Source organism: Limnohabitans sp., from assembly GCF_036804465.1.
Lineage (GTDB): Bacteria > Pseudomonadota > Gammaproteobacteria > Burkholderiales > Burkholderiaceae_C > Limnohabitans.
This window is the reverse complement of the sequence record NZ_DAIRSK010000012.1, coordinates 54,358-94,835: the sequence shown is the minus strand read 5'-3', so window position 1 is coordinate 94,835 and position 40,478 is coordinate 54,358. Positions and strand designations below refer to the sequence as shown.

Here is a 40,478-nt window from a genome sequence, read left to right as displayed (position 1 = left end):
GAGTCAACACCTGCCCCTCGTCGAACGCCGTGCCGTGGCCAGCAATGCCGAGGGCGCGCGCTTGGCGGCCAGCAACCCCGCTTGGGCCGCCTTGGCCAGCGAACGCGCCGCCAGCCAGTTTGGCCTGCACATCGTGCACCACGCCATTCAAGACGAGGCCTACAACCGCACGCGCTTTGCCATCATCGCTTTGCCGCAAACCCTGGCAACCCCCCCCGCCTCTGGTAACGACTGCACCAGCCTGGTGGTATCGGTGCCCAACCGCCCTGGCGCTGTGCACGACTTGTTGGTGCCCCTCAAAAACAACGGCGTATCGATGACGCGCTTTGAATCGCGGCCCGCCAAATCGGGCCAGTGGGAGTACTACTTCTACATTGACATCCAAGGCCATGTCAGCCAGCCCCATGTGGCAGCAGCGCTTCAAGAACTGCAAGGCCTGTGCGCTTTCTACAAAGTCTTGGGTTCTTACCCCGTTTCTGATTAACGATGGATGATTGAATGAAGTTCCAGCGTCTTGCCCTCATCGGCTGTGGCCTGATGGGCGGCTCATTTGCGCTCGCTCTTCGCGAGGCAGGCTTGGTGCACACCATCGTCGGTTTCAGCGCGTCCGAAAAAACTCGCCTGCGCGCGGTTGAATTGAAGGTCATTGACCAAGCCTGCACCAGCTTGGCCGAGGCTGTGCAAGATGCAGACCTTGTGTTACTTGCCGTGCCCGTGGGCGCCATGCACAGCAGTTTTTCTGCCATGCGCGATGTGTTGCAACCCCACACCTTGCTGATGGACGTGGGCTCTACCAAGTGCGATGTGATTGCAGCCGCCGTTGCGACATTGGGGGACCGCCTGAGCTGCTTTGTTCCCGCGCACCCGATTGCTGGCAAAGAAATGGCAGGCATTGAACACGCCGAGGCTTCGCTTTACCAAGCGCGCCGCACCATCCTCACACCCCTGCCAAAAAGCGGTATCCACCGCCTGCAAACCGCACACGATGTGTGGGCCGCGATTGGTTGCCATGTGAGCACCATGACACCCGAAGCACATGACGCCACGTTTGCCGCTGTCAGTCACCTGCCGCATATGCTGGCGTTTGCCACTGTCAATGCCATCACCGCCCAGCCGCAGGGTGCTGCATTTTTGGACATGGCAGGCCCTGGCTTTAGAGACTTCTCACGCATCGCTGCAAGCGATGCCTCGGTTTGGCGTGACATCTTGAACGCCAACAAGACAGAAGTCCTGACACAGTTGGCCCTCTTGCGTACCGCCCTCGATCAGTTTGAAAACGCCTTGAAAGCTGGCGATACCGCCGCACTGCAACAACTGATTCAACAAGCCAGCGCTGTGCGCTCTGCTTGGACGCTGCAAGCGGGCAACGCTTGCAGCACAGCTTCTGAAGACAACTGAATGTTCTCCACCGCTTTTCTCGACATTCCCCCGCTGCAAAGCGCATCTGGCACCGTCACACTGCCTGGCTCCAAAAGCATTTCGAACCGTGTGTTGTTGCTCTCTGCTCTGTGCCAAGGCACGACTGTGGTGCATGACCTGCTGGACTCAGATGACACCCGTGTGATGCTGACTGCACTTCGCCAACTCGGCTGCGTGGTGCAAGCGCAAGGCACAACCGTGACCCTCACAGGTCTAGGCGGCCAAATCAAGCACCAAGAAGCGATTGAGTTTTTCATGGGCAACGCAGGTACAGCGATGCGCCCGCTCACGGCGGCACTTGCCTTGTTGGGTGGCGACTTCGTACTCAAAGGCGTACCCCGCATGCACGAGCGCCCGATCGGCGATTTGGTGGATGCGCTGCGCTTGCTTGGGTGCGAGATTGATTACTTGGGCAACGACGGATTTCCGCCGCTGCACATTGGCAAGCCCGCACTCAAAGTCGATGCGCCCATTCAAGTGCGCGGCGATGTATCCAGCCAATTCCTCACTGCTTTGCTGATGGCCCTGCCTTTGGCAGCACAAGACCGCGCCATCACCATCGACGTGGTGGGCGAGCTCATCAGCAAGCCCTACATCGAGATCACGCTGAATCTTTTGGCACGCTTCGGTATCGCCGTGGAGCGCCAAGACTGGAAACGTTTTGTGATACCAGCAGGCAGCTGCTACCAGTCCCCCGGCAGCATCCATGTTGAAGCCGACGCCTCTTCGGCCAGCTACTTCATTGCGCTGGGCGCGATCGCCAGTGGCGACGGCATTCGCATTCAAGGCGTGGGCGCAAACTCCATCCAAGGCGATATTCGCTTCATGGAGGCAGCAGCGCTGATGGGGGCACGCATCACCAGCGGGCCAAACTGGCTTGACATCCAACGGGGGGCTTGGCCCCTCAAAGCCATCACCCTTGATTGCAACCACATCCCTGATGCCGCCATGACCCTGGCCGTGATGGCGCTTTACGCCGACGGCCCGACCACGCTGCGCAACATCGCCAGCTGGCGGGTCAAAGAAACCGACCGCATCGTCGCCATGGCCAACGAATGCCGCAAACTTGGTGCCACTGTCGAAGAAGGCCCCGACTGGATCACAGTCCACCCGCTGCCCCATGGACAATGGAAAGCCGCCTGCATCCACACCTATGACGACCACCGCGTGGCCATGTGTTTTTCGCTTGCAGCCTTCAATGCACAACAAATACCCGTGCGCATCGAAGACCCCAAATGCGTGGCCAAAACTTTTCCTGACTACTTCGAAACCTTGTTCTCGGTGGCGCATGCCAACACCCAGGACATTCCTGTCATTTGCATCGACGGCCCCACCGCTTCGGGCAAAGGCACATTAGCCAACCGCGTGGCGCAAGCCTTGGGCTACCACTACCTCGACTCAGGCGCGCTGTACCGAGTCACCGCCTATGCCGCATTGCAAGCCGGCCTGTCGCTTGAGTCGAGCGACGAAACCCTCATCGCCGACCTAGCCCGCACCTTGCCCGTGCGCTTTGAAGGCGACACTGTTTGGCTAGGTCATGAAGACGTTACCCACGCCATTCGCAGCGAAGAGGGCGGGATGAATGCCTCCAAAGTATCCGTCTTGGCGCAAGTTCGTCAATCTTTGCTAGCGCTGCAACTCAGCTTTCAACGTCTACCCGGCTTGTTGGCCGACGGCCGCGACATGGGCACCGTCATCTTCCCGCACGCCCCTTTGAAAGTGTTTTTGACCGCCAGTGCCGCGCAACGTGCAGCGCGGCGTCATAAGCAATTGATTTCAAAGGAAATTTCGACTACACTTGATCTCCTTCGTGCCGATTTAGAGGCCCGCGACGCCCGCGATTCATCGCGTCGCGTGGCGCCCTTGAAAGCGGCACAAGATGCTCTGCAACTCGATAACTCTTCTCTTTCTATCGAAGCCTCGGTAGACCAAGTGTTGACGTGGTGGCGAGCGAAGCAGCCTTTCTAAATTTTTTAATCGGCTGCAAAACTTGGCCCGTTAGGCTCCTCTCGCGCTGCATTGGCGCACTGGCCCAACGGATCTACAACTTAACCTGTGGCTCAAGCCACAAAAACCACCGCTTATCGCAGGCCCATGTTGCGCAGCAATCCCGCTGCCCTCTTTCCCGCGATGAGACAAAGGAAATACATGTCTGAATCATTTGCCGACCTATTTGAAGAATCCCTCAAGCGCTCCGAAATGCGCACAGGTGAGGTGATCACTGCTGAAGTGATCCGCATCGAGCACAACCACGTTGTGGTGAACGCTGGCCTCAAGTCTGAAGCCTACGTGCCAATCGAAGAATTCAAGAATGACAAGGGCGAACTCGAAGTCCAAGCGGGTGACTTCGTATCAGTCGCGATCGGTAGCGTTGAAAACGGCTACGGCGACACCATTTTGAGCCGCGACACGGCCAAGCGTTTGGCCTCGTGGATGAGCTTGGAAAAAGCACTCGAATCTGGCGAGTTTGTCACTGGCACGACCAGCGGCAAAGTCAAGGGTGGCTTGACCGTGTTGGTCAACGGCATCCGCGCCTTCTTGCCTGGTTCATTGATCGACACGCGTCCGATCAAAGACTTGTCTCCTTATGAGAACAAGACCATGGAATTCAAAGTCATCAAGCTCGACCGCAAGCGCAACAACGTCGTGTTGTCACGCCGCGCTGTGGTGGAAGCTTCGATGGGTGAAGAGCGCGCCAAGTTGATGGAGACTTTGAAAGAAGGCTCCATCGTCAATGGTGTGGTCAAAAACATCACCGAATACGGTGCGTTCGTGGACTTGGGCGGCATCGACGGCCTGTTGCACATCACCGATATGGCATGGCGCCGCGTCCGTCACCCTTCAGAAGTGGTCACGGCCGGTCAAGAAATCACGGCCAAGATCCTCAAGTTCGACACCGAGAAAAACCGCGTGTCCTTGGGCCTCAAGCAAATGGGCGACGATCCTTGGATGGGCGTCAACCGCCGCTACCCACAAAGCACCCGCTTGTTCGGCAAGATCACCAACATCGCCGATTACGGCGCATTTGTGGAACTCGAACCCGGCATCGAAGGCTTGGTACACGTGTCCGAAATGGACTGGACCAACAAGAACGTGGCACCTTCCAAGATTGTGTCACTGGGTGACGAAGTCGAAGTCATGGTCCTCGAGATCGACGAAGACAAGCGCCGCATCAGCCTCGGTATGAAGCAATGCAAAGCCAACCCTTGGCAAGACTTTGCGCAAAACACCAAGCGCGGCGACCGCGTGAAGGGCCCCATCAAATCCATCACCGACTTCGGTGTGTTTGTAGGCTTGGCTGCCGGCATCGACGGCTTGGTTCACTTGTCTGACTTGTCTTGGAATGAAACCGGCGAAAACGCTGTGCGCGAATTCAAGAAGGGTCAAGAAGTTGAAGCTCTGGTGTTGGCAGTGGACGTGGACCGCGAGCGCATCAGCTTGGGCATCAAACAACTGGACTCAGACCCATTCACCACTTTCGTGTCGATCAACGACAAAGGCCAAACCGTCACCGGCAAGGTCAAGACAGTGGATGCCAAGGGCGCGGAAATCGACCTCGGCGAAGACATCATTGGCTACTTGCGCGTCAGCGAAATTTCGCGCGACCGCGTGGAAGACGCCAGCCACGTGTTGAAAGTTGGCGACGAAGTGACGGCAGTGGTGGTGAACGTGGATCGCAAGACCCGCAACATCCAGTTGTCGATCAAAGCCAAAGACGCCGTGGACCAACAAGAAGCCATGGCTTCCTTGTCCCAACAGTCCAAGAGCGACAACGCTGGCACCACCAGCTTGGGCGCTTTGTTGCGCGCTAAGCTCGACAACAACTGATGACCCGTTCAGACCTGGTCGAAGAACTGGCTGCCCGCTTTGGGCAGCTCACGCACCGCGACGCCGAATTCGCTGTCAAGACGCTTCTTGACGCGATGAGCGACGCGCTGGTGCGCGGGCACCGCATTGAGTTGCGGGGCTTTGGCAGTTTTTCGATCAACCGCCGCCCGCCTCGCATGGGACGCAACCCGCGTTCAGGTGAAAGCGTGGCAATTCCTGAGAAACGTGTGCCTCATTTCAAGCCGGGCAAAGCCCTGCGCGAAGCGGTGGACACGCGCACGCAAGAATTATTGGCGAGGTCTGACCCCAAAGGTTGAGAAGCGGTTTTTCTTGCAGCCGCAAGGCTAAAATGGCCCTCGTCACAGAGGAGCCAACTTGAAAAACCTCATGTGGCTGCTTCAGTTCTTACTGAAAGCAGCCATTTTTTTTACCCTGTTCGCTTTTGCGCTGAACAACCAACACGATGCCGTGGTCCATTTCTTTTTTGGCACCACGTGGAGCGCGCCATTGGTATTGGTGTTGCTTTGCGTTTTCGTGATGGGCTTGGCGGTGGGCGCAATTGGCATGGTGCCGCGCTGGTGGAAACACCGTCGCTTGGCACAGTTGGCTAGCACTCCCACAACGCCTGAAGCCAAAGCGTCGGCCTCTACTTCTGCAGACCCCACACATGGAACTTGACCTCAGCTGGATTTTGCTGGGCTTACCCATCGCCTTCATCTTGGGTTGGGTGGCCTCGCGCATGGACTTGCGCCAGCTGCGCCTTGAAAACCGCCAAACGCCCAAAGCCTATTTCAAAGGTTTGAACTATTTGCTGAACGAACAGCAAGACCAAGCCATCGATGCCTTCATCGAGGCGGTACAGCATGACCCCGACACCTCTGAGCTGCACTTTGCTTTGGGCAATTTGTTTCGCCGCCGAGGCGAGTACGAGCGGGCGGTGCGTGTGCACCAGCACTTGCTGTCTCGCGGCGATTTGAGCCAAGCTGACCATGACCGTGCGCAACACGCTCTTGCCTTGGACTATCTCAAAGCTGGCTTGCTTGACCGCGCCGAAGAAGCGCTGAGCAAGCTCGAAGGCACAGCCCACGAAGCGCAAGCGCACTTGGCCTTGCTGAGCATTTATGAACGCTCACGTGATTGGCCTAAAGCCTCAGTGATCGCCAAAAAACTGGGCAACAGTGGCCAAGGTAGCTTTCAAGGCCGACTGGCCCATTACTTGTGCGAAGAAGCTGAAAGCCTAGATGTGGCAGAACACGCCAACACCATGGTGACCTTGTTGAAGCAAGCCACCGAGGCGGCCCCCCACAACGCGCGTGCGCGCATAGCCCTTGCTAAAACCTATGAGCAAACCAACCGCTCACCCGAGGCCTTCACCACCTTAGAAAACTTAGCTGCGCAAGTGCCTGGCGCTTTGCCTTTGGTTGCGCCCAAACTTGCGGCGCTTGCGCTGACCTTGGACTGCGCGCCCAAGGCTTTGTCTTTGCTAGAAACCAGCTACGCCCAAACCCCCTCCCTCGATGTGCTCAACGCCATCGTCACCTTGCACAAAGCACAAGGCGACACGCACACCAGTCGCTTGTTTGCCAAACACTTAGAGCGCGAACCTTCGTTGGTGGCAGCCACGCAATGGATTTCCAACGAAAAATTTGAACACGAAGAATTTCACCCGCAAGTGCAACGTGCCCTTGACCGCGCAGCCAAACCGCTGCAACGCTACCGTTGCGCTGCTTGCGGCTTTGAAGCCAGCCAACACTTTTGGCAATGCCCGGGCTGCCAGGCCTGGGACAGCTACCCTGCAAGACGTGTAGAGGAACTATGACCATCACCCCACAGCAACTCAGCCAAGGCCATGTGTTGGTCGTAGGCGATGTCATGCTCGACCGCTATTGGTATGGTGCGGTCGATCGCATCAGCCCTGAGGCGCCCGTGCCCGTGGTGCGCATCACCCGTGAAGAAAACCGTTTGGGCGGTTGCGCCAACGTGGCCTACAACGTGGTGAGCTTGGGCGGCCAAGCATCGCTTTTGTCAGTCGTTGGCAACGACGAGGCCAGTCACTTGCTCGAAAATTTGATCGCTAAGACAGGCATCGCACCTCACTTGGGTCGCGACAGTCAGCTCAAAACTACCGTCAAGCTGCGCGTGATTGGCCGCCAACAACAACTGCTGCGCGTGGACTTTGAAAACACCCCGCAAAACGAAGTGCTGGCCTCGCAAACCGACCAGTTCATGCAACTGCTGGCCACACACCAAGTGGTGCTGTTCTCCGACTACGGCAAAGGCGGCTTGGCCCATGTGTCTGAAATGATTGCTGCGGCCCGCGCAGCTGGCAAACTTGTGTTGATTGACCCCAAGGGCAGCGACTACTCGCGCTATGCAGCTGCCACTTGCATCACGCCCAACCGCGCGGAACTTGAACAAGTGATTGGCAAATGGCACAGCGAAACCGATCTGGTACAAAAAGCGCACGCCCTTCGCCAAGAACTTCAGCTCGACGCCCTGTTACTCACCCGCAGCGAAGAAGGCATGACTTTGTTTGATGCACAAGGCGAACTGACCGTGTCGGCCCAAGCGCGAGAAGTGTTTGACGTCACAGGTGCAGGTGACACTGTGATTGCCACCTTGGCTGCTTTGGTGGCTGCTGGTTTGAGCCTGCGCGAAGCCATGCCTTTGGCAAACAAAGCCGGTGGTGTTGTGGTGGGCAAGTTTGGCACTGCAACCGTCAGCTACGAAGAGTTGATGGCCTGAGTAAATGGCATAAAGGGCCTTTGTGCCCATGGAGAGAGTATGAAAATCGTTGTGACAGGCGCCGCTGGGTTTATCGGCAGCAACCTCATCAAGGGCTTGAACGCGCGCGGCATCAACAACATCATCGCGGTAGATGACCTGACCGAAGGTGACAAATTTCGCAACCTTGCCGATTTGCAGATTGCCGACTACCTGGACAAAGATGTGTTTTATGAACTCTTTGCTGACAAGGCCTTCGGCAAAGTCGAGGCCGTGTTTCACGAGGGCGCATGTAGCGACACCATGGAGAGCGATGGCAAGTACATGATGGACAACAACTACACCTTGTCTTGCGGCTTGTTCAACGCCTGCCAACAAGCAGGCACGCGCTTGCTCTACGCCTCATCCGCCGCCACTTATGGCGGCAGCAGCACCTTTGTGGAATCACCCGAGTTTGAGTTGCCACTCAATGTGTACGGCTACTCCAAGCTGTTGTTTGACCAACGCATGCGCTTGGAATGCCACAACAACTTCAAAAAGTTCAAGCGCCAAGTCGTAGGCTTTCGCTATTTCAACGTCTACGGCCCACGCGAGCAGCACAAAGGCCGCATGGCCAGCGTGGCGTTTCACCAGTTCAACCAATTCAATGCGCAAGGCAAAGTGAAGTTGTTTGGCGAATACGGCGGCTACGCGCCAGGCGCGCAAATGCGCGACTTTGTGTTCATCGGCGATGTGGTGGCCGTGAACCTGTGGTTCTTGGACAACCCTGATCAGTCGGGCATCTTCAACCTCGGCTCAGGGCGTGCACAAGCTTTCAATGATGTAGCTTTGTCCGTGGTCAACGCCATGCGCGCCGGTCAAGGTGAAAGCGCACTGGACTTGGCAGGCGCAGCCAATGCAGGCTTGATTGATTACATGCCCTTCCCCGATGCGCTGCGGGGCAAATACCAGTGCTACACACAAGCTGACTTGACCCACCTGCGCGCCAGCGGCTGCGATCACCAGTTTGCCGATGTGCAAAGCGGTGTCACGCAATACATGGCGAGCTTGAGCCAGCCAGCAGCGCACCCATGAGCGTCCTGCTCAACCAGCTGCGCGATTGCTGCATGTTCAAACCAGTCAAGCCATGCATACAGCGTGACTTAGGGCGTGTCTTGTTCAGTGTCGTCGTCACGTGGATGTGCTGCAACTCAGCCCTCGCGCTAGACATCAACCAAGCCAACGAGGCTGAGTTAGACAGTGTCAAAGGCATGGGCCCCGCGCTCAGCGCCAAGGTGCTCAAAGCCCGCGCACAAGGGCCATTCAAAAACTGGCACGATCTAATGCATCGCGTCTCAGGCATTCGACAAAACAAAGCACAGCAATTTTCACAACAAGGCTTGACCGTCGATGGTCAAGTGTTCACTGCGAAGCCCTAGCAGCACGCAAAGCCTCTAGAGCGTCTTCACGCCAAAACGCAGCAGCAGCAAAAAACCCCTCCCACACACAGCCATTGCAGCCACGTCCACAGCACGTGGTGGGCTCAGGCGGTGGCATGCGCAAAACTACTCCGCAATTCACAGCATATGCCTGCGCCTGTGCAAAAAAGGCCTGCGTCTGAGGCCCATCGGTCAGAGGCATAAGGGCTAAAGATTCGATACGCATGCACGAATCCTAGCTGCACCACAAACATTTACTTGTTGGCGTTGGCGAAGAACAATTGCTCGCCGCCAATTTTGTAACCGTTGATCGTGGCTTGTCCCGCAGCTGAGACCACCCAGTCCACAAACTTTTGCGCCAAGTCCACCTTGACATGCGGGTGCTTGGCGGGGTTGACCACCATCACGCCGTATTGGTTAAACAAGCTCTTGTCACCCTCCACCAAGATTTGCAAATCTTGACGGTTCTTAAAGTTCAACCATGTGCCGCGATCGGTCAGGGCGTAAGCGCCGGTGGATGAGGCAATGTTCAAAGCGGGGCCCATGCCGCAGCCGCACTCTTTGTAGGCAGCGCCTTTGTTGTCTAAGCCCGCTTGTTTCCAAAAGCGCAGCTCGGCGGCGTGTGTGCCACTTTTGTCACCGCGCGACACAAAGCCCGCTTGTGTGTTGGCCACTTTTTGCAAGGCCGACACAATGTCTTTGCCGCGGGCTTTGGCTGGGTCATTGGCGGGACCCACCAACACGAAATCGTTGTACATCACAGGCAAGCGCTTCACGCCAAAGCCGTCAGCTACAAACTTTTCTTCAGCCACTTGGTCGTGCACAAACAGCACATCGGCGTCACCACGTCGGCCAGTGTCCAAAGCTTGACCGGTGCCAAGTGCCACCACCTTGATGTCAATGCCCGTGGCTTGTTTGAAAGCTGGCAACAAATGCGAGAACAAACCCGACTGCTCAGTGGACGTGGTGGATGCCATCACCATGCTGGGCGCTTGCGCCTGAGCCACGTTGCTGCCCATTGCCAAAGCCACAGCCAACAAACCTACCAATGAAATGAAATGCGTACGACGTGTCATCCCAACTCTCCTTTTAAAAACAAAAATGCCTCAGGGTGACTGTCCCCCAACGGTCGATTGAAAAACTCTTGCACGGGCAGATCGGCCAACACACGGCCTGCCTCCAAATAAATCACGCGTGTCGCCAAACGTTTGACTTGGCCCAAGTTGTGGCTGCTGAACAGCAGGCTGACCTTGGATGCCGCCACCCACTCGTACAGCAATCGTTCCACCTCGCGTTTGGCATGCGGGTCTAGGCTGGAGGTGGGCTCATCCAACATCACCACATTGGGCCTCAAAGCCCACGCACGAGCCAAGGCCAAGCGCTGCTGCTGCCCGCCTGACAGGGTGCGGGCTGAGCGATGAGCCATGTCTTGCAAAGCCACACGTTCGAGCGCCTGCATCGCTCGTCCATGCGCGTCGCGCCAAGACGTGCCTTGCAGCCACAAACCCCACACCACAAAGCTCAAAACAGAGGTGCGCAACATGTGTGGCCGCTGAAACACCATGGCTTGATGCGCCTCAGGCGCCACCACCACGCTTCCGCGTGAAACTTGGAGCAACCCATGCGCCACGCGCAACAGCGTGCTTTTGCCAGAACCGTTCGCGCCCACCAAAGCCACACGCTCGCCCGCTTGCATCTGCAGATTCACGCCGTGCAAAGCCAAATGCATGTCGAACTGCACCGACACATCCTGCAAACTCAAGATCACGCTCACACCAACACCCCCTGCACGGGGTCAGCCCCAGCACCGTCGATGCGCTGTCGCCAGCGACGCAGGGCTGAAATCAACACATTCAACAGCAGCACCACGCCCATCAACACACAACCCAACGCCAAAGCCAATGGCAAATCTCCCTTGCTGGTTTCGAGCGCAATGGCGGTGGTCATCACACGCGTGAAGCCCTCGATATTGCCGCCCACCACCATCACCGCGCCCACTTCTGAGATCGCACGACCAAAGGCTGCAATCAACACGGTGAGCAAGGCATAGCGCTCATCCCAAGCCAGCAACACACTGCGCAACCAAGGCTTGGCGCCCAAGGACTGCAACTGCTCGCCGTGGTTGCGCTCTGCGTCTTCTACGCATTGACGGGTCAATGCCGTGACCACGGGAAACACCAACAAAGCTTGCGCCAGCACCATGGCCTTGAGGCTAAAAAGCCAACCCAAAGATCCCAAAGGCCCGGTTCGTGACAACAGCAAATACACCAACAAACCCACCACCACGGAGGGCAGCGCCAGCAAAGTGTTGAGCACCGTCAACAGCGCATCGCGCCCAGCAAAACGCGCCACCCCCAGCCAAGCACCAAACACCAGCCCCAAGCTGCAAGCCATGGCCGTGGCCAGCACACTCACCCACAGGGAGCGCGCCACGATGGACCAAAGCACGGGGTCTAATTCAGTCAGCAAATGAAGCGCAGTCAGCGCGGTGTCGGTAAACGTCGTCATCAATCCATCCAAACTTCAGTTATCGTACTGAGCTACCCAATACCCCACCATATGTAACGCCGTGCATAGCGTCAGCCTTCACTACACCCTCAGTCACCGCGATGACAGCGACACCACGTCCATCAACGAGGCTGCTTTGTTGCGTCATCCCTTGATGGACCTTCTGCAAGCGGTCGACCAACAGGGCTCCATCTCGGCAGCTGCGCGTGAGCTGAACTTGTCCTACCGCCACGTCTGGGGCGAGCTCAAGCGATGGGAAGATGTGCTGGGCCATGAGCTCATCATTTGGGAAAAAGGCCAGTCGGCCAAACTCACCGAATTTGGTGGCAAGCTCATGTGGGCTGAGCGCCAAACCCAAGCCCGCTTGGCCCCCCAACTCGAAGCTTTGCGCGCCGATCTTGAGCGCACCTTTGCCGTGGCCTTTGATCCCGCTGCCCATGTGCTGACGCTGTACGCCAGCCACGACGACGCCTTGCCGCGTTTGCGCGAACACGCTGCCACCGTTGGGCTGCACTTGGACATCCGCTTTTGCGGCAGCGTGGACGCCATTCGTGCCCTCAATGAAGGCCGTTGCACCTTGGCTGGTTTTCACACCCAAAGCCAGCCCAGCGACGCATCCCACACAGCCAAGGCTTATCGCGATTTGCTGCAACCCGGTTTGCACAAAATCATTGGCTTTGCCACCCGCACCCAAGGCCTCATCACGGCCGCAGGCAACCCCAAGCAACTGCTCAGCTTGGCCGATGTGGTCCACACCCAAGCGCGTTTTGTACAGCGCAGCCCCGGCACGGGAACGCGCGTGCTGCTAGACGACTTGCTCGCTCAAGCGCAACTCAACATTCAAGAACTCAACAACTGGCCCGACGAAGAGCCCTCGCACACAGCCTTGGCCGAAGCCATTGCCTCTGGCCGATGCGATGTGGGCCTTGGCATTGAAAGCACGGCGCATGCGCGTGGGTTGGGTTTTGTACCCCTGGTGCAAGAAGCGTTTCATTTGGTGTGCCTCAAATCTGCACTTGACACCCCTGCCACCGAGGCGCTGTGCCATTTTTTGCAAGATCCAACTTGGCAACTCGTGCTCAACGCATTGCCTGGCTACCACACGCACCACAGCGGAGAAGTGCAATCGCTGAGCAAACGCTTGCCTTGGTGGGTCTTTCCGCGTGCCAAAAAAATACGCTAAAACCCTTGCCACGTGTGAACTTTTTTCAAGCCTGCGCCTAAAACTTCAAACCTAAAAGGGCTGACAGAGCCTGAGTCTTGGTACCATCGCGGGTTAGCAAAAAATGGAGGTACTCAGTGTCAAAACTTCTTAAATTTGCATTAGGCGTTGACCGCATCAGTGAGCAATTTGGCCACGTGGCGGCATTTGGCGTTTTAGCCGCGGCCTTGATTTCGGCAGGCAATGCATTCATTCGTTACGGCTTCGATATCAGCTCAAACGGATGGCTCGAAATTCAGTGGTACTTGTTCGCAGCCACTGTGATGTTGGGTGCACCCTTGGTGCTCAAACTCAACGAACACGTGCGTGTGGACTTGTTCTACGGCAAGCTCAAGGGCAAGGGCCCTGTGTATGTGGACTTGGTTGGCTTGGTCGTGTTTTTGTTGCCTGTGATGGGCATGCTCGCTTGGTTGAGTTTTCCCCTGTTCCTCAAGATGCTGCTGACGAATGAAATGTCAAGCAACGCAGGCGGCCTGATTCGTTGGCCCGCCATGCTCCTCCTCCCCTTGGGCTTTGCTTGGATGTTCCTGCAAGGTTTGAGCGAAATCATTAAGCGCGTGTCTTACTTGCAGGGTAAGTTTGAAATGAACACGCACTATGAAAAGCCAGTGCAATAAGGACGCATGATCATGCAAATGGAAAACTTCGCACCCATCATGTTCGCCGGCCTTGTGCTGACGATGTTGATTGGCTTCCCCGTCGCGTTCTCGCTGTCGTTCTTGGGTTTGGCATGTGGCCTTTTTGCCATCAGCATGGACTGGTTTCCTGCGAGCTTCATGTCCAACTTGCCATTGAACATTTTTGGCATTCTCAGCAACGACTTGTTGCTGGCCATCCCCTTTTTCACTTTCATGGGGGCCATTCTTGAGAAGTGTGGACTCGCCGAAGACATGCTCGACTCCATGGGCCAACTCTTTGGCACCGTGCGCGGCGGCTTGGGCTACTCGGTCATCATTGTGGGCTTCATCTTGGGCGCCATCACCGGTACGGTGGCTGGCCAAGTGATTGCCATGGCCATGATTTCACTGCCCGTCATGATTCGCTACGGCTACAACATGCGCTACGCCACTGGCGTGTTGGCGGCCTCGGGCACCATCACGCAGTTGGTTCCTCCTTCGCTGGTGTTGGTGGTCATGGCTGACCAGCTCGGCCGCTCTGTGGGCGATATGTACAAAGGCGCTTGGGGCCCGTCCATTTTGCAAGTGGGCATCTTCGCGCTCTACACCTTTGGCCTGAGCATCATCAAGCCTGAGCACGTACCAGGCATCCCCAAAGAAGCCCGCACGGCCGATGGTTTCCACCTGTGGATGAAGTGCTTGCGGGGCATCATCCCATCCGCCTTCTTGATTTTTGCGGTGTTGGGCTCGATGGGCGGTTTGCCAGGCATTGACACGGCCATTGCCACCCCCACCGAGGCGGGCGCGATGGGCTGCGTGGGTGCCTTGATCTTGGCTGCCATCCATAACCGCTTAGACAGACACCTGATTTGGGATGCCATGAACGGCACCATGCGCCTGACAGCCATGGTGGTGTTTATCTTGATCGGTTCTCGCGTGTTCTCGATGGTGTTTCAAGGTGTGGACGGTGCCAAATGGGTTGAACACTTGCTCTCTGGCTTGCCAGGCGGCCAAGTGGGATTCTTGATTGTGGTCAACATCTTCATCTTCTTCTTGGCGTTCTTCTTAGACTTCTTTGAAATCGCCTTCATCATCTTGCCCATGCTTGGGCCCGTTGCCGAGAAGATGGGGATTGATATGGTGTGGTTTGGCGTGCTGTTGTGCGTGAACATGCAAACAAGTTTCATGCACCCACCCTTTGGCTTTGCGCTGTTTTATTTGCGAGGCATTGCCGACTCGCTGTTCAAGGAAGGTCGCATTGAAAAACCCGTCAAGTCCAATGACATCTACATGGGTGCCATTCCTTGGGTGATCATGCAACTGGTCTTGGTTGTGATCGTGATCTTCGTGCCCGAGACAGTGACCATGTTCTTGGACAAAGAAGAAAAGGTTGATCTTGACAAAGTGGTGATTGAAATGCCCACCGACCAAGAAGTGCCAGAAGCCGAGCTCAAGCTCGATGGCACCAAACCTTCTGCAGACGAAAGCGCCGCCGAAGAGCAAAAACGCATGGAAGACTTGTTTAAAAAATAAGGGCAATCCTATCCACCAGCCCCTCCGGCATGTCCGAGAGGGGCTTTTTCTTGCCAGCACAAAATACCCACCATGTCACCCACTGACCCCATCCCAAACGCTGACTCACCCGATTCACAATTGGCTGCCTTAGGCCCCCAGCCCTTCGTGTTTCATCCCAGCTCCGACACCATCGAAGGACCTGCTTTCTCTCGCACGTTTCAAGCCATCACATGGGCCACTCTGCTGGGCTCTGGCTATTGGCTGCTCAGCCTGTGGCAAGAAGGCAAGTTTGGCGGTGATACCAGCCTAGGCGGCCTGCGCGCGGCAGGTTGGTTTGTGTTGGGGTGGTTGTTACTGGCCTGGACAACGTGGCATGTCATGTCCAGCCGCGCAAGCCTAGACGCCTCAGGCATTCACCAAACTTGGATGTGGGACAAGCACATGCGCTATGACGAGCTGGCCTATGCCAAACTCATTCGCATTCGTGGCTTGGAGTGGCTCATGGCACCGCGCTTTTATGTGCGCACCCTGATGGGTAAATTTGCTGTGTTTTATGTGAGCAGCACACATGTGCAGCAAGAGTGCGAACGCCTCAGTGCAGAGCTGTCTGCGTTTCGTGATTTTTAATACGGGCGGGCCAACTGCTGATGCCCACCTATAAAAAAACCGCGCCGAGGCGCGGTTTTTTGGGTCCAAACAAAGCTTGAATTACAGCTTTTGCTTTTGCATGAACTGGTCAAACTTCATTTCAGTGAACTGGAACCACAAGTTGGACTCTGCACGGAACTTGGAGTAATCGGTATAGACCTTTTTCCAATTCTCATTTTTGGCAGAGATCTCGTTGTAAAAAGCCATTGACTCTTTGAAGGCAGCAGCCATCACGTCTTTGGGGAACTCGCGCAACTTGGTGCCCGAGCCCACCAACTGCTTCAATGCAGCGGGGTTGCGCGCATCGTACTTGGCTTGCATGTCGGTGTGTGCCATGGCAGCAGCGGCTTCCACGATGGCCTTGTAATCAGGCGACAGGGCATTGAAAGCTTTGTCGTTGATAAAGAAGTCCAACTGGGGGCCACCTTCCCAGAAACCTGGGTAGTAGTAGAAAGGCGCCACCTTGCTGAAGCCCAATTTCAAATCGTCATAAGGGCCAATCCACTCGGCTGAATCGATGGTGCCTTTTTCTAAGGCTGGGTAGATATCGCCGCCAGGAATGTTTTGTGGCACCACGCCCAAACGCTCCATCACCTTGCCGCCAAAGCCGCCGATACGGAACTTCAAGCCTTTGAGGTCAGCCACTGATTTGATTTCTTTGCGGAACCAACCACCCATTTGTGCGCCCGTGTTGCCGCCAGGGAAGTTGACGATGTTGTACTTGGCGTAGAACTCGCGCATCAGCTTCATGCCGTTGCCTTCGTACATCCAAGCAGTCATTTGGCGACTGTTCAAACCGAAAGGAATGGCGCAACCCAAAGCAAAGGTCTCGTCCTTACCAAAGAAGTAGTAAGGGGCTGTGTGGGCCATTTCGATGGAGCCTTGTTGCACGCCGTCGACCACGCCAAACGCTGGCATGATTTCGCCAGCAGCATGCACGGAAATTTCAAACTTGCCGCCCGACATGGCTTTGACAGCCTTGGCAAACGTGTCAGCAGCACCGTGAATGGTGTCGAGCGACTTGGGAAAGCTCGAAGCCAAGCGCCAACGCACGTTGGCTTGCTGTTGTGCGTGCACGGCAGGGGCTGCACCAGCAGCCAAAACACCTGCAATACCTGCGTTTTTAATGACGGAACGACGGTCCATATGAGACTCCCTTGAGTTGATAAAACGTGATCTTTGTGGGCACATGCTGTATAGCAGCGCCTTTCAGAGATGGGGCATTGTATGCAGTTGCAAATGGCTACAACCGCACGGGTTTACCCCCGAAGAACTTGTATTTTAAAAATCTTTTGTACGCTTGAAATAACTTCAATAGAAAGTTAATTCAAAAGCGTTGCAAAACGCTTTTCGATGGAAGCTTGAATGCCTGCCGCATCCAAACCCAATTCGACCAGCAACTGCGCAGGGTCGCCGTGCTCGGTGAACAAATCGCCAATTCCCAGCACCAACACGGGTTTGACTTGCTCCAAAATTTGCAAAGCCTCCAAAACTGCCGAGCCTGCACCGCCCATGGTGGTGCCCTCCTCCAAGGTGACCAAGGCATCATGCGAGGACGCAATCTTGGCCAACAAATCCATGTCCAGTGGCTTGACCCAACGCATGTTGACCACGGTGGCATTGAGCGCTTCACCCGCTTGCAACGCGGGATAAAGCAGGGTGCCAAATGCAAGGATGGCAATGCGCTTGCCTTCGCGACGCACCTCGGCTTTGCCATACGGCAAAGCCTGCAAGCCAGGCTGCACCGGCACGCCCACACCCGCACCGCGCGGGTAACGCACAGCCACGCAATGGTCTTGTTGATAAGCGGTGGTGAGCAACTGGCGGCATTCGTTTTCGTCAGCAGGGCAAGCCATGCTGACATTGGGAATGCAACGCATGAATGCCATGTCGTACAAGCCCGCATGGGTGGCACCATCTGCGCCCACAATGCCGGCGCGATCGAGCGCCAGCACCATGGGCAACTTTTGCAGTGCCACATCGTGAATCACTTGGTCGTACGCACGCTGCAAAAAGGTGGAGTAAATCGCCACCACAGGCTTCAAACCCTCGCACGCCAAACCAGCGGCGAAGGTGACGGCGTGTTGCTCGGCAATGCCAACATCGTGGTAACGCTTGGGAAAACGCTGGTGAAACGTCACCATGCCCGAACCTTCGCGCATGGCGGGCGTGATGCCTACCAACAGCGGATCATGCTCAGCCATGTCGCACAACCATTGACCGAACACTTGAGTGAAAGTGGTTTTAGCCACACTGCTGGAGGGCACCAAACCCACCGCTGGATCAAACTTACCAGGGCCGTGGTAGGCCACAGGGTCAGCCTCGGCCAGTTGATAGCCTTGGCCTTTTTTAGTGACCACATGCAAGAACTGCGGACCCTCTAAGTGTTTGATATTTTCGAGCGTTGGAATGAGCGAATCGAGGTCATGTCCATCGATGGGGCCGATGTAGTTGAAGCCAAATTTTTCAAACAAGGTCGCAGGCACCACCATGCCTTTGGCATGCTCTTCAAAGCGCTTGGCAAGCTCAAACAAGGGCGGCGCACCTTTGAGCACTTGCTTGCCCACCTCTTTGGCCGTGGCGTAAAACTTGCCACTCATCAGTTGCGCCAAGTAGCGGTTCAGCGCGCCCACGGGAGGGCTGATGGACATGTCGTTGTCGTTCAAGATCACGAGCAACTTAGAGGTGGATACCCCTCCGTTGTTCAAAGCTTCAAAAGCCATGCCCGCCGTCATGGCCCCATCGCCGATCACGGCAATGGCATGGCGTTGTTCGCCTTTTTGTTGAGCGGCAATGGCCATGCCCAAGGCAGCTGAAATGCTGGTGGACGAGTGCGCGGTGCCGAAGGTGTCGTATTCGCTTTCGTCACGGCGCGGAAATCCGCTCAAGCCATGACGTTGTCGCAAAGTGCCCATTTGCTCACGACGGCCCGTCAAAATTTTGTGGGGGTAAGTTTGGTGACCCACATCCCACACGATGCGGTCATGCGGCGTGTTGAACACATAGTGCAAGGCCACGGTCAGCTCCACCGTGCCGAGATTGGAGCTCAGGTGGCCGCCTGTTTTGGCCACGCTGTTGAGCAAGAAAGTCCGCAACTCATCGGCCAGCGCAGGCAGCTGTTGGCGCGTCAAGGCTCGAAGGTCTGCGGGTAAGTTGATGTTTTGTAGCAAATTAGGCATGTGAGTTCACGTGTTCCGGTTCACCACACGCTCGGCCAAAGCGGCCAGCGTGTGGGTGTGCGTCAAGCCAGTGCTGCGTAGGGCTTCAAGCGCCTCATGAAGCAAAGACAGCGCATACGACTTGGCCTGCTCCAAACCCAACAATGACACGTAGGTGGGTTTGTCATTGGCAGCGTCTTTGCCTGCGGTTTTACCCAGCGTGGCTGAATCAGCGACGACATCCAAAATATCATCGACCACCTGAAAGGCCAGCCCCAATGCTTCGCCATACCGCTTCAAGCCGATCAATGCTTGAGGCGTGGTGACGCCACACGCCGCGCCCATCATGACGCTGCCTTCTAGCAAGGCGCCAGTTTTCAGCCGGTGCATCTGGCGCAGTTGCTCCTCACTCAATGCCATGCCCACGCTGGCCAAGTCGATCGCCTGGCCCCCCGCCATGCCCGCATGCCCTGCCGCGCCGGCCAAGAGACGGCACAAACGCGCTTGCACTCCCTCAGGAATCGCCGATGCCTCGGGGGTCAGGAACTCAAAGGCCAATGCCTGCAAAGCGTCACCCGCCAGCAAGGCTTGGGCTTCGCCAAACTGCACATGCACTGTCGGCTTACCACGACGCAACACGTCGTTGTCCATGCATGGCATGTCGTCGTGCACCAGCGAATAGGCATGAATCAACTCCACCGCACAGGCGGCACGCAAAGCAGCCTCGTCCAACGCAGCATCTTGGGTGCCGTGCGCCACAGCCTCACGCGCGGCCAAGACCAACAAGGGTCGCAAACGTTTGCCGCCATCTAAAACGGCGTAGCGCATGGCCTCTCCCAAACCAGCAGGTGCTTGCGGGCTGATCCATTTGGACAACGCATCTTCTACGTGCGCCAACCCGTGGCTGCTCCATTGGTCAAGGTCGGCGGGCGTCATGGGGGGTGGCTTGACGGGACTCATGTGGGTGTCCAAGTCTTCAACGTGCCGTTGTCGAGCACCTTGATCTGCTGCTCCACAGCGTCCAACTGGCCGCGACAGTGGCTCAGCAGCTCGGCGCCACGTTGGTAGCCTGACAACAAGTCGGCCAAAGGCAGCTGGCCTGACTCCATCTCCTGCACCAGGCCTTCGAGCTCTTTTAAAGCAGCCTCGTAGCTGATGGGCACAGTGTCTGCAGCGCTTGGGGTGGTTGTGGCCTTGGGCATGGTGAGCGGATATCCGTGTTTGAAATGTGTCAAATAGGCTAGCATTTTAGGCTGCATACGACTCCGCGCCATAGCCCTTGGGTACAATAGCTGTCCCTGATTGAACATCTGGTCAATCTATTTTTCACATCTCTCCCTGTGGGGAGTCTTTAGGTCAGGTCACCCATGTCTGATTTAAGTCTTCAACTGCAGCAGGCGCACAGCCAACTACCAGTTACCAGTTATTTCGATGAAGCGCTTTTTCAGCGCGAACTGAAGACCATCTTTCAGCAAGGGCCCCGCTATGTGGGCCATCAACTTGCCGTGCCCAACGTGGGCGACTACTACGCTTTGCCGCATGAGAGCGAAGGGCGAGCGCTTGTGCGTTCGGCAAACGGTGTGGAGTTGGTCTCCAACGTGTGCCGCCACCGCCAAGCGGTGATGCTCAAGGGCCGTGGTTCACTCAACACCCAAGCCAGCGGCTCTGCGGGCGGCAACATCGTTTGCCCTTTGCACCGCTGGACCTACGCCCCTTCAGGCCAGCTGCTGGGCGCGCCTCACTTCTCGCAAGACCCCTGCCTCAACCTCAACAACTACAAACTGCGCGAGTGGAACGGCCTGCTGTTTGAAGACAACGGCGTGGACATTGAAGCTCACTTGGCCAACATGGGACCCCGCGCAGCCCTTGACTTCACTGGCTTTGCTCTTGACCGCATCGAGTTGCACACCTGCAACTACAACTGGAAAACCTTCCTCGAGGTCTACCTTGAGGACTACCACGTGGGCCCTTTCCACCCGGGCCTAGGCCAGTTTGTGACCTGCGACGACTTGCACTGGGAATTCAAAGACAACTACTCGGTGCAAACCGTGGGGGTGTCCAAAGGATTTGGCAAACCCGGCTCACCCACCTACCAAAGCTGGCACGACATGCTGCTGAAGTACCGCAACGGCGAGCTGCCCGAGCGCGGTGCCATTTGGCTCACCTACTATCCCCACATCATGGTGGAGTGGTACCCACATGTGTTGACGGTCTCCACCCTGCACCCCATAAGCCCCTCCCAAACGCTGAACATGGTGGAGTTTTATTACCCCGAAGAAATCGTTGCCTTCGAGCGAGAATTTGTTCAAGCTCAGCAAGCCGCCTACATGGAAACCTGCATCGAGGACGACGAAATTGCAGAGCGCATGGATGCAGGCCGCAAAGCTTTGATGGACCGAGGCGACAACGAGGTCGGTCCCTACCAAAGTCCCATGGAAGACGGCATGCAGCACTTTCACGAGTGGTACCGCGGCAAGCTCAACTTCACGCAACGCTGAGCCGAATTGATGCAATCCCTGTGGATGCTCCTTGGCGCGGCCTTTTTTGCCACCATGGGGGTGTGCGTCAAGTTGGGTTCCGAGCACTTCAACTCGGCTGAGCTGGTGTTCTACCGCGGGGTGGTCGGTTTGGTTTTTTTAGCCATGCTGGCCAAACAACAAAAAGTGTCGCTTCGCACCCGCTACCCCGGCATGCACCTGTGGCGCTCGGCGATTGGCGTGAGTTCGCTCAGCGCTTGGTTTTATGCCATCGCCCATTTGCCACTGGCCACAGCGATGACGCTCAACTACATGAGCAGCGTGTGGATTGCAGCCTTCATCGTGGGTGGCTCGCTGGTCAACTGGAACCCCCAAGACGGTCGCAGCGCTTGGTCACAAGGGCCACTGGCATTGAGCGTGATTGCCGGCTTTGTTGGGGTGGTGATGATGCTGCGCCCAACGGTTGAGCAAAACCAAATTTTTGCCGGCCTCATCGGTTTGATGTCGGGCTTTGTCGCAGCCTTTGCCTACATGCAGGTCATGGCGCTGGGCCGCTTGGGCGAGCCTGAGGCTCGCACCGTTTTTTATTTTGCCCTAGGCACGGCTGTGGCCGGGCTGATCGGCATGGGCTTTGCTGGTGTCTCTGAATGGCACTGGCAGCACGCCGTGTGGTTGTTGCCCGTGGGCTTGTTTGCCTCGCTCGGTCAGCTTTGCATGACGCGCGCCTATAGCCAAGGCGCCACCTTGGTGGTGGCCAACTTGCAATACTCGGGCATTGTGTTTGCCGCGCTTTACAGCTTGCTGCTGTTTGGTGACGACATTCCCCTCATCGGTTGGGCAGGCATGGCACTCATCGTCGTCAGCGGCATGACCGCTACCTTGTTGCGCGCCCGTGCAGCACCCAACGCGCCAGCAGAAGAACACTGAAAGGAAACCGCTATGTTCACCACGCTCATTTCCGTTGCTCAACTCCAAGCTTTGCAAACCAACAACACGCCCTTGGCAGTGTTTGACTGCACCTTTGACTTGATGAACCCGTCCAAGGGCAAGGCGCAGTACCTTGAGCAACACATCGCGGGCGCACAACATGCGGACCTCGACCAACACCTGGCCACACACGATGCCCACAAACGTGTGAACGCTGGCCGTCACCCCCTTCCCAAGCGCGAAGTGTTTGCAGCTTGGCTGCAAAGCGTGGGTTTGAACCAGGACACCCAAGTGGTGGTGTACGACCGCAACGGCATGAACCACTGCGGCCGCCTGTGGTGGATGCTCAAGTGGTGCGGTCACGATGCCGTGGCCGTGCTCGATGGCGGCCTGCAGGCGTGGCTGGCTGCGAATGGCGCCCTCGCCTCGGGCAATAGCACCGCGCTTGACAAAGCCACGCATCAACCAGGCAACTTTGTGCTGGGCGAACCCTTGCTGCAATTGGTAGACACCGCAACGGTGTCTATGCAGCTGCACAAAGACACACAAACCCTCATCGACGCCCGCAGCGCTCCCCGCTACCGAGGTGAGGTAGAGCCGTTTGACCCTGTGGCTGGACACATTCCTGGCGCACTCAACCGCCCATTCAACACCAACCTGAACGCGCAAGGCTTCTTCAAAAGCGCGGACGAGCTGCGTGCTGAATTTGCCGACTTGCTCGGCAACGCCAATCCACAAACCGTGGTGCACCACTGCGGCAGCGGCGTCAGCGCTGTGCCCAATATTTTGGCCATGCAAATAGCGGGTTTAGGCGGCACAGGCCTTTATGCAGGCAGCTGGAGCGAGTGGTGCAATACGCCTGAACTCCCTTGCGAAAAATCTTGAACCTAGTGGTGTGCCCACTCGCCCAATGCGGCAACCAGTGCGATACCAGCAAATAGCCACGCCACTTGTGCAGCTGTTTCGTGTGGGCTCAAACGTTTTTGTAGCTGCGGAATCAAGTCGGCCAGCGCCACATAAATAAAGCTGCTGGCAGCCACCACCAAAAAGAAGGGCAGGTACTCGTGCAACGCCCCAACGAGTAAGTAGCCCACCACACCACCTAAGGCGGTCACACCGCCCGCAAGGGTGAGCCTAAACAAAGCTGCGCGCGAATTGTTGAGTGACTGTCGCAACACCACCAAATCACCCACGTGGTGTGGCACTTCGTGGGCCATCACGGCCAGCGCTGTCGCCACACCCAAACGTGGATCAGCCACAAAGGCTGCTGCAATCAAAATACCATCACCAAAGGCGTGCACACTGTCGCCCAATAACACCGCCCAACCACCACTGTGGTGGTTGTGGCCATGATGGTGGTGGTCTGCGTGATCATGTGCATGCCCATGTTCGTGCCCATGGTGCCAAAGCTCCGCCTTGTCGAGCAAAAAGAAAAACACCAAGCCCACCAACAGCGACCCAAACAAGGCCTGCGCCGACACCCCTGTTTCTAGCGCTTGCTCAAAGGCCTCGGGCAACAAGCGCATGAATGCCGTGGCCAGCAAAGCGCCCGCTGCAAGGCTGAGCAAATGTTGAGTGAAGCGCGACAGCAGCGCATAAGCCAACAAGGCCGCCAGCCACACACTGCCCATGCCAGCGACCAAGGTGCCGACAAGAATTGAAATCAAGGTCATGCGCTCATTATCCCGCGCCTACGAGGCGCGTCTGGGTACAAAGACTGTTTGATTCAAACCCGCACAACAATCAGCGCAATGCCCTGCCCCACGCCAATGCACATGGTGCACAAGGCATAGCGCCCACCCGTGGCTTGCAAACGGTTGATGGCCGTGGTGACCAACCGCGCACCCGATGCACCCAATGGGTGTCCCAATGCAATGGCGCCGCCCCAAGCGTTGACACGTGCATCGTCGTCTTGCAAACCCAGCATGCGCAGCACGGCCAAGCCTTGGGCGGCAAACGCTTCGTTGAGTTCAATCACATCGATTTGGTCCAAGCTCAAGCCTGTGTGTGCCAACACCTTTTGCGTGGCAGGCGCTGGGCCTATGCCCATCACGCGCGGGGCAACCCCTGCAGTGGCCATGCCCACCACACGGGCTTTGGGTGTCAGGCCATGTTGATTCAAGCTCACCTCATTGGCCAGCAGCAAAGCGCAGGCGCCGTCGTTCACGCCACTGGCGTTGCCAGCGGTCACACTGCCGTCTGGTCGAACCACCCCTTTGAGTTTGGCCAAAGATTCAAGACTGGTGTCGCGTGGATGCTCATCTTGGCTGACCCGCAATGCATCGCCTTTTTGCTGGGGAACCGTGACAGGGCAAATTTCGCGCGCAAGATGGCCCGCTTGAATTGCTGCCAAGGCATTGCGTTGGCTACGCAAAGCCATTTGGTCCTGTGCCTGGCGTTCGATGTTGTAGTCCAGCGCCACGTTTTCTGCGGTTTCGGGCATGCTGTCGACGCCGTACATCTCCTTCATCAGCTTGTTGACAAAGCGCCAGCCAATGGTGGTGTCGTACACCGCGTTGTGACGACTGAAAGCAGTCTGCGCTTTCGGCATGACAAACGGGGCACGGCTCATACTCTCGACGCCACCCGCGATCATCAAGGCCGCTTCACCCGACTTGATGGCGCGTGCGGCTGTGCCTACAGCGTCTAAGCCCGAACCACACAAACGATTGACCGTGACCCCTGCAACTTCCATTGGCAAGCCAGCCAACAAGCTGCTCATACGCGCCACATTGCGGTTATCTTCACCCGCTTGATTGGCGCAGCCGTAAATGACATCCGTCACAGCAGCCCAATCGACTTGCGGGTGACGTTCCATTAACGCTTTGATCGGAACGGCTCCCAGGTCATCTGCTCGCATAGCACTCAATGCACCGCCGTAGCGACCAAAAGGTGTACGAATTGCATCGCAAATATAGGCCTCATTCATACAAATTTTCTTTATAAAAAATAGTTTTGGATCAACCCAAGGTGCCATGTTGATCAGGCTTGGATAGGCAATCCGATCAGTCGCTCAAGTTCATCGTGGCTCAAGCCTTCAACTCGATCAACAAGCTTGAGACCTGCAGGCGAGCATTCCAAAGTCGCCAAATCAGAATAAATACGCTTGACGCAGCCCAACCCAGTCAAGGGATATGAGCACGCTTTGACAAGTTTGCTTTCGCCATTTTTGGTCAGCAAATCCATCATGACCCAAGTCTGTTTCGCGCCAACCGCCAAGTCCATTGCGCCACCCACCGCAGGAATCGCCCCTGCTTCACCCGTACTCCAATTGGCAAGATCACCCGTCGCTGAGACTTGAAATGCGCCTAAAACACTGATATCGATGTGACCGCCACGCATCATGGCAAAGCTATCTGCATGATGAAAAAAAGCCCCCCCAGCCAACAAAGTCACTGGCTGCTTTCCTGCATTGATCAAGTCGTAATCTTCCTCGCCCGCCATCGGAGCTTGTCCCATACCAAGAATGCCGTTTTCACTGTGAAGCACGACCTCCATGCCCTCAGGCAAGTAATTGGCCACCAGCGTGGGTTGTCCAATCCCAAGATTGACATATGCGCCATCAAAAATATCTTGCGCCACGCGCTGAGCGAGTTCTTGCTTTGTTCGTTTGATGTAATTGGTCATGCAAGTTCTCCTTAGGCAGCTTGCTTAAAGCCGCCCGCTTGTGTCGCCACGCGGTCAATCTTGACGATGCGAGAGACAAATATGCCAGGGGTCACGATGGATTCAGGATCCATCTGGCCCAGTTCCACCACCTCGTGAACAGTCGCAATCGTGCAAGTGGCTGCGGTTGCCATCACAGGCCCAAAATTTCGCGCAGCCTTGCGAAAAGTCAAATTGCCCCACCGATCGCCAGTTTCAGCTTTGATCAAGGCCACATCACCGTGAATGGGATATTCGAGCACATAGTCTTTGCCATGGATGTGACGTGTTTCTTTTGGCGTTCCATCTGCTTTCAATGCCAGCTCTGTGCCAAATCCAGTTGGCGTATAAAACGCACCAACACCTGCGCCAGCCGCACGAAGTCGTTCAGCCAAATTTCCTTGGGGTACCAGCTCTAGCTCAATCTTTCCGCGTCGAAATAGATCATCAAAGACAAATGAATCTGCTTGGCGCGGAAAACTACACACAATTTTTCTTACTCGCCCTGCCTTTAACAAAGCGGCCAGACCTGTGTCTCCGTTGCCAGCGTTGTTGTTGACAACGGTGAGTTCGCGCGCACCCTGCTCAATCAATCCTTCGATGAGTTCATTTGGAATGCCGGCAGTACCGAAACCGCCAATCAAAACCGTCGATCCGTCTTTGATGCCAGATAACGCGTCGGCAATGGTTTGACATAGTTTATTGATCATGTTTTTTAATGAAATTTCTTGGATTCAAATCGACCGACAAAGGATGAGAAACAGACTCAGGTCTGGTTTGAATTTTCGTTGGATATCTGTGTGATTTCAATGCTTTGCAGGAACCCACCCACAGCGCGCAGAATTTGCTCAGGTTACTCCAATGGGCTCACATGAAAAGCTGGCTCAAAAATTTCTAAGGTAGAAAGATTTCTGGCATACTGAACGTTGATTTTTATTCGACCTTGTGTCGACATGTCATCGGGAGAGACTGCCAACGCCACGCGTGCTGGGCAGCGCCGAAGGAGCAACCGCCCCGGAAACTCTCAGGCAAAAGGACCGGTGACTTGATCCAACTCTGAAGAGCTACTGACGAATTCGTCCGTCAGTGCACCGAAGGAGCAAGCGATGGCTGCCAAACACCATCGTGAATCTCTCAGGTCCACAAACAGAGGGGGCGCTTTGTGTATGCGTGTTTGCATGCCTTAGCTACACCCCTGACGTTTTTGAAAGCTCCTTCACCATGAAAACCATCGCAGTCATTGGCGGCGGCATCACGGGCGTGACCACCGCCTACGCCTTGGCCAAACGCGGCTTTGCCGTCACCTTGTTCGAACGTCATCGTTATGCCGCCATGGAAACCTCGTTCGCCAACGGCGGTCAGCTCTCGGCGTCCAACGCCGAAGTGTGGACGCATTGGTCCACCATGCTCAAAGGCTTGAAGTGGATGCTCAAGAGCGACGCACCGCTGTTGGTCAACCCAGCACCCACCTGGCACAAACTGTCTTGGTTTGCCGAGTTCATCGCCGCCATGCCCCACTACGAACGCAACACCGTCGAGACCGCACGCTTGGCGGTGGCTGCCCGTCAACACTTGTTTGCGTGGGCGCAAGAAGAAGGCATTGACTTCGACCTGAAGAAGGAAGGCATCCTGCACATCTACCGCGACAAAAAGGGGTTCGACCACGCGGGCAAGGTGTCTGTCCTGCTGGCCAAGGGCGGTCTTGCTCGCCATGCCGTGACCCCAGCTGAAATGAAAGTGATAGAACCGACCTTGGCAGGCACCTACTACGGGGGCTACTTCACCGAGAGCGACTCGACGGGCGACATTCACAAATTCACCATCGGACTCGCCGCTGCGGCAGCACGACTGGGTGTGCACACGCTGTATGGTCAAGATGTGACGTCGGTTCAAAGCAACGGTCAACAGGCTGTCATCACCGTGGCGCAAGAGAAAACCTCCCCCGCTGTTCATACCTTTGACAGCGTGGTCGTGTGCGCAGGCGTGGCCAGCCGCAACTTTGCCGCACAACTGGGTGACCGCGTGAACATTTACCCCGTCAAAGGCTACTCCATCACGGTCAATTTGAACGATGAAGAAAGCCAAATGGGCGCCCCCACCGTGAGCTTGCTGGATGACGAAACCAAATTGGTCACCAGCCGCTTAGGCCTGAACCGCTTCCGCGTGGCTGGCACTGCCGAATTCAATGGCGTGAACCGCGACATTCGTGCCGACCGCATTCGTCCCTTGGTGGAGTGGGTAGAGCAGTGCTTCCCCCGCATTAACACCCGCTCAGTGGTGCCATGGGCGGGCTTGCGACCCATGATGCCCAACATGATGCCTCGCGTAGGTCAAGGCAAAGCCGCCAATGTGTTCTACAACACCGGCCATGGGCACTTGGGTTGGACGCTTTCGGCTGTGACGGCTGAGTTGGTGTCAGACACCATCGTCAAAGCAGCGTCAGCCAAAAGGTCGGCCCATGCGATGAACTTGCAAGCAGCCACCGCTGGCAACATCTAAATATGCGCTCTAGCAGTAATCCAAGCGCTAGCTTTAATTCTTCTTTCGTGAGCTAGACGATTGTGAAAAAAGGCACTAGAAAGAGGGATGCAAATGCAGGGTAGCTAATCGTCGATCAATGCGCCTCATCCCAATTCAACCCCACCCCCACCTCGGCCAGCAGCGGCACTTTGAGTTGCGCCACGTCAGCCATCAGGCGTGGCACTTGGGTGCGGACCCAATCCACTTCTGACTCGGGTACCTCAAACACCAGTTCGTCGTGCACTTGCATGATGACTTTGGTTTGGCGGTGTTGCTGATCAATGGCTTGTTGCACGGCCACCATGCTCATCTTGATGAGGTCGGCGGCTGTGCCTTGCATGGGTGCGTTGATCGCGGCGCGCTCTGCGCCTGCGCGGCGTGGGCCGTTGGGGCTGTTGATCTCGGGCAAGTACAAGCGGCGGCCAAACACGGTTTGTACATAGCCTTGTGCTTTGGCTTGTTCGCGCGTGTCGTCCATGTAGCGCTTGACGCCCGCGAAGCGCTCGAAATAGCGGGTGATGTAGTTTTTGGCCGCACCGTTGTCGATGCCCAGCGCTTTGGCCAAACCAAACGCGCTCATGCCGTAGATGAGGCCAAAGTTAATCACCTTGGCATAGCGGCGCTGCTCAGTGCTGACGGCATCCACACCGACGCCAAACACTTCGGCTGCGGTGGCGCGGTGCACATCTAAGCCATCATGAAAGGCTTTGACCAAGGCCTCGTCTCCACTGATGTGCGCCATGATGCGCAGCTCGATCTGGCTGTAGTCAGCACTGGCGATCACGCAGCCCGCAGGGGCCACAAAGGCTTCGCGCACTTTGCGCCCCTCAGCCGTGCGAATAGGGATGTTCTGCAAGTTAGGCTCATTGCTAGACAAGCGGCCTGTCACGGCCACGGCTTGCGCGTAGTGCGTGTGCACGCGGCCTGTGCGGGGCACAGCCATTTGTGCCAACTTGTCGGTGTAAGTGCCTTTGAGTTTGCTGAGACTGCGATGCTCCAAAATTTTGGCAGGCAAAGGGTAGTCTTCGGCCAATTTTTCTAGTACTTCTTCGTCGGTGCTGCGTGCGCCGGTGGCAGTTTTTTTGATGACGGGCAAGCCCAGTTTGTCAAAGAAGATTTCGCCCAGTTGCTTAGGGCTGGCCAAGTTAAAAGGCTGGCCTGCAATCTCGTACGCTTCGGTTTCTAGCTGCACGATGCGCTGGCCCAGCGCGTGGCTTTGTGCAGCGAGTGTGGGCGCGTCGATCAACACGCCATTGCGCTCGATGCGATACAGCGCTTCGCTGCTGTCAATTTCCAGTTGGTAGATGAAGCGCAGCTTGTCGTCGGCTTGCAAACGTGGCCACAGCACGTGGTGCACGTCCAGCGTCATGTCCGAGTCTTCGCACGAATACTCGGTGGCACGCGCCACGTCCACTTGCGCGAACGGAATTTGGTGCGCGCCTTTGCCGCACAGGTCTTCGTAGTTCAACCCTTTGCGGCCCACATGGCGCTCGGCCAAGCTGGCCAAGCCGTGGGGCTTGTGCACTTCCAGCACATAGCTTTGCAGCATGGTGTCGTGCGCATAGCCCTTCACCTCAATGCCGTGGTTGGCCATGACGTGACGGTCGTATTTGATGTGTTGGCCCAGCTTCTTGATGGCTGGGTTTTCAAACCAAGGTTTGAGCTTGTTCAGCACTTCATTCATGGGCAGCTGCGTGGGCGCATCGCCATAGCTGTGTGCCAGCGGGATGTAGCACGCCTCGCCGGGCTTGACCGAAAAGCTCAGGCCCACAATCTCGGCGCGCATGGCGTCGAGTGAGGTGGTTTCGGTGTCAAACGCCACCAGCTCGGCGGTTTGCAGCTTGGCCAGCCAGGTGTCGAACATGGCCCAGTCCAGCACGCAGTCATATGCCTTGTCGGTCACGGCGGACAGCGTGGGTTCGGGTTCGTCAAACAGGCTGGGGTTGGGTTCAAACTTAGGCTTGGCTTCGGAGGCGCCACTGGCATCACTCCCTTCGCTGATGGCGCGAGCCAAACCTTTGAAGCCATAGGTGTCATAAAAGGTTTTGAGTGCAGGCTTGTCGGGTTCTGCCAATTGCAACGCATCCAGGGCGGGCAAGCTAGGCACATAGGCCGACAAATCACAATCGGTTTTCATGGTCACCAGCTGGCGGCCTGTGGGCAGCCACTCAACGGCTTGACGCAAGTTCTCGCCTGCCACGCCTTTGATGTCTGCGGCATGTTGCAGCAAGTTGTCAAGCGAGCCATATTCCATCAGCCATTTGGCGGCGGTCTTGGGGCCGACCTTGGCCACACCGGGTACGTTGTCGACCGTGTCGCCGACCAAGGTTTGGTAATCGATCATCAACGAAGGCGGTACGCCAAACTCGGCGGTCACGCCCGCCACGTCGCGCTTTTTGCCGTTCATGGTGTCCATGATGGTGATGTGTTCGTTCACCAATTGGCTCAAGTCTTTGTCACCGCTCGACACCACCACCGTCACGCCTTGCTTGGCAGCGGTCACGGCCAAGGTGGCAATCACGTCATCCGCCTCGACGCCCGGCACATCCAGCACGGTCCAACCCAACATCCGCACCATGGCGTGGATGGGCTCGATTTGCAAGCGCAAGTCGTCAGGCATGGGCGAGCGGTTGGCTTTGTACGCGGGGTACATCTCGTCGCGGAAGGTGGGGCCTTTGGCGTCAAACACACAAGCGGCTAACTGGGTGGGTACCTCTTTGCGCAGGGCCTGCATCATGTTGATCATGCCGCGAATGGCGCCTGTGGCGGCGCTGTTTGGGTCTCCTGGCACAGCGCGCAGGTCGGGCATGGCATGGAAGGCGCGGTAGAGGTAGCTGGAGCCGTCGACCAGCAGCAATGTTTTGGATTCACTCATAGGTTGTGATTGTGCCTTGTGTGTTTTTTATTGCTGAGCTCGCTGTGCGCGGCGGGTGGGCGTCGCTGCTTCATGCTGTGCCAGAAATCATGGCGACGCCCACCCGCCACGCCCAGTCTGCGGCATAGGTTGTAGCACGCGTGCACCCACAATGCAGGCCGCAGTCTTGGGGGGTGAGGGATGAGCGGGTGACGATTTCTGGTACCCCAGCATGAGGAACCCGCTCATCCCTGACCCCCCAAGCGAGCCCAGCACCAAAAATCAAACTCTCACCTGAGCCCCAACTACAATGAGCATCAACTTGTAACCCCTTGGCAGTCATGGCAGTTTTCACCGAAGTTTCCGAGTCCTCCGCGCAAGAACTGCTGACCCAACTCAAACTTGGTGAACTGGTCGAACTCCAAGGCATCCAAGGCGGCATTGAGAACACCAATTACTTCCTCACCAGCAGCGAAGGTTCATTCGTACTCACGCTGTTTGAGCGCCTCACACACGCACAGCTGCCGTTTTATCTGTACTTGATGAAACACTTGGCACAAGGCGGCATCCCTGTACCAGACCCTGTGTCTAACCAAGACGGCGACATCTTGCTGACCGTGCAAGGCAAACCCGCTGCAGTGGTCAACCGTTTGCGCGGCAAAAGTGAACTCGCCCCCACCGCTGCCCACTGCGCCGCTGTTGGCGACATGCTGGCGCGCATGCACCTCGCTGGACGCGACTTCAGCCGCCAGCAGCCCAATCTGCGCGGGCTTGCTTGGTGGAATGAAACCGTCCCCGTGGTGCTGCCATTTTTGAGCGAATCGCAAGCTGCGCTGATTCAAACCGAGCTGGCTCACCAAAATCACACGGCAGCTTCATCAGCCTACACCGCCCTGCCCCGTGGCCCCGTGCATGCCGACTTGTTCCGCGACAACGTGATGTTTGATGGCAGCGCGGATGCCCTCGAGCTAACTGGTTTCTTCGACTTTTACTTTGCAGGCGTGGACACCTGGCTGTTTGACGTGGCCGTGTGTTTGAACGACTGGTGCACCCACCACGCTGAGGACATCCACGCCGATGGCACACACGACGGAGCCAAGGCACAAGCGTTTATCGCTGCATACCAAGCCGTTCGCCCTTTCACCCCCGCTGAACGCCAACTGCTCAACCCCATGTTGCGTGCAGGCGCCTTGCGCTTTTGGACCTCGCGCCTGTGGGACTTTCACTTGCCGCGTGAAGCGCGCATGCTTCAACCCCACGACCCCACACACTTTGAACGCCTGTTGCGCCAACGTGTGGCGCACCCTGTCACACTCTGATCTATGAAACTCAACGTCGTTCCCGCAAAAACTGGCTCGCTCTGGGTGCGTCAAGGCATCCGTGCTTTTTGGAAGCAACCACTCGCACTCACAGGCTTGTTCTTCATGTTCATGGCCAGCATGTCCATCCTCTCCATCGTGCCCATGGTGGGTGGTTTCTTGGCGTTGATGTTGCTGCCTGCAGCCTCACTCGGTTTGATGGCTGCCACACGCGAGGTGGAACTCGGTAAATTCCCCATGCCATTCATCTTGGCCGCAGGATTCAGGACCGGCGCCGAAGGCAAGCGCAACATGGTGGTGTTGGGTGCCATCTATGCTCTGTGCTTTGTTGGCGTGATGGGTTTGTCCACGCTGGTCGATGGTGGTGAGTTCGCCAAGTTGTATTTGGTCGGTGGTTCACTGGATGTGGAGACCATCATGGACTCCGATTTTCAAAACGCCATGTGGCTGTCGCTGATGCTGTATTTGCCCTTGTCTTTGGTGTTTTGGCACGCCCCTGCGCTGACCCACTGGCATGGCGTGCCCTGGAGCAAAAGTTTGTTCTTCAGCACCGTGGCTTGCTTGAGCAACTGGCGCGCGTTCTTGGTGTTTGGATTGATGTGGACAGCTATTTTCTTAGGTACCACCTTGGTCATCACGCTGATCGGTGGCTTGGTGGGTGATGGCGACTTTGCCGCCATGGCCTTGCTGCCCGCCATGCTGATGCTGGCATCCATGTTTTTTTGCTCGACTTACTACAGCTTCAAAGACTGCTTCACCTCAGACGTGATTTACGCTTGATCACACCTGCGTGAGCTTGGCCACACTGAGCGCCAGCCACTTGGTGCCGTGGCGCGAGAAGTTCACTTGCGCACGGGCGTCGTCGCCCACGCCTTCGATGCTGACCACTGCGCCCTCGCCAAACTTGGCGTGAAACACCTGCACACCGCTGCGCACCCACGCATTGGGGCCACTGGCCATGGGTGCAGCCCGCTGAGGCACTGGCGAGGGTGCTGCCGCTGTAGCGGCACCGCCACCCCACGCATGGTTAGACCACGCAGGGTTTTGCCAAGCATCACGACGCGCGGGCATGGCATCGGCAAAGGCTGAACGCGCAGGCGTGATCCACTTCATGGCGTGCTCGGGCAGTTCTTCGAAAAAACGGCTTTTCAAGTTGTAGCGCGTTTGGCCATGCAGCATGCGGGTTTGTGAATGGCTCAAATACAAACGCTGACGCGCACGCGTGATGGCCACATACATGAGGCGACGCTCTTCTTCGAGGCCGTCAAAATCGTTCATCGAGTTTTCGTGGGGAAACAAGCCCTCTTCCATACCTGTGATGAACACACAGTCAAACTCCAAGCCTTTGGAGGCATGCACGGTCATGAGCTGAATCGCGTCTTGGCCCGCTTGGGCTTGGTTATCGCCCGACTCCAACGCCGCATGTGTGAGGAAGGCCGCCAGGGGCGACAAGGTTTCGCCTGTGTCAGCGTTGATCATGGTTTGAGGTGCCGCATTGACATCAGTCGCCACAGGCTGGCCGTGTTCGTCCACAGGCAAAGCAATGGCATCACGACCAAAACCTTCTTGCGTCACGAAGCTTTCGGCGGCGTTGACCAATTCTTGCAAATTCTCAATCCGGTCCTGGCCTTCGCGCTCGCTTTGGTAATGGGCGATCAAGCCGGAGTGGTCCAGCAAGAGTTCAATGATTTGGCGCAGGTTTTGGCCCTGCGTTTGCTCGCGCAGCACATCAATCTTGGCCACAAAAGCGCTGAGGTTGGCGCCTGCTTTGCCCGCCACCGCCGTGGTGGCATCGCTCATGGCGCAGCCCATCGCGCGTGAGGCGTCTTGCAGCTGCTCGATGCTGCGCGCACCAATGCCACGCGGCGGGAAATTGACCACGCGCATGAAGCTGGTGTCGTCGCGTGGGTTTTCTAGCAAGCGCAAATAGGCCAGCGCGTGTTTGATTTCAGCACGCTCAAAAAAGCGCAAGCCACCGTACACGCGATACGGCATAGCAGCGTTGAACAACGCGGTTTCAATCACACGGCTTTGTGCGTTGCTGCGGTAGAGCACAGCAATTTCGCTGCGGTGCTGCACACCGTTTTTGCCGTCGCCGTCTTTGCCATCGCGCAAGAGTTGCTTTATCTCTTCCACCATCCATTGCGCTTCGGCAAAGTCGGTGGGCGACTCGTACACGCGCACGGGCTCGCCGGCGCCTTGGGTGGTGTGCAGGTTTTTACCCAAGCGGCCTTTGTTGTGGCTGATCAAGTGGTTGGCGCTGTCCAAAATATTGCTGAAGCTGCGGTAGTTTTGCTCGAGCTTGATTTGGTGGGTCACGTTGTACTCGCGCACAAAGTCGGCCATATTGCCCACGCGTGCGCCGCGAAAGGCGTAGATGCTTTGGTCATCGTCACCCACTGCCAAGATGGCTCCGCCGCCTTGGTCCACTGGGCCTGCGAGTTGTTTGAGCCAGGCGTACTGCAGCTTGTTGGTGTCTTGAAACTCGTCGACCAAGATGTGTTGAAAGCGACGGCGGTAGTGGTCGCGCAAGGCATCGTTGTCGCGCAGCAGCTCGTACGAACGCAGCATGAGCTCGCCAAAGTCCACCACGCCTTCGCGTTGGCATTGGGCTTCGTACAGCTCGTACAGCTCCACACGTTTGCGGTCATCGGGGTCGCGCACCACCACGTCTTTGGGGCGCAGGCCGTCTTCTTTGCAACTGGCGATGAAGCGCATGGTTTGCTTGGGCGGGTAGCGCTCGTCATCCACCTGAAACTGCTTGCTCAATCGCTTGATGGCACTCAGCTGGTCTTGGGTATCCAAGATTTGAAAGGACTGGGGCAAGTTGGCCAATTTCCAGTGCGCGCGCAAAAAGCGGTTGCACAGCCCGTGAAAAGTGCCTACCCACATGCCGCGCACACTCACCGGCAGCATGGCCGACAAACGCGTAAGCATTTCTTTGGCCGCTTTGTTGGTAAACGTCACCGCCAGCAAGCCGCCTGGCGACACCTGCCCGGTTTGCATGAGCCACGCAATGCGCGTGGTCAGCACCCTTGTCTTGCCCGAACCCGCGCCCGCCAAGATGAGGGCATGCGCCTGAGGCAAGGTGACCGCCGCCGCTTGTTCGTTGTTGAGGCCTTGGAGCAAGGGGGATCTGTCAGGTGAAAAATGCATGGCGCAATTTTAGGGTTTAGAATCAGCCACCGGGCCCAAGATTCTTGCGCTCGGTTTTTTTATGCTCGCTTTTGCGCCTTGAAAAACCGGCCAAGCCAAGCGCTCAATCTTCGAACGTTACTTTCTGGAGCTTGGGAAAATGGAAATTTTTGATTACGACAACATCTTGTTGCTGCCACGCAAGTGCCGCGTGGAAAGCCGCTCTGAATGCGATGCAGGTGTAGAGCTCGGTGGCCGCAAGTTCCGCTTGCCCGTCGTTCCTGCCAACATGAAGACCGTGGTGGATGAACACATCTGCCTGTGGATGGCGCAAAACAATTACTTCTACGTGATGCACCGCTTTGACTTGGACAATGTGCAATTCGTCAAAGACATGCATGCCAAGGGTGTGTACGCCTCTATTTCTTTGGGCGTCAAAGGCCCAGACCGCGCCACGGTGGACTCACTGGCTGCAGCAGGCATCACACCTGAATACATCACCATCGACATTGCTCACGGCCACGCCGACAGCGTGCGCGACATGATTGGCTACATCAAGGCCAAGTTGCCCAAGAGCTTTGTCATCGCGGGCAATGTAGCCACGCCCGAAGCTGTGATTGACCTCGAAAACTGGGGCGCTGATGCCACCAAAGTGGGCGTGGGCCCAGGCAAGGTGTGTATCACCAAACTCAAAACAGGCTTTGGCACCGGCGGCTGGCAGTTGTCAGCGGTGAAATGGTGCGCCCGCGTGGCGACCAAGCCCATCATTGCGGACGGCGGCATTCGCAGCCACGGCGACATTGCCAAGAGTGTTCGCTTTGGCGCCAGCATGGTGATGATTGGTTCGCTGTTTGCAGGCCACGAAGAATCGCCAGGCAAGACCGTGGAAGTGGACGGCGAGTTGTTCAAAGAGTATTACGGCTCAGCCTCTGACTTCAACAAAGGCGAATACAAGCACGTGGAAGGCAAGCGCATCCTAGAGCCCGTCAAAGGCAAGCTGGCCAACACGCTGATTGAGATGGAGCAAGACGTTCAGAGCTCCATCAGCTACGCGGGCGGCGTGAAGCTCATGGACATTCGCAAAGTGAACTACGTCACGCTGGGTGGCGACAACGCGGGCGAACATCTGTTGATGTAAGCCTCGCGCTGCGGCTTACTTGTTCAGCAACTCAAGCGCCAGCGCATGCAAGCGGTGGCCGGGTTGCGTCATGGCTTCCACGATGCTGAAGTGCTGCAAGCCCTCCAAAGTCTCGGCCACTGGCACGCACACATTGCCCCAAGCGTGTTGAATCAAAAAGGTGTGGCGCACAAATTCTTCACTCTCTATCCCCCCGGCCACACTGTAGAGCGTGCGCCGCTTGGGCGCTGGCATCCAAGCAGGGCTGTTGCGCAGCACCACCTCATCGGTCAAGCGCAAACTGTCTGTGAGAAATGGGGCGGCTTGGACCGATGCCAGCTCATACAAACCAGAAATCGACAAAGCCTTGGTGACCAAATGGGCAGGTAAATCAGCCGCATAGGCTTGCCAATCACAGGCCAGCATCATGGTCACCAAGTGACCGCCAGCTGAATGCCCCACCAGAGTGATGCGACTGGGATCACCACCAAAGCGATGGATGTTGCGCCACACCCAGGCCACACACTTGACCATTTGCAAGGTGATGTCAGATACCGTCACTGCGGGGCACAGCGCATAGTTGGGCATCACCACATGCGCGCCGTGCGCGGTGAAGGTGGGTGCAATGAACGAATGGTCTGCCTTGTCGAGTGAGCGCCAATAACCGCCATGGATGAACACCACCACGGGCGCCTTGTCAGCGGCTGAGAGACTGGGAAAAATATCCAATGTTTCGTTCAAACCTCGACCATAGGCGACGTCTTGAAAGCAACGATGCGTGGCACGCACGTGGGCAGAGGCATCACGCCAATGTGCAAAGTGCGCTGCATGCTCGGGCACCAAAGCGCGGTTGTTGTACATGCGGTCATACCAAGCACCGTCGCGTTGCGTCATAGTTTTTTCTCTAAAAGAATTTGCACATTGGTCCAACTGCGGTTTTGGATGCGGCTGTTTTCTGCCACGCCATTGCCGCTGTAGATGCTGCCCGTGGTGTAAGTGCGCGGATCTAGATTGCTCAAGGTCAGGCGCCAAGCGGTGCTGCTGTCTAAACGCCACAAACCATACACATCCATCACCTGTTTTTGCGACACGGTGGTCAGTTGTTCGGCACTCAAACGCGTGCTGTAACCGGGGTTGTAGTTGACGTTGCCACCGATGGTGAGAGGTGCGGATTTCAATCGGTAATCCGCGCCCAAGTTGGCTGTCATGGTGGGTTGCTGGTCAAGGCGGTTGTCTGGCCCCATCACACTGAGCACACGGGAGCGGTAAAAGCTCAGGTTGTTGCGCAGATCGATGTGCGGGGCCTCGGCGATCCACTGGTCCAAGCGGAACTTGGCCTCTAGCTCAACGCCTTCGGTGACGGCTTCGCTGATGTTTTGTGGTCTAGACAACCAGCGACCAGTCACCCCAGGCTCCAATGTGGTCACACTGCGAATCAGGTTTTGCACGCGGCGGTGAAACACACTGGCACTGAGTACGCCACCCTGCGGCAAATAGCGCTCGACAGCCACATCCAAGCCAGTCGCAATTTCAGGCTTGAGGTTGGGGTTGCCTGATACATCTGGGTTGGTGGCGCTGTTGTCATCACGCGTGTAAGCGCGTCTGGCCAACAAGATGGGCATGCTGGGCGTTTTAAAGCTGCGTGTGAGGCTCATGCGCACTTGGTCGCGGCTATTGGGGTCGGGGCGCCACATGGCATGCAGCAAGGGTGTGAACACGCTGTTGCGGTTGGTCACGTCGCCAGCACTGGTGCTGCCTTCTGTGGTCAAGCCCTCGGAACGCGCGCCCACATGCGTAGACCAATTCGGCGTGAGCTGCCATTCATCTTGAGAATACACGGCATAGCGCATCGTGCTTGCTCTGAAATCCGCACTTCCAGAGATTTTTTGGTAAAGACCCACCACACTTTGCGATCGGCGAACCGTCTCAAGCTCCGCCCCACTGACCCACTGGTGACCTCCGCCCATCACATTGGTGTATTTGCCACTGAGGCTGGCTGATCGATCTTGGACCTGTGAATTTTCCTGCACCCTTGGAATGAGCAAGATGTTCGTCGAGTTTTGTTGAAATTCATTGTGGCTATTCCAGCCGCCTACATTGAATTTCCATTCCATGTTGCTGTCCATAGACAGCTTGCGTCGCCACTGGCCGTTCAAGCGGGCCAGTTCAAAGTGATTTTTATTTTCGCCGGTCGCGGTCGCGGGGCTTCCATCCAGATTTACACCGTTGAGGGACTCGGTGGCACGCATCGAACTTGGCGTTGTACCCTGAGACAACAACACAAAGGGGGTCAGGGTGAAAGTTTCGCCCGGATCACCCTTGAGCTGTAAGCGCGCTGTGACGTTCATACCTTGGCGACCGTAATGGCTGTCGCTCACACGTTGACGCAAGGTGGTGCCCAAGGCATCAGTGCGGGTTAAATCATTTTCACTGTGGTCAGGCGCGGCAAACCGATTCACGGACAAGGTGTAGTTGCCCGTCCATCGTTCAGCATCGTGGTGCTTGACGACCGATGCGGTGGGCGACACGTAGCCGCCTTGAAACGACGAGCCCATTTTGAGCTCGGTCGGCATGCCCTTGCGGCCCTCGCGCGTGATGATGTTGATGGTGCCTGCAATGGCTTGGGCACCCGTCTCGGCCGTGGGGGCGCGGTAAATTTCCACACGCTCCACCATCTCAGGCGTGAGCGACTCAACTGAAAACCCGGGTGGCACGCGTTGACCATCCAGCAAGATTTGTGTGTAGCCTTGGCTCAAACCACGCATGCGAATGCCGCCGCCCCTGCCAGGCGCACCACCCAAGGTGATGCCCGGCATGCGTTTCAAAATCTCGCCAAGGTTAGCGTCACCTTGGCGCTCAATCTCTTCACGGCCAATGACAATTTTGCTGGCGGTCGATTCGCGGCGTTGTTGCGTGTCGTTGTCCCGCCCACTTGTGATCTCAATGCGGCCCATATCCGAGGTGCCGGTGGCAGGTGCAGGGGTTGGCTGCGCCATTGCCGCGAAGGTGCTCAGAGCAAAAGGTACTAACAATGAGTGAGCGGTGGGCTGAAAGTGCATGGGCAAAAGTTTACCGAGGTATCTATGTCCTTGCCGTGTAAAGTTCGGGTTTTATATTTGACACAAGTTTCATGAGCCAAGCTGCTGCACCACACGCCTACGAAATCAAAAGTGCCTCCTTGCCCTTGGTGTCTTTTCTCCTCAAAACCCCCGACACATCCGCTTTGCAAGCCGATCTCGCACGCCGCTTGGGCCCAACCCCTGGTTTCTTTGACAATGACCCCGTGGTGATCGACCTGAGCCTCCTAGAAGACCCCCACAGCCGACTCGACCTGCCCTCGGTCTGCCTGATGCTGCGCACACACCACATGCTGCCTGTAGCCGTGCGTGGCGCAAATGACGACCAATTAGCTAACGCTCGCAAGGCG

Annotated in this window: 38 protein-coding genes and 1 riboswitch (1 of these 39 running past the window's edge); of the genes, 22 read left to right on the top strand and 16 right to left on the bottom strand. The window is 56.7% G+C overall.

The annotated features are described in order from the left end of the window. The 10 genes from V7Q41_RS08340 to V7Q41_RS08295 form a co-directional block, all read left to right on the top strand. The coding region (locus V7Q41_RS08340) for a prephenate dehydratase (RefSeq protein WP_333845347.1) at positions 1–484 on the top strand (484 nt) is incomplete at its 5' end. Positions 485–498: 14 nt separating this feature from the next. Next, positions 499–1,398 carry a prephenate dehydrogenase gene (locus V7Q41_RS08335; RefSeq protein WP_333845346.1) on the top strand — a complete coding sequence of 300 codons (900 nt, stop codon included), beginning with the start codon at positions 499–501 and terminating at the stop codon, positions 1,396–1,398. Next, on the top strand, positions 1,399–3,387 hold the full coding sequence (locus tag V7Q41_RS08330; RefSeq protein WP_333845345.1) for a bifunctional 3-phosphoshikimate 1-carboxyvinyltransferase/cytidylate kinase: 1,989 nt from the start codon (positions 1,399–1,401) through the stop codon (positions 3,385–3,387). A gap of 162 nt (positions 3,388–3,549) precedes the next feature. Continuing rightward, positions 3,550–5,247, top strand: coding sequence for a 30S ribosomal protein S1 (gene rpsA, locus V7Q41_RS08325; protein ID WP_333845344.1), 1,698 nt, complete (start codon positions 3,550–3,552; stop codon positions 5,245–5,247). Further along, the gene (locus tag V7Q41_RS08320) at positions 5,247–5,564 is read left to right on the top strand and encodes an integration host factor subunit beta (protein WP_333845343.1); all 318 of its coding nucleotides are present in this window, start codon (positions 5,247–5,249) and stop codon (positions 5,562–5,564) included. Before rpsA ends, V7Q41_RS08320 begins: the two co-directional genes overlap by 1 nt. 58 nt (positions 5,565–5,622) lie before the next feature. Next, positions 5,623–5,925, top strand: coding sequence for a lipopolysaccharide assembly protein LapA domain-containing protein (locus V7Q41_RS08315; RefSeq protein WP_333845341.1), 303 nt, complete (start codon positions 5,623–5,625; stop codon positions 5,923–5,925). Beyond that, complete coding sequence (gene lapB / locus V7Q41_RS08310) at positions 5,915–7,066, top strand: lipopolysaccharide assembly protein LapB (protein ID WP_333845340.1); 1,152 nt, start codon at positions 5,915–5,917, stop codon at positions 7,064–7,066. Before V7Q41_RS08315 ends, lapB begins: the two co-directional genes overlap by 11 nt. Next, positions 7,063–7,992 carry a D-glycero-beta-D-manno-heptose-7-phosphate kinase gene (gene rfaE1 / locus V7Q41_RS08305; protein WP_333845338.1) on the top strand — a complete coding sequence of 310 codons (930 nt, stop codon included), beginning with the start codon at positions 7,063–7,065 and terminating at the stop codon, positions 7,990–7,992. The genes lapB and rfaE1 overlap by 4 nt, the downstream gene beginning before the upstream one ends. A 39-nt stretch (positions 7,993–8,031) precedes the next feature. Then, positions 8,032–9,045: an ADP-glyceromanno-heptose 6-epimerase gene (gene rfaD, locus V7Q41_RS08300; protein ID WP_333845336.1), complete on the top strand. Its 1,014-nt coding sequence runs from the start codon at positions 8,032–8,034 to the stop codon at positions 9,043–9,045. Next, positions 9,042–9,389 carry a ComEA family DNA-binding protein gene (locus V7Q41_RS08295; RefSeq protein ID WP_333845334.1) on the top strand — a complete coding sequence of 116 codons (348 nt, stop codon included), beginning with the start codon at positions 9,042–9,044 and terminating at the stop codon, positions 9,387–9,389. The genes rfaD and V7Q41_RS08295 overlap by 4 nt, the downstream gene beginning before the upstream one ends. On the opposite strand, the gene V7Q41_RS08290 is transcribed toward V7Q41_RS08295, so the two are convergent. Genes V7Q41_RS08290 through V7Q41_RS08275 form a run of 4 tightly spaced genes read right to left on the bottom strand, consistent with a single transcriptional unit; the run spans position 9,373 to position 11,897 of the window. Beyond that, entirely contained in the window at positions 9,373–9,591 is a 219-nt protein-coding gene (locus V7Q41_RS08290; RefSeq protein WP_333845354.1) for an oxidoreductase-like domain-containing protein, read from the bottom strand. The two genes, V7Q41_RS08295 and V7Q41_RS08290, sit on opposite strands and share 17 nt — an antisense overlap. Positions 9,592–9,643: 52 nt before the next feature. Next, on the bottom strand, positions 9,644–10,465 hold the full coding sequence (locus V7Q41_RS08285; protein WP_442918827.1) for a substrate-binding domain-containing protein: 822 nt from the start codon (positions 10,463–10,465) through the stop codon (positions 9,644–9,646). Further along, the gene (locus V7Q41_RS08280) at positions 10,462–11,118 is read right to left on the bottom strand and encodes an ATP-binding cassette domain-containing protein (RefSeq protein ID WP_333845352.1); all 657 of its coding nucleotides are present in this window, start codon (positions 11,116–11,118) and stop codon (positions 10,462–10,464) included. The genes V7Q41_RS08285 and V7Q41_RS08280 overlap by 4 nt, the downstream gene beginning before the upstream one ends. A 41-nt stretch (positions 11,119–11,159) precedes the next feature. Then, a complete protein-coding gene (locus tag V7Q41_RS08275; protein ID WP_333845332.1) occupies positions 11,160–11,897 on the bottom strand; it encodes an ABC transporter permease in 738 nt (245 codons plus the stop codon). Positions 11,898–11,958: 61 nt separating this feature from the next. Between V7Q41_RS08275 and V7Q41_RS08270 the strand changes: the two genes are divergently transcribed. The 4 genes from V7Q41_RS08270 to V7Q41_RS08255 all read left to right on the top strand — a co-directional run bounded on the left by V7Q41_RS08270 (position 11,959) and on the right by V7Q41_RS08255 (position 15,878). Further along, a complete protein-coding gene (locus V7Q41_RS08270) occupies positions 11,959–13,080 on the top strand; it encodes a substrate-binding domain-containing protein (protein ID WP_333845330.1) in 1,122 nt (373 codons plus the stop codon). Positions 13,081–13,196: 116 nt separating this feature from the next. Beyond that, complete coding sequence (locus tag V7Q41_RS08265; protein WP_333845328.1) at positions 13,197–13,736, top strand: TRAP transporter small permease subunit; 540 nt, start codon at positions 13,197–13,199, stop codon at positions 13,734–13,736. A 12-nt stretch (positions 13,737–13,748) separates the two neighbouring features. Beyond that, entirely contained in the window at positions 13,749–15,269 is a 1,521-nt protein-coding gene (locus V7Q41_RS08260) for a TRAP transporter large permease (RefSeq protein ID WP_333845326.1), read from the top strand. Between the two features lie 72 nt (positions 15,270–15,341). Continuing rightward, on the top strand, positions 15,342–15,878 hold the full coding sequence (locus V7Q41_RS08255; protein WP_333845324.1) for a hypothetical protein: 537 nt from the start codon (positions 15,342–15,344) through the stop codon (positions 15,876–15,878). An 81-nt stretch (positions 15,879–15,959) separates the two neighbouring features. Here the strand turns inward: V7Q41_RS08255 and V7Q41_RS08250 are convergent, their stop codons facing one another. The 4 genes from V7Q41_RS08250 to V7Q41_RS08235 form a co-directional block, all read right to left on the bottom strand. Beyond that, entirely contained in the window at positions 15,960–17,045 is a 1,086-nt protein-coding gene (locus tag V7Q41_RS08250) for a TRAP transporter substrate-binding protein (protein WP_333845322.1), read from the bottom strand. A 176-nt stretch (positions 17,046–17,221) separates the two neighbouring features. Continuing rightward, a complete protein-coding gene (dxs, locus tag V7Q41_RS08245; protein WP_333845320.1) occupies positions 17,222–19,078 on the bottom strand; it encodes a 1-deoxy-D-xylulose-5-phosphate synthase in 1,857 nt (618 codons plus the stop codon). A gap of 6 nt (positions 19,079–19,084) precedes the next feature. Next, positions 19,085–20,017 carry a polyprenyl synthetase family protein gene (locus V7Q41_RS08240; RefSeq protein ID WP_442918826.1) on the bottom strand — a complete coding sequence of 311 codons (933 nt, stop codon included), beginning with the start codon at positions 20,015–20,017 and terminating at the stop codon, positions 19,085–19,087. After that, the gene (locus V7Q41_RS08235) at positions 20,014–20,259 is read right to left on the bottom strand and encodes an exodeoxyribonuclease VII small subunit (RefSeq protein ID WP_333845317.1); all 246 of its coding nucleotides are present in this window, start codon (positions 20,257–20,259) and stop codon (positions 20,014–20,016) included. Before V7Q41_RS08235 ends, V7Q41_RS08240 begins: the two co-directional genes overlap by 4 nt. A gap of 165 nt (positions 20,260–20,424) precedes the next feature. Here V7Q41_RS08235 and V7Q41_RS08230 point away from each other — a divergent pair, with 165 nt between their 5' ends. From V7Q41_RS08230 to V7Q41_RS08220, 3 genes are read left to right on the top strand one after another with little or no spacing between them, the layout of a single operon-like run. Continuing rightward, positions 20,425–21,555 (top strand): aromatic ring-hydroxylating oxygenase subunit alpha, encoded by a 1,131-nt coding sequence (locus V7Q41_RS08230; protein ID WP_333845315.1) that lies wholly within the window; start codon positions 20,425–20,427, stop codon positions 21,553–21,555. A gap of 9 nt (positions 21,556–21,564) precedes the next feature. Further along, on the top strand, positions 21,565–22,461 hold the full coding sequence (locus V7Q41_RS08225; RefSeq protein WP_333845313.1) for a DMT family transporter: 897 nt from the start codon (positions 21,565–21,567) through the stop codon (positions 22,459–22,461). 12 nt (positions 22,462–22,473) lie between these two features. Continuing rightward, the gene (locus V7Q41_RS08220) at positions 22,474–23,346 is read left to right on the top strand and encodes a sulfurtransferase (RefSeq protein ID WP_333845311.1); all 873 of its coding nucleotides are present in this window, start codon (positions 22,474–22,476) and stop codon (positions 23,344–23,346) included. 2 nt (positions 23,347–23,348) lie between these two features. Here the strand turns inward: V7Q41_RS08220 and V7Q41_RS08215 are convergent, their stop codons facing one another. The 4 genes from V7Q41_RS08215 to V7Q41_RS08200 are packed head-to-tail and all read right to left on the bottom strand — an operon-like array spanning position 23,349 to position 26,816. Beyond that, complete coding sequence (locus tag V7Q41_RS08215; RefSeq protein ID WP_333845309.1) at positions 23,349–24,134, bottom strand: ZIP family metal transporter; 786 nt, start codon at positions 24,132–24,134, stop codon at positions 23,349–23,351. 53 nt (positions 24,135–24,187) lie between these two features. Further along, positions 24,188–25,390 carry a 3-oxoadipyl-CoA thiolase gene (gene pcaF / locus V7Q41_RS08210; protein WP_333845307.1) on the bottom strand — a complete coding sequence of 401 codons (1,203 nt, stop codon included), beginning with the start codon at positions 25,388–25,390 and terminating at the stop codon, positions 24,188–24,190. A gap of 53 nt (positions 25,391–25,443) precedes the next feature. After that, positions 25,444–26,088, bottom strand: coding sequence for a 3-oxoacid CoA-transferase subunit B (locus V7Q41_RS08205; RefSeq protein ID WP_333845305.1), 645 nt, complete (start codon positions 26,086–26,088; stop codon positions 25,444–25,446). A gap of 11 nt (positions 26,089–26,099) precedes the next feature. Continuing rightward, a complete protein-coding gene (locus V7Q41_RS08200) occupies positions 26,100–26,816 on the bottom strand; it encodes a 3-oxoacid CoA-transferase subunit A (protein WP_333845302.1) in 717 nt (238 codons plus the stop codon). A gap of 240 nt (positions 26,817–27,056) precedes the next feature. Further along, a riboswitch (glycine riboswitch) is annotated at positions 27,057–27,156 on the top strand. A gap of 171 nt (positions 27,157–27,327) precedes the next feature. Here V7Q41_RS08200 and V7Q41_RS08195 point away from each other — a divergent pair. Continuing rightward, complete coding sequence (locus V7Q41_RS08195; RefSeq protein WP_333845300.1) at positions 27,328–28,605, top strand: D-amino acid dehydrogenase; 1,278 nt, start codon at positions 27,328–27,330, stop codon at positions 28,603–28,605. Between the two features lie 115 nt (positions 28,606–28,720). Here the strand turns inward: V7Q41_RS08195 and polA are convergent, their stop codons facing one another. Next, positions 28,721–31,501 (bottom strand): DNA polymerase I, encoded by a 2,781-nt coding sequence (polA, locus tag V7Q41_RS08190; protein ID WP_333845298.1) that lies wholly within the window; start codon positions 31,499–31,501, stop codon positions 28,721–28,723. 320 nt (positions 31,502–31,821) lie between these two features. Here polA and V7Q41_RS08185 point away from each other — a divergent pair, with 320 nt between their 5' ends. Next, a complete protein-coding gene (locus V7Q41_RS08185) occupies positions 31,822–32,799 on the top strand; it encodes a homoserine kinase (RefSeq protein WP_333845294.1) in 978 nt (325 codons plus the stop codon). A 3-nt stretch (positions 32,800–32,802) separates the two neighbouring features. Next, a complete protein-coding gene (locus V7Q41_RS08180; RefSeq protein WP_333845292.1) occupies positions 32,803–33,579 on the top strand; it encodes a BPSS1780 family membrane protein in 777 nt (258 codons plus the stop codon). Here V7Q41_RS08180 and V7Q41_RS08175 read toward each other — a convergent pair whose 3' ends face one another. Further along, positions 33,580–35,955 carry a UvrD-helicase domain-containing protein gene (locus tag V7Q41_RS08175; RefSeq protein ID WP_333845290.1) on the bottom strand — a complete coding sequence of 792 codons (2,376 nt, stop codon included), beginning with the start codon at positions 35,953–35,955 and terminating at the stop codon, positions 33,580–33,582. A 139-nt stretch (positions 35,956–36,094) separates the two neighbouring features. Here V7Q41_RS08175 and V7Q41_RS08170 point away from each other — a divergent pair, with 139 nt between their 5' ends. Continuing rightward, positions 36,095–37,072 (top strand): GMP reductase, encoded by a 978-nt coding sequence (locus tag V7Q41_RS08170; protein ID WP_333845288.1) that lies wholly within the window; start codon positions 36,095–36,097, stop codon positions 37,070–37,072. A gap of 15 nt (positions 37,073–37,087) precedes the next feature. Here the strand turns inward: V7Q41_RS08170 and V7Q41_RS08165 are convergent, their stop codons facing one another. Together V7Q41_RS08165 and V7Q41_RS08160 are read right to left on the bottom strand one after the other, a co-directional pair. Continuing rightward, positions 37,088–37,945 (bottom strand): alpha/beta hydrolase, encoded by an 858-nt coding sequence (locus V7Q41_RS08165; protein WP_333845285.1) that lies wholly within the window; start codon positions 37,943–37,945, stop codon positions 37,088–37,090. Further along, positions 37,942–40,047 carry a TonB-dependent receptor plug domain-containing protein gene (locus V7Q41_RS08160; protein WP_333845282.1) on the bottom strand — a complete coding sequence of 702 codons (2,106 nt, stop codon included), beginning with the start codon at positions 40,045–40,047 and terminating at the stop codon, positions 37,942–37,944. The genes V7Q41_RS08165 and V7Q41_RS08160 overlap by 4 nt, the downstream gene beginning before the upstream one ends. Positions 40,048–40,181: 134 nt before the next feature. On the opposite strand from V7Q41_RS08160, the gene minC reads away from it, so the two are divergent. Beyond that, positions 40,182–40,478, top strand: the start of a protein-coding gene (gene minC, locus V7Q41_RS08155; RefSeq protein WP_333845279.1) for a septum site-determining protein MinC. The gene runs 450 nt beyond the window's last position; 297 of the gene's 747 nt are visible here — the first part of the coding sequence; it begins with the start codon at positions 40,182–40,184; the stop codon falls past the right edge of the window.

Coding starts and splice junctions, on each gene's coding strand:
- V7Q41_RS08335 (WP_333845346.1), top strand. CDS start 499: ATGAAGTTCCAGCGTCTTGCCCTCATCGGCTGTGGCCTGATGGGCGGC.
- V7Q41_RS08330 (WP_333845345.1), top strand. CDS start 1,399: ATGTTCTCCACCGCTTTTCTCGACATTCCCCCGCTGCAAAGCGCATCT.
- rpsA (WP_333845344.1), top strand. CDS start 3,550: ATGAGACAAAGGAAATACATGTCTGAATCATTTGCCGACCTATTTGAA.
- V7Q41_RS08320 (WP_333845343.1), top strand. CDS start 5,247: ATGACCCGTTCAGACCTGGTCGAAGAACTGGCTGCCCGCTTTGGGCAG.
- lapB (WP_333845340.1), top strand. CDS start 5,915: ATGGAACTTGACCTCAGCTGGATTTTGCTGGGCTTACCCATCGCCTTC.
- rfaE1 (WP_333845338.1), top strand. CDS start 7,063: ATGACCATCACCCCACAGCAACTCAGCCAAGGCCATGTGTTGGTCGTA.
- rfaD (WP_333845336.1), top strand. CDS start 8,032: ATGAAAATCGTTGTGACAGGCGCCGCTGGGTTTATCGGCAGCAACCTC.
- V7Q41_RS08295 (WP_333845334.1), top strand. CDS start 9,042: ATGAGCGTCCTGCTCAACCAGCTGCGCGATTGCTGCATGTTCAAACCA.
- V7Q41_RS08290 (WP_333845354.1), bottom strand. CDS start 9,591: ATGCCTCTGACCGATGGGCCTCAGACGCAGGCCTTTTTTGCACAGGCG.
- V7Q41_RS08285 (WP_442918827.1), bottom strand. CDS start 10,465: ATGACACGTCGTACGCATTTCATTTCATTGGTAGGTTTGTTGGCTGTG.
- V7Q41_RS08280 (WP_333845352.1), bottom strand. CDS start 11,118: ATGCATTTGGCTTTGCACGGCGTGAATCTGCAGATGCAAGCGGGCGAG.
- V7Q41_RS08275 (WP_333845332.1), bottom strand. CDS start 11,897: ATGACGACGTTTACCGACACCGCGCTGACTGCGCTTCATTTGCTGACT.
- V7Q41_RS08260 (WP_333845326.1), top strand. CDS start 13,749: ATGCAAATGGAAAACTTCGCACCCATCATGTTCGCCGGCCTTGTGCTG.
- V7Q41_RS08255 (WP_333845324.1), top strand. CDS start 15,342: ATGTCACCCACTGACCCCATCCCAAACGCTGACTCACCCGATTCACAA.
- V7Q41_RS08250 (WP_333845322.1), bottom strand. CDS start 17,045: ATGGACCGTCGTTCCGTCATTAAAAACGCAGGTATTGCAGGTGTTTTG.
- dxs (WP_333845320.1), bottom strand. CDS start 19,078: ATGCCTAATTTGCTACAAAACATCAACTTACCCGCAGACCTTCGAGCC.
- V7Q41_RS08240 (WP_442918826.1), bottom strand. CDS start 20,017: ATGAGTCCCGTCAAGCCACCCCCCATGACGCCCGCCGACCTTGACCAA.
- V7Q41_RS08235 (WP_333845317.1), bottom strand. CDS start 20,259: ATGCCCAAGGCCACAACCACCCCAAGCGCTGCAGACACTGTGCCCATC.
- V7Q41_RS08230 (WP_333845315.1), top strand. CDS start 20,425: ATGTCTGATTTAAGTCTTCAACTGCAGCAGGCGCACAGCCAACTACCA.
- V7Q41_RS08225 (WP_333845313.1), top strand. CDS start 21,565: ATGCAATCCCTGTGGATGCTCCTTGGCGCGGCCTTTTTTGCCACCATG.
- V7Q41_RS08220 (WP_333845311.1), top strand. CDS start 22,474: ATGTTCACCACGCTCATTTCCGTTGCTCAACTCCAAGCTTTGCAAACC.
- V7Q41_RS08215 (WP_333845309.1), bottom strand. CDS start 24,134: ATGACCTTGATTTCAATTCTTGTCGGCACCTTGGTCGCTGGCATGGGC.
- pcaF (WP_333845307.1), bottom strand. CDS start 25,390: ATGAATGAGGCCTATATTTGCGATGCAATTCGTACACCTTTTGGTCGC.
- V7Q41_RS08205 (WP_333845305.1), bottom strand. CDS start 26,088: ATGACCAATTACATCAAACGAACAAAGCAAGAACTCGCTCAGCGCGTG.
- V7Q41_RS08200 (WP_333845302.1), bottom strand. CDS start 26,816: ATGATCAATAAACTATGTCAAACCATTGCCGACGCGTTATCTGGCATC.
- V7Q41_RS08195 (WP_333845300.1), top strand. CDS start 27,328: ATGAAAACCATCGCAGTCATTGGCGGCGGCATCACGGGCGTGACCACC.
- polA (WP_333845298.1), bottom strand. CDS start 31,501: ATGAGTGAATCCAAAACATTGCTGCTGGTCGACGGCTCCAGCTACCTC.
- V7Q41_RS08185 (WP_333845294.1), top strand. CDS start 31,822: ATGGCAGTTTTCACCGAAGTTTCCGAGTCCTCCGCGCAAGAACTGCTG.
- V7Q41_RS08180 (WP_333845292.1), top strand. CDS start 32,803: ATGAAACTCAACGTCGTTCCCGCAAAAACTGGCTCGCTCTGGGTGCGT.
- V7Q41_RS08175 (WP_333845290.1), bottom strand. CDS start 35,955: ATGCATTTTTCACCTGACAGATCCCCCTTGCTCCAAGGCCTCAACAAC.
- V7Q41_RS08170 (WP_333845288.1), top strand. CDS start 36,095: ATGGAAATTTTTGATTACGACAACATCTTGTTGCTGCCACGCAAGTGC.
- V7Q41_RS08165 (WP_333845285.1), bottom strand. CDS start 37,945: ATGACGCAACGCGACGGTGCTTGGTATGACCGCATGTACAACAACCGC.
- V7Q41_RS08160 (WP_333845282.1), bottom strand. CDS start 40,047: ATGGCGCAGCCAACCCCTGCACCTGCCACCGGCACCTCGGATATGGGC.